This is a genomic window from Streptomyces vietnamensis (assembly GCF_000830005.1).
GTDB classification, from domain to species: Bacteria; Actinomycetota; Actinomycetes; order Streptomycetales; family Streptomycetaceae; genus Streptomyces; species Streptomyces vietnamensis.
Genome location: NZ_CP010407.1, coordinates 6150001 through 6207444, shown reverse-complemented (window position 1 = coordinate 6207444; position 57444 = coordinate 6150001). Strand labels below are relative to the sequence as shown.

Below are 57444 nucleotides of genomic sequence, written 5' to 3'. Positions count from 1 at the left end.
CGGCCGCCAGCTCCCGCACGAGGACGGTGGGCTGGTGCAGGGCCTTGTCGACGATGCGGCGGACGCTGCGGTCGATCTCCTGCCGCGTCGCGCCGTCGAGTCCGTCGAGGCGGCGGGCGAGCCGGTCGAGTTCGGCCTCGGCGGCCTCGGTGGCGGCGGTGCGCAGGGCGGTGAGGACGGGCTTGGCGCCGGCGAGCCGGAGGCCGGTGCGGAACTGCTCGACCTCGGCGTCGATCAGCTCGTGGGCGGCCTGGACGCTGGCGGCGGAGATCTCGTCCTCCTGGCCCTCCTCCGCGATCCGGCGCAGGTCGACGAAGGTGACGCCGGGCAGTTCTGCCACCGTGGGGGCGATGTTGTGCGGCAGGGACAGGTCGAGCAGGAACAGCTCGCGGCCGTCCCGGGCGGCGAGCGCCTCCTCGACGTGCCGGGCGGTGACGAGGTGGCCGGTGGCGGCGGTGGCGCCGACGACGACGTCGACCTCGGTGAGCAGCCGGGGCAGGTCGTCAAGGTCGTAGCCCGTTCCCCCGGTGGTCTCGGCGAGCCGCTGGGCCTTCTCCGGGGTGCGGTTGGCGACGTGGACCCGGTCGAGGCCGGAGCGGCGCAGTGCGGCGACGACGACGCCGGCGAAGGCGCCGGCTCCGATGACGAGGGCGGTCTTGCCGTGCAGGGAGCCGACCTTACGCTCGAAGAAGCCGAGTCCGGCGGTGGCGAGGGAGCGGCCGGCCTCGTTGAGCCCGGTCTCGTTGCGGGCCCGCTTGCCGACGCGCAGGGCGGTCTGGACGGCCTTGGCGAGGACGCGGCCGGTGCGGTCGAGCCGCTGGGACCGTTCGAGGCCCAGTTTCACCTGGCCGAGGATCTGGTCCTCGCCGACCACGACCGATTCGAGTCCGGAGGCCACGGCGAAGAGGTGGCGTACGGCTCCGTCGGCGTGGTGGCTGTAGAGGTGCGGGGCGATCTCCTCGTGGTCGACGCCGGTGTGCTGGGCGAACAGCTCGCCGAGGCCGTCGAGTTCGGAGGTGGAGGCGCGGGTCTCGGCGTAGATCTCCAGGCGGTTGCAGGTGGAGACGACGACGGCGGCGTCGATGCCGTCGACGGAGGTCACGTCGGAGACGAGCTCCTCCGCGGGCCGGTCGGTGCCGGCGAGTCTCTCCAGGAGGTCGAGCGGGGCGCTGGCATGGCTGATGCCGAGGACCAGCATGGTGGAGGAGGCGGTCACCGGGTCACCGGTCCAGGCTCTGGGCGAACTCGGAGGCCCAGTAGGTGATGATCTGGGTGGCACCGGCGCGGTGGATGGAGGCGAGGCTCTCCCGGACGACCTGGTCGCGGTCGATCCAGCCCTTGGCGGCGGCCGCCTCGACCATGGAGTACTCGCCGGAGACCTGGTAGGCGGAGACGGGCACCTGCACGTGGTCGGCGATCAGCCGGACGATGTCGAGGTAGGCGAGGGCGGGCTTGACCATGACCAGGTCGGCGCCCTCGGCGACGTCGAGCGAGACCTCCAGGAGGGATTCGCGGATGTTGCCGGGGAACTGCTGGTAGCCCTTGCGGTCGCCGCGCAGGGTGGACTCGACGGCGTCGCGGAAGGGACCGTAGAAGTGCGAGGCGTACTTGGCGGAGTAGCCGAGGATGGCGACGGACTGGTGCCCGGCCTGGTCGAGGGCCTCGCGGATGCGGCGGACCTGGCCGTCCATCATGCCGCTGGGGGCGACGATCTGGGCGCCGGCGTCGGCCTGGACGACGGCGGCCCGCGCGTACAGCTCGATGCTGGCGTCGTTGTCGACGTCGCCGTTGGCGTCGAGGACGCCGGTGTGGCCGTGGTCGGTGTACTCGTCGAGGTTGATGTCGCCGATGATCACGGTGGAGTCGCCGACCTCGGCGGTGACGTCGCGCAGGGCGACCTGGAGGATGCCGTCCGGGTCGACGGCGCCGGTGCCGGTGGGGTCCTTGTGCTCGGGGATCCCGAAGAGGATGAGCCCGCCGACCCCGTTGGCGACGGCCTCGGCGGCGGCCTTGCGGAGGGTGTCGCGGGTGTGCTGGAAGACGCCCGGCATGGAGGGGATCTCACGCGGTTCGGTGAGGCCCTCGCGGAGGAAGAGGGGCTGGACGAGGTTGGCGGGGCCGACGCGGGTCTCGGCGGCGAAGCGGCGCAGCGCGGGGGTGCGGCGGAGGCGGCGCGGGCGGTAGTAGGGGGCGGCGGGGTCGGTGGCCGCGGTGTTGCGGCCGTAGGCGTCGTACGTCATGGGCGTGACTCCTCGGGAGGCGTGGCGGCGTGCGATCTCGAATGCGGGTACGGGTGCGGGCGCGGGTGCGGGCGCGGGTGCGGTGCGTCGGACACGGCATCCCCTAGAGGGCCGAGCCCAGGAAGACCTGCTCCAGGTGCTTGGAGACGGGCTCGTCGGGGCGGCTGAACCAGTAGCCGTGGCCGCTGCGCTGGAAGAGCTTCAGCTCGCCGAGCTGGACGAGGGTCTCCGCGAGCTTCACGGCGAGTCCGGCGGGGTCGATCACGGGCAGGCCGTGGAGTTCGTGGATGCCGAGGTGCCAGAGGATCTCGTTGGGGATGCCCTCGGCGGGGATGATGACCTCGGCCCCGGCCTTGGCGGCGCGCAGGGCGGCCGCCGAGTACACCTCGACGAACTCGTCGAAGTCGCCCTCCAGGGAGCGGTGCACGGAGTCCCAGCCGCCGGGCACGACCTCGTACGAGCTGAGCGAGGACTCCAGGCGGTACTGGCGGATGTTGGCCCTGATGGGCTCCTCCAGGGGCGGCATGAAGCCGAGGACGCCGAAGCGCTGGCCGGTGAGCGCCGAGAGGAAGAAGGCCGTCTCGCCGTATCCGAGGGTCGGGATGGAGGCGAGGTGGCGGGCGTCGCGCAGGCCGGGGTCCTGTCCGGCGGCGATCACCCAGGCGTCGTAGCCCTCCCGCTCCGCGACGAGCGCGGACTCGGAGAAGTGGCGGCTGAAGAGCACCTGGGCGGAGTGGTGGCCGACGAGGCCGAAGGGGGTGCGGTCGGGGTACGTGTCGGCCGGCAGGGTCTTGATGTCGACGGTGGTGCCGGGTGCGGCGATCGCGTCGAGGTGCTCGCGGTACCACTGGTCGAGCAGCGGAAGCCGCCCCTCAACGGTGTGCTTGTGAAACCAGATCCGCATGTGCGTCACCTTTCAGGGGTCGTGGTGCGACGTCGAGAAGTGAGGCCTTGAGCAGGTAGTCGGTGGCCGCGCGGGGGTCCGCGGCGGTGCGCCGCAGGTCGGCGATCCGGGCGAGGAGTTCGGCGGAGCTGTCCAGGCCGGCGGTGCGGGCCTCGCTGCGCGGGAGGACGGCCGTCTCGACGACGGAGCGGCGTCGGCCGAGGGCCGCGTCGAGCGGCGCCTCGTCGCCCGCGCCGGTCCTCAGGACGGCGGTGAGGGCCCGGCCGGTCTCCACGGCGTCGTGGAGACCGCAGTTCATGTTGAGGCCGCCGGCGGTGGAGGTGAGGTGGGCCGCGTCCCCGGCGAACAGCACCCGGCCGGCCCGGTAGCGGGGCAGCAGGAACCGCGCGAGCCGGTAGGTGTGCGCGTCGGTGATGCGCACGGCCCGTCCGGCGGCGCCCGGCAGGGCCTGCTCGACCCGGGCCCGTACGGCCCCCGGCGCGAGCACCTCGTCGCGGGGCGTGCCGCGCCGGATGCGGAAGATGAGCCGCCAGTGGTCGGGCATCCCGAGCGCGCTGTACGAGGCCCGGGGGTCGCGGACGTACGCCAGCGGGGCGAGGCCGGGTACCAGTTCGTCGAGCGGGGAGTCGGTGACCACGCGGAGCGCGTAGTCCGGGTACTCCTCGGCCGTGCCCGGGAGTCCGGCGAGCTCGCGCAGCCGGCTGCGGCTGCCGTCGGCCGCCAGGACGTACGGGTGGCGGGTGTGAGCGGGTCGCCCCGCCGCGTCCTCCGTCCGCAGCCGCACCTCGTCGCCGGTCTCCTCGGCGCCGGTGACGGTGGCCCCGAACCGTACGTCGGCGAGGCCGGTCGCGGTCAGCGCGTCGAGCAGCAGCGGGGTGAGCCGGGCCTGCTCGACGTGGAGCCGGTACGGGTGGCCGGTGTGCCCGGCGAGCAGTCCGTAGTCCAGCTCGGCGTGCACGGTGCCGTCCAGGTCGCGCCACTGGACGCGGTCGACGGTGCGGCCCTGGACGCGCAGGGCGGCCGCGACGCCGAGTTCGTCGAGGAGGTCGAGGGTGGCGGGGTGGAAGGTGGAGGCGCGGGACTCGGTGGCCAGTTCGCTCCTGGACTCCAGGACGGTCACCGGGATCCCGGCGCGGGCGAGGACGAGCGCGGCGGTCAGGCCCACCGGCCCGGCGCCGACGACCGCGACGGGGCCGTGGGGTGGCGTACGACCGCTCACGACACGGTCACGGCGGCGGCCCGCTCCGTGAGCCTCCGGAGCAGCGGGTGCGCGTCCGGTCCGTCGGCCGGGAGGCCGAGGGCGTCCCGGGCCCACCAGGCGCTCGCCAGGTTGGAGGTGAGCAGGGTGCGCCCGCTGTCGCGGCCGAGCTCGGCGAGCGCGTCGAAGGTGAACATGCCGGTGCCGGTGAACAACAGCGTGGCGTCCTCGGGGAGTTCGGCCTCCCGTACCTGGGCGACGAGTTCCTCGGTGGTCACGTCGTACGGGGAGAAGCGCGCGCCGGCCCGGATCTTGACGATCCGGTCGACCGTGAGCCCGGCCGACTCCCAGTAGGCGTGGGAGAGTTCGGTGAGCCAGGGCTCGTACGGCGAGACGAGGACGAGCCGTTCGGCGCCCACGGCCCGCGCGGTGTCGAGGATGGCCAGGGCGGCGGACCGCACGGGCGCTCCGACGCGCTCGGAGAGCTCCGCGCAGAGCGCGCGGTCGCCTTCGGGGGTGAGGAGGTAGTGCGAGCCGGTGCAGGAGACGACTGCCGCGTCGAGACGCAGTCCGCCGAAATTCCCGAGCACTTCGGGGAGCACGTCGTTGTACTTCTCCAGACGACCGCGCAGGTCTTTTCCGGGAAGTACCGGGAACCGGGAAGTGTGCACATTGAATGCGGGGCTTACGAGGCTGCCGATCTCGGGTTCGGCGGCGGCGTTTCCGGACGGAACCACCACACCGAGTCGCGGCGCCGATTGCAGAGCCATGAACGAGTCTCTCCCTTCCGTTCGGTGCCATTGACATCACCGTACGGGCGGGGCGACCCGTACATCGATACGGGAATCCGCACTCCTTTCCGGGCGGCCCGGTTCCGGAAATGCGAACGGCGCCGCACCGTGAATACGGTGCGGCGCCGAGGCCGGGAGGAATGCGGAATTCAGCTGCCGGCGGCCGCCTCGGCGACGAGTTCGTCGATCTTCGCGCGGCGGGTGAGGCCGCCGTTCACGGCCCAGTTCCCCTCCGGGATCTCGTTCACGACGAGCCAGACGACGGTGTCGGGCCCGGTCGCCGCGTGCACGTGCCGGGTGACCTCGACGGACAGCGCCTCGTTCCGCTCGGGGGTGAGGAAGCCCTCCAGGGGCGTGAGGACGACCAGGACGCCCGGGGGCCGACCGGCGCCGGTGGTCGCGAGACCCTTGGCGGCCTCGCGGACGTACACCCAGGTGGCGGCGGCGAAGAACTCGGTGTGCGGCAGCTCCATGGCCGTGAGCACGGAGTCGGCGACCTGCTGCTGCAGGACCTCCGCGGCGGCCTCGGAGAGGGTGCCCTCGGGAACGGTTATCTCGACCAGCGGCATGGCGACTCCCATCATCGGTGCGTAAGTCAGGAGGTGTGTACGTCAAGAAGTGCGTACGTCAAGAGGTGCGTACGTCAGGACGCGTGTACGTCAGGAGGTGCGGATCAGCAGGCCGGCGCGGCTTCGAACCGGTCGATGGCAGCGGCCAGTTGGGCGCGCCTGCGGATGTCGAGCTTCCGGTAGATCCGGGTGATGTGCAGTTCCACGGCCCGGGTGGAGACCGTGAAGGACTCGGCGATCTGCTTGTTGGTCAGGCCGTCGAGCATCATCGTGGCGATGCGCCGCTCGTGGGCGGTCAGCTCCTCACGGGCGCTCGGCGGGGCGGTCAGCTCCTCACGCGCGCCCGGAGGGGTGGGCGGCGTGACGGACGCCGGCACGCCCCCGCGTATTCGCTCGTGGGTGCCGGCGCCGCCGGTGGACCGTTCGAGGCCGGCGAGGACCACGTGCCCCATGACGGCGTTCCATTCCCGGACCCGCAGTTCGCCGATGACCTGTGCCTGTGCGTACGGGTCGGCGTACAGCACCCGTAAGAGGGTGCGGCGGTCGGGGGCCTCACAGACCAGGAACTCCCCGGTGCCGTCCCGCCAAGGGCCGCCGCCGAGCAGGATGCCGCGCGCGGCCATTCTTTTCCAGTAGGCCCGATGAGCCTCTCCGAAACTCAACCGGTCCGTTCCATTGCCACGGAAAACGAGTTCGACCACAAAAGCCACGTGCGACTCCCCCATTAAGGCCGGGTGTTTCCACCTGTGACGCTACCATCCATCACCCGGCCCATTAATGAACACAATGTTGCGACCGGCGGCCCGACATTCAATGGGTTCTGACGGCGCTCGGCTAATCGGCCGCCGCAGGTGTCGGCACGGGGGCCGCCTCGGGGGCCGGTTCGGCCGCCGGGCGGGGCTTGCGGCGCAGCAGGCCGGTGGCGGCGAGCACCGCCACGGCGCCCAGCCACACGGTCCAGCCGAGCGGCTCGCGCAGCACGACGGCGCCGAGCACCACGGCCACCGCGGTCATCAGGTAGGTGACGGTGGAGGCCACCGTGGGACCGTCCTTGATGATCAGCTCGAAGTTGAGCAGTGCGGCGAAGCCGGTGCAGACCACGCCGAGGACGAGGACCGAGATCACCGAGTCGGCGCGCCAGGTCACGGCCTGGAGGCCGAGGAACGGGAAGGCGGCGAGGAGCAGCACGGTCGCCACGCTGAGCTGCCCGCCGGCCAGCATCAGCGGCGGAATGCCCTTGCCCACGAGGAACTTGCCCATGTACGCGAAGCTGGCGCCGAAGCTGATCGAGCCGAGGACGAAGCAGAGGATGCTCCAACCGCTGCCCGCGGAGGCCGAGTTCCAGGGGGAGGCGATGAGCGCGGTGCCGCCGAGGCCGAGCAGCACACCGCCGGCCTTGTAGCCGGAGACCCGCTTCTCCTGGCCGAGGAGGAGCGCGGCCGCCAGGGTCCAGATCGGCGCGCTGCCGTTGACGACGGCGGCGACGCTGCTGGAGCCCCCGATCTCGCCCTCGGCGTACAGGGTCCAGGGGACGGCGTTGCCGAGGAGCGCGGCCACCGCCAGATGCCCCCAGGTGGCGGGCTCCTTGGGCAGCCGGAGCCCCTTCGCGTAGCCGATGGCGAGGATGACGACGGCGCCGAGGGCGAGCCGGATGAGCACCATCTGCACGGGTGAGAAGCCGTATCCGGCGATCTTGATCCACAGGAAGACGGAGCCCCAGATGAGGCTCAGCGCGGCCAGCCGCGCGTACGTGGCTTTGGACATGGGTGTTCCCGCTCCAGGAGAGGACAAGGGGGAGGTTCAGGGACGCGCGAAGTGGTCCGCGGTACGGGAACGAGCCTGGCAGCGGCGGCCGGACGGGGTCCAGCAACGGCTCGTGGACGGTACCTTCCACGAGCCGTGGCGAATCGCGTTCCGCCAGGTCGGACGGTGCTCAGGCGGCGACGGCCGCCCTGGCCACCGTACGGAGCGCGTCCAGGACGGCGGCGATCTCCGGGGAGGTCTGGCTGCCCTCCCGTACGGCCGCGAAGACCGTACGGGACGGGGCCTGCGCGCTGAACGCGCGGATCGTCACCTCGGGCCGCGGCGCCGGCTTGGCCATCCGCGGGACGAGCGCGACCCCGAGGCCGAGCCGCACCGCCGCGAGGGTGGCGTCCCAGTCGCCGATGGCGTGGGAGGCCTGCGGGGTGAACCCGGCGGCCGTACAGGCGGCGACGCCGATGTCGTGGCACATGCCGGTCGTCGCGAAGATCCAGGTCTCCTCGGCGAGGTCGGCGAGGAGCAGCCGGGGGCTGTCGAGGAGCCGGTGGCCCTCCGGCAGGGCGATGTCGAAGGGGTCGTCGCAGAGCGCGACGCGGTGGAACCGCGGGTCCTCGCCCACCGCCCCCGGATGGTGCGCGGTGTCCGCGGAGATGACGACGTCCGTCTCCCCGCGGTGCAGCATCGAGAAGCTCTCCGGCGGGTCGATCTCGGCGAGCGAGGTCCGAAGCAGCGGCCGGGTCTCCCGCAGTCGGGCCACGGCGGGCAGGATCAGCGCCGAGAGGGTGGTGGAGAAGCCGGCCACCGCGACCTCGCCGCTGTCGCCGCTCTCGTGCGCGGCGAGCTCGGCGCGCATCTGCTCGACCTGGGTGAACACGGCGTCGGCGTGCCGGAGCACGATCCGCGCCGCGCCGGTGAGGCGCAGCCGGCGCCCGGACGGTTCGGTGAGCGGGACGCCCAACTCCCGCCCCAGGGCGCTGATCTGCTGGGAGACGGCCTGCGGGGTGAGGTGGAGGGCCCGGGCGGCCGCGCTGACGGTGCCGCGCTCGCTGAGCTCCCTGAGCACGCGCAGCTTCCGCAGGTCCAGATCGGCCACGTCCCGCACGCCCTCCCCCTCACCGTGAAGCCATCCGTAAAGCCGTTCGTAAAGCCGTTCGTAACGCCGTTCGTAACGCCGCTCGTAACGTCGTTTGCAACACCGTTCGTAAAGCCGCTCGTAAAGCCGTCAGCGTCTCGTCATCGTACGCAGCCGGCGTCCACGTCGATGACCTCCTTGACCAGTGTCTCCAGGACGTCGAGGTCCCGCGCGGTGCGGCCCGCCTCGCGCCGGTCGCCCGGGTAGGTGGGGTCGAGGACGACGGCGCCCGCGCCCAGCTCCTGGAGGAGCCCGAGGTCGTCGGCGATCTGCGCCAGGGTGCCCTCGCCGAGCAGCCGTCCCGGGCCCAGCGGCCGTGGGGTGACCCGCAGTTTGATCCGGGGACAGAGGTCGGGCACCGGGAGTTCCTGCTCCTCGGCGACCTGGCGGAGCGTGGGCAGTCCCACGCCGAGGAGCCAGTCGCCGGAGACGGAGGTGGGGTGCCAGGCGTCGCCGAGGCGGACGGCCCGGCGCAGCGCCCCGTAGCTGTGGCCGCCGACCCAGACGGGCGGGCCCGGTCGCTGTACGGGCAGCGGCCCGGTGTGGACCTCGCGGAAGGAGACGTGGGCGCCGTCGAAGGAGGCGACCTCGTCGGCCCAGCAGGCCTTGATCGCGGCGAGGTACTCGTCGCTGATCGCACCGCGCTTGCGGTACGGCACGTCGAGGACGGCGAACTCCCGGGCGGCCCAGCCGGCGGCCGCGCCGAAGACGAGCCGGCCGTTGCTGAACCGGTCGATGTTGGCGGCGACGCGGGCGGTGTGCACGGGATGCCGGTACGGGAGGATCGTCACCGTCGTGCCGAGCCCCACCGTCCTGGTGACCCCGGCGAGCCAGGCGAGGGTCGCGAAGGGGTCGTAGAACGGGGCGGGGAAGAGGTGCTGGACGTCCGGGGTGAGCGCCACGTGGTCGGAGACCATCGCGTAGTGGTAGCCCATCGCCTCGACCCGCAGCGCCCAGTCGGCGAGGGCGTCGGGGGTGGCTTCGGGCCCGTAGTTGGGCAGATTGACGCCGAATTTCATGAGGCGTTCCTTTCGGGGGCCCCGGCCGCGGTCGCGTCCGCGGCTCCGGCCCCGTGTGCGTTGTCCGGAAGGTCGGGCCCGGTGGTTCGCCGGGCCACCGCGAGGTGGAAGAGGACTCCCGCGAGCGCGGCCCCGGCGGCGAGGAGCGGGAGCAGGCGGGCGTCGAGCCCGTGGGCGAGGGCGAGGCCGCCGAGCGCGGAGCCGACGGCGCCGCCGAGATAGGTGGCGGAGCTGTTGAGGCCGACGGCGGCGGCACCGCCGTCCTGTGCGAGGAGCCGGTGCTGCTGCGGGACGACGAAGGCCCAGCCGACCGCGCCCCAGACGAGCAGGGGCAGCAGGACGAGCCCGGGTACGGCGCCGGTCCACGGCAGCAGCGCGAGGGCGCCGCCGAGGATGCCGAGGAGCGTGACCGCGAGGCGGGCGGGCCGGCCGGTCCGGTCGACGAGGGTCCCGGCGAGGAAGCTGCCGCAGACCCCGCCGATGCCCCAGACCCAGAGGTACGGCACGGCGCTGCCCACGTCGGCGACGCGGTGCAGGACGGGTTCCAGGTAGGTGTAGAGCCCGAGGCTGGCCACGGTCTGCGTGAAGGTGACGGCGACGACCACGGCGACCCGGGGCCGGGCGAGGGCGCCGATCCGGTCCCGCAGCGAGGGCGCGGCGGCTCCCCGTACGGGCGGCAGCGCGGTCGCGACGCCGAGCAGGGCGGCCAGGCCGAGGGCGGTGATCAGCCACAGGGCCGCCCGCCAGCCGGAGACCGCCGCGACGAGCAGCCCGAGCGGCACGCCGAGCACGGTGCCCGCGCTCATCCCGCCGAGGACCAGGCCCAGGGCGCGCCCGCGCCGCTCGGGCGGGACGAGCGCGACGGCGGCGGTGGCGGCGGCCGGGGTGAAGAGGCCCGTTCCGACGCCGGCGAGGGCGCGGGTGCCGAGGAGCACGGCGTACGAACCGGCCAGGGCCGTACCGGCGTTGGCGAGCACGAAGACGACCAGCGCGGTGACGAGGACGGTACGGGTGCCCCAGCGGGCGAGGACGGCCGAGAAGAGCGGCGCGGCCAGGGCGTAGCAGAGGGTGAAGGCGGTGACGGACTGGCCGGCGAGGGAGACGGAGACGTCCAGGTCGGCGCCCATGTCGGGGAGCAGTCCTGCCATCGCGTAGGCGTCGGTCCCCATGGCGAAGGAGCCGAGTGCGAGCAGGCCCACCGCGCGCGTGCCGCCCATCACACCCCCTTGTGGTCGTCGTACGGAACGGTCGCCGTACGGGACGGTCGCCGTACGGAGCGGTCCTTCGTACGGAACGGTCCTCGGGACGCTACTGACCCCCGGCGCCCCCGGGGGCCCACAAGGCCGAAGAGGGTTCGGAGTTCCGCAGCCTCGCGCCCTCGTACCCCTCGAAACGGCCGGTCACCGGCCTACGGTGGATCTCTCCAGGAACCAGGCACACCAGGAACCCAGGAGGGAGTCCACCGTGCTCGACCTGTCCGTCATCAACGCGATGTTCCCGCCCGACCTCCCGGAACCGGCCGACTGGGAGCGGCGGTTCGGACCGCGCGCCCTGCCGGACGGCGCCGAGGTCACGCGCTTCGCCCCGAGCCCCACCGGACACCTGCACATCGGCGGCCTCTACACGGCGGCCGTGGCCCGGGCGCTCGCCCGCCAGTCGGGCGGGGTGCACGTGCTGCGCGTCGAGGACACCGACCGCTCGCGCCGAGTGGCGGGCGCGGCCGAGGAGTTCTCACGCCTGCTCGGTGCCTTCGGGCTCGCGCCCGACGAGGGCGGGGTCGCCGGGGACGGGGCGTGGGGTCCGTACCTCCAGTCGGAGCGCCGGGAGATCTACCTCAGCCATGTCCGCGAGCTCCTGAGACGCGACCGCGCGTACCCCTGCTTCTGCGGCAAGGAGCTGCTCGCCCGGAGCGCGGAGGAGCAGCGCGCGGGCCGCTCGCCGCTCGGCTACTACGGGCGCTGGGCGCCGTGCCGGACGCTCGCGCCCGAGGAGGCCGCGCGTCGGCTCGCGGCGGGCGAGCCGTACGTGGTGCGGTTCCGCTGCCCGTACGAGTTCCCCGGCCGGGTCCGGTTCACGGACCGCATCCGGGCCTCGGTCACCATGCAGGACAACGGCAACGACATCGTCCTCCTGAAGTCCTCGCAGGAGGAACTGCCCCTGCCCACCTACCACTTCGCGCACGTCGTGGACGACCACCTGATGCGGGTGACGCTGGTGGTGCGCGGCGAGGAGTGGCTCTCCTCGACCCCGGTCCATCTGCAGCTGCACGCGGCGCTGGGCTTCGAGCCGCCCGCGTACGCGCACCTCGCCCCGCTCATGAAGGCCGAGGGGCCCTCGCGCCGCAAGCTCAGCAAGCGCAAGGACCCCGAGGCGTCGGTGGACTACTACCTGTCCGCCGGCTATCCCCCGGCAGCCGTCCAGCACTATCTGCGGGGCCTCGCCAACATCCGGCTCATGGACGTCCCCACCGCCGAGGCGCTCGCCGCCGACGTCCGGCTCGACGGCATGCGCCCCTCGGGCCCCCTGCTCGACCTGCCCAAACTGCACTCCCTGAGCCGGGAGTTCATCGCCTCGCTCACCCCGGGCGAGCTGTACGCGCAGCTCCTCGTCTGGGCGGAGGAGTACGACCCGGAGCTCGCCTCCGTCCTCGCGCGCCACGAGGAGCTCGCCCTTGCGGCCGTGGCCACGGGCCGGCCGGAGGGCGCGCCCGCCCGCAAGGACCTGGAGCGCTGGTCCTGCTTCCGCGACCGGTACGGCTTCTTCTTCGCGGAGCTCTTCGGCCCGGCACCGGCGCCCGGGGACGACCGCTACGGCGGCCTCGCCCCGGAGCTCGTGCGGCGGATCGCCGCCGACTTCGCCGCCGTCTCCCCCGACGAGTGGTACGCGAAGCTCGGCGCCATCGCCGGGCGCCACGGCTACGCCCCGGACACGGCCACCTGGCGCGGGGACCCGGACCGCTGGGCGGGCCCGCCGCGCGTCGTCGCGAACGTGGCCCGGGTCGCGCTCACGGGCGCCACCCGCAGCCCGGACCTCTTCGCCGTGGCCCGGGCCCTGGGCCGGGACGAGGTGGTGCGCCGCCTCACCGCCGTGGCGGGGTGAGGCGGCACTGCGGGCCGGCCGGGTCGACGGGCGCGGGACGGCGGGACGACGTCACGCTTCGGGTCGGGCGGCTCGGAAGGGGACGCCAGGGGCGGACAGGGGACTGTCCTCAAGATCACCGAGCGCGCTCCGACGCTAACCGCCGGGGCCCCGGCACCCCGGCGCGACACACGGCGCGGGGCGCACCGACGGGCCCGCTCACCACTTCGGCGGAGCGCACTCGGGGTCGTGCGGACCGGCCCGCCGGCGCCGGGCGCACCGATCCGCACGACGGCCGCCCCGGAGTCCCCGTACCGCCGATCCTGGCCAGACACGTCGGCCACCTGGCAGGATCGCTGCATGTTCGCCTCGCTCTCCCGTGCCGCCCGCCGCCGTCTCCTGGCGGTCTCGGCGGCGCTGCTCGCGCTGGGCGGGGTGCTCGTGTGGTGGCTGGCCCCCTTCGGCTCCCCCGCCCCGAGCGGCTCGGTCACCTTCAGCACGGGCGTCCCCACCGGCGTCTACCAGCAGTACGGGGAGCTCCTCAAGAACGCCCTGGCGCAGGACCTGCCCGAGGTGTCGATAACGCTCAAGGCCAGCGAGGGCTCCCAGCAGAACCTGGCCCGGGTGGCGACCGGCAAGGCCGACTTCACGGTCGCGACGGCCGACGCGGTGGCCCAGTACCAGCGCGAGCGCAGGCCCGGCTTCGAGCGGCTGCGCGGCTGCGCACGGCTCTACGACGACTACGTCCAGCTCGTCGTGCGCAAGGGCTCCTCGCTGCAGAAGGTCCGGGACCTGCGCGGGCTGCGGGTCGGCGTGGGCCAGGACGGGTCCGGCGTACGACTGATCGCCGACCGGGTGCTCGCGGCGGCCGGCCTGGCTCCCGTCCGGGACGTCCAACCGGTCTCGGCGGGCATCGACACCATGCCGGGGCTCCTGGAGCGCGGCGAGCTCGACGCCTTCTTCTGGTCCGGCGGACTGCCCACCCAGGCGGTGCAGAAGCTGTCCGAGCGCTTCCCGATCCGGCTGATCCCGCTGGACGCGAAGCTGGTCGACCGGCTGCACGACGTCGGCGATTCGACCCGGTTCTACCGGTCGGCGGTGATCCCGGCGGACGCCTACGACAAGGCGCAGGACGGACAGCCGGTCGCGACCCTGGCGGTGGCGAACCTGCTGGTCACCACGGTGGACGCGGACGAGGACCTGGTGGAGGGCTTCACCCGTACGGTGATCAGAAGCAGGGACGGGATCGGCCGCCAGGTCCACCCGGCCCAGCTGGTGGACCTGCGGACGGCGGTCTACACCGAGCCCCTGAAGCTCCACGACGGCGCGCGGCGCTACTACCAGTCGGTGAAGCCCTAGGGCCTGTCCGGCCCTGATCCACCGGACAGGCCCTAAGGCCTGTCCGGCTCCCGCTCCGCGGGCGCGTGGCGCGGCACCGTGACCGTCACCCGGAGCCCGTGCGGCTCGTTCGGGGCGAAGGTCACGCCTCCGCCGCCCGCCGTCAGCAGGACGCGCGCGATGGAGAGGCCGAGGCCCGAGCCCTTGACGTTCTGGTGCCGGCCGGAGCGCCAGAAGCGGTCGCCGACGCGGCCGAGCTCCTCCTCGGTGAGGCCGGGCCCGTGGTCGGCGACGACGACGGCGACGGTCGACCGGTCGGGGACGACGGTGACCGTGACCGATTCTCCGGCGGGGGTGAACTTCAGCGCGTTGTCGATCACGGCGTCGAGGGCGCTGGAGAGGGCCACCGGGTCCGCCCAGGCGGTGACCGCCCCGCACTCCCCGGTCAGGTCGACGCCCTTGTCCTCGGCGACCGGCCGCCAGGAGGCGACCCGCTCGTCGGTGAGGGCGCCGACGTCGGTGAGGCGCAGCTCGGCCGCCGCGTGCTCGGCGAGCGCCAGGTCGAGGAGGTCGTCGAGGACCTGCGCGAGGCGCTTGCCCTCGGTCCGTACGGAGGCGATCTCCTCGTTGCCCTCGGGGAGCTCCAGGGCGAGCAGCTCGATCCGCAGGAGCAGCGCGGCCAGCGGGTTGCGCAGCTGGTGGGAGGCGTCGGCGACGAAGGCCCGCTGCTGTTCGAGCGCGTCCTCGACGTTGTCGGCCATCTCGTTGAACGAGCGGGCGAGGCGCCGCAGTTCGGGCGGTCCGCCGGTGGCGGCGACGCGGGAGTTCATCTGCCCGGTGGCGATGTCGTGGGTGACGGCGTCGAGGACGCGGACCGGGCGGAGGACCCAGCCGGTGAGCCGGAAGGCGGCGCCGACGGCGAGGAGCATCGCGGCGGCCTCGCCGGCGAAGATCAGCAGCCAGCCGCGCAGGATGCGGGAGCGGAGCTGTCCGGTGGGCGAGTCGGTGACGACGACGGCGACGACGTCCCCGTCGCGGACGACGGGCGAGGCGATGGTGAGCCGGGCGTCGCCCTGCCAGGGCCAGACCTGGGGCGGGTCGTGGCTGCGGCGCCCGAGCAGCGCCTCGTTGAAGGCGCGCCGGCCCTCCCCGTCGTACGGGACGACCCAGTCCTCGGGGGCGGCGGCCATGGAGCGGTTGTCGCGGTAGAAGATCCCGGCGCGGATGCCGTACACGTCGTGGTAGCTGGCGAGTTCACCGCTGAGGGTGGCCTGCCGCTCGTCGGTGCCGGGGTTGCTCTCGCTGACGAACTGGGCGAGGGCGGCGAAGCGCGCGGCGTCGTCGAGGCGGTCGACGACGACCCGCTGCTGCTCGGACGCGGCGAGGCTGGCGGCGAGCGGGAAGCCGAGGGCGAGCAGCACGCCGGCCATCAGCACGATGAGCAGCGGGAGGAGTCGGGTGCGCACGTCAGGGGCCGTCCGGAGGGGTTACGCGGCGGGGGCGACGAGGCGGTAGCCGACGCCGCGCACGGTCTCGATCAGGGCGGGCATCCGCAGCTTGGAGCGCAGGGAGGCGACGTGCACCTCCAGGGTGCGGCCGGTCCCCTCCCAGCTGGTGTGCCAGACCTCGCTGATGATCTGCTCGCGGCGGAAGACGACTCCGGGCCGCTGGGCGAGGAGGGCGAGCAGGTCGAACTCCTTGCGGGTGAGCGGGACGCTCTCGCCGTCGACGCTGACCCGGCGGGTGGGCAGCTCGACGGTGACGGGGCCGAGCCGCAGCACGGTCCCGTCGGTGGCGCCCTCGGTCCCCGCGGTCTCCTCGGCTCCGGCGCGGCGCCGGCTGACGGCGTGGATGCGGGCGAGGAGCTCGCCGGGGTCGTAGGGCTTGACGACGTAGTCGTCGGCTCCGAGGTTGAGCCCGTGGATCCGGGAGCGCACGTCTCCGCGCGCGGTCACCATGATCACGGGGGTGGTGGTGAGCTTCCGGATGCGGCCGCAGACCTGGTAGCCGTCCTGGTCGGGCAGGCCGAGGTCGAGCAGGATCACCCCGTACGAGGGCCGCTCGCCCTGCGCGGTGGGCAGGACGGCCTGGAGCGCCTCCTCGCCGTTGCGGGCGTGCGTGACCATGAAGCCGTGCTTCGCGAGGATCGCGGAGAGGGCGGCGGCGACGTGGTCGTCGTCCTCGACGAGCAGCAGTCGCATGCGTACCTCCTCCGTGAAGTCCTTGAGTCCTGGGTCCTCGGTTCTGCCGATGGCGGCTCTCTGTGTACCAGGTGCCACCAGGGCATGAACACCGAACATGGGTGTCACAGTCAAGTGTCCCCCTGTTACGCAGCCGTTTCCGTTATGGACCCGGTACGGCGCGAGGCGTCACCTTCACGCACTGTGTCCGGTTGCGGCCGTATCGTTATCCTCAATTTCCGCTCAGATGTGATGACGCTCGTCACATCGGGTCTCTAGTGTCCTCCCCAACCGAGGAGGACGGAGCAAGAGGCCGATGAGCGGAGAGTCAGTGTCCAAGGTTCTCGAGGACACCCCGCGCGCCGCGGACGACCTGGTCGTACTGTCCGATGTCAACAAGCACTTCGGCGCGCTGCATGTCCTCCAGGACATCGATCTGACGATCACCCGCGGCGAGGTCGTGGTCGTCATCGGACCGTCCGGGTCCGGCAAGTCGACGCTGTGCCGCACGATCAACCGGCTGGAGAGCATCGACTCCGGCACCATCACCATCGACGGCAAGCCGCTGCCGCAGGAGGGCCGGGAGCTCGCCCGGCTGCGGTCCGACGTCGGCATGGTCTTCCAGTCGTTCAACCTCTTCGCGCACAAGACGGTGCTCGAGAACGTGATGCTGGGTCAGATCAAGGTTCGCAAGACGGAGAAGAAGGCCGCCGAGGCCAAGGCCCGGGCCCTGCTCGACCGGGTCGGCGTCGGCACCCAGGCCGACAAGTACCCCGCCCAGCTCTCCGGCGGCCAGCAGCAGCGCGTGGCCATCGCCCGCGCCCTCGCGATGGGCCCGAAGGTCATGCTCTTCGACGAGCCGACCTCGGCCCTCGACCCGGAGATGATCAACGAGGTCCTCGAGGTCATGCAGCAACTGGCCCGGGACGGCATGACGATGGTGGTCGTCACCCACGAGATGGGCTTCGCCCGCTCCGCCGCCAACCGCGTCGTCTTCATGGCCGACGGAAAGATCGTCGAGCAGGCGTCGCCCGAGGAGTTCTTCAGCAACCCGCGCAGCGACCGGGCCAAGGACTTCCTCTCCAAAATCCTTCACCACTGAGCCGGCCGACGACCTAGTCTTCCCAACTCACGCCTACTCAAGGGACTTTCCTCCATGAAGCTTCGCAGCGTCTCCGCCGCCGCCGCGGCCGCCGTCGTCCTCGCCCTGACCGCCACCGCCTGTGGCAGCGGCTCCGACTCCGGCAGCAACGGCGACAAGATCAACATCGGCATCAAGTTCGACCAGCCGGGCCTCGGCCTGAAGACCCCGGACGGCAAGTACGCCGGCTTCGACGTCGACGTCGCCACGTACGTGGCCAAGGAGCTCGGCTACTCCGAGGACAAGATCAACTGGAAGCAGGCGCCCAGCGCCGAGCGCGAGAACCTGATCAAGAACGGTGACGTCAAGTTCGTCGTCGCCAGCTACTCGATCAACGACAAGCGCAAGAAGGAGGTCGACTTCGCGGGTCCGTACTTCCTGACCCACCAGGACCTCCTCGTCCGCGCCGACGACAACTCGATCACCAAGGTCGAGGACCTCAACTCCAAGAAGCTCTGCTCGGTCACCGGCTCGACCTCCGCGCAGAACGTCAAGGAGAAGCTGGCCCCGAAGGCCGACCTCCAGCAGCTCGGCGGCTACTCCGAGTGCCTCACCGGCCTGGAGAACAAGGCCGTCGACGCCCTGACCACGGACGCCTCCATCCTCGCCGGCTACGCCTCGCAGAAGGAGCTCCAGGGCAAGTTCAAGCTCGTCGGCCTGAAGATGAGCGACGAGAACTACGGCATCGGCCTGAAGAAGGGCGACGACGAGCTGCGCGGCAAGATCAACAAGGCGCTGGAGAAGATGGTCTCCGACGGCACCTGGGAGAAGCTCGTCAAGAAGAACTTCGGCCCCTCGGGCTACAAGTACGAGCCCGCGCCGGCGGTCCAGAAGTAACCCGCGCCTCCGTGGTGACGGCCGCCCCGCGCACGGGCGGCCGTCGCACCGGCACCGGCCGCCGCCCACGCGGCGGCCTCCACACCGACCGACCACCAGGGGAGAGCGCGGGGCATCGTGTTCGACTTTCTTGATTCCGGGCAGTACGACCTGCTCGGCGCCTTCTGGGTGACGGCGCAGCTCGCCCTCTACTCGGCGCTCGGCTCGCTGATCTGGGGCACGGCCCTGGTCGCGATGCGGGTCAGCCCGGTCCCGCTGATGCGGGGCTTCGCCACCGCGTACGTGAACGTCGTCCGGAACACTCCGCTGACGGTCGTCCTCGTCGCCTGCCTGCTGGGCCTCAACCAGACCCTCGGCGTCTCGCTCGGCGCGGACCGCTCCGAGAACATCGGCTTCCGCCTCGCCGTCCTCGGTCTCGTCGCCTACACCGGCACCTTCGTCTGCGAGGCGCTGCGCTCGGGCATCAACACCGTGCCGCCGGGCCAGGCCGAGGCCGCCCGCGCCCTGGGCCTGAGCTTCACCCAGGTCCTCCGCCTCGTGGTCCTCCCGCAGGCCTTCCGCGCCGCGGTGACCCCGCTCGCCAACGTCCTGATCGCCCTCACGAAGAACACCACCGTGGCGGCCGCGATCGGCGCCGCCGAGACCTCGCTCCTCATGAAGACGATGATGGAGAACGAGACCGACGCGCTCTTCACCGTCTTCGCGATCTTCGCCTTCGGCTTCATCGTCCTCACCCTCCCCACCGGCCTGGTCCTCGGCTGGGCGGCCAAGCGACTGGCGGTGAAGCGATGAGCTCCGTCCTGTACGACACCCCCGGCCCGCGCGCGAAGCGGCGCAACGTCGTCTACACGATCGTCTTCCTGGCCGTCCTCGCCCTGGTGGCCTGGTGGGTGCTGGGAGCCCTGGACGAGAAGCACCAGCTGGACGCCGACAAGTGGAGTCCGTTCGTCACCGACTCCAAGGTCTGGACGACGTACCTGCTGCCCGGCCTCACCGAGACCCTCAGGGCCGCCGCTCTCTCCATCGTGATCGCCCTGCCGCTCGGCGCGGCCCTCGGCATCGGCCGGCTCTCCGACCACCGCTGGGTGCGCGTGCCGGTCGGCGCGGTCGTGGAGTTCTTCCGCGCCATCCCGGTCCTGCTCCTGATGATGTTCGCGAGCGCCGTGTACCGCGAGTTCACGACCGTCAGCTCCGACTTCCGCCCGCTGTACGCGGTCGTCACCGGCCTGGTGCTCTACAACGCCTCCGTCATCGCGGAGGTCGTCCGGGCCGGCGTGCTCTCCCTCCCCCGGGGCCAGGGCGACGCGGCCGTCGCGCTCGGCATGCGCAAGGGCCAGACGATGCTGTACGTGCTGCTGCCGCAGGCCGTGACCGTCATGCTCCCGGCCCTGGTCAGCCAGCTCGTCGTCATCGTCAAGGACACCGCGCTCGGCGGCGCCCTGCTCGGCTTCGCGGAACTCCTCAGCCAGAACCGGCAGATCACGGCCAACTACGGCGCCAACACGATCGCCACCCTCACGGTCATCGCGCTCATCTACATCGCCATCAACTTCCTCCTCACCACCCTCGCGGGCCGCCTGGAGAGGCGGCTGCGGCAGGGCAGGAAGTCCCCCTCGGCGACCATCCCGGCCCAGGCCGGAGCCCCCGAGGCGAAGTCGGAGGCCGTCAGCGGCGCCTGACCCCGCAGGGGTCCGTGGGACCACAGGGGTGGGCCGGAGCGGCACCGACTTCAGGTCGGCCGCACCGCGCCCACCCCGTCGCTTGACGCGGGCACCCTCAGTGGGTTGCATACGGTCTGTGATCAACCACCGGGCTCGTGCCACACTCGGATGTGCTGCCCTCATGACCGTCCGGCCTTCAGGAGCCGCGCCGTGGACCCGGTGATCATCGTGGGCGCGGGGCCGGTCGGCCTCGCGCTCTCCCTCGCGCTCGCCGCGCAGGGCGTACCCAGCGTCGTCCTCGACGAGGGCGCCGGCAAGGAGGAGTCCCGCCCGGCGCGCAGCGTCGTCCTGCGCGCCGACATGGCCGCGATGGTCGAGCGGCTCGGCTGCACGACCCTCCGTGACGAGGGCGTCCGCTGGATCGGCTGGCGCGGCATGCGCCGCCGCCAGGAGGTCCGCCGACTCACCCTCGACCTCGGGCTCGGCGGTACGGAGGAGTGGTCCGAGGACCCCGACGCGCCCGCCTCCCCGGCCTCCCCGCTGCACATCCCCCAGCACGCTCTGGCCCGCGGACTGCGCGACGCCATCTCCCGGCAGAAGCTGATCCGGCTCGTCACCGAGTCCCGGCTCGACACCATCGAGCAGGACCGGGACGGGATCGTCGCCCACACCCGGGGCCCGGCGGGCACCTGGTGGCGCGGCAGCCATCTCGTCGGCTGCGACGGGGCCCGTTCGACCGTACGCAAGCTGCTCGGGATCCGATTCCCCGGCCGCACGGCGGTGGAGCGGCACGCCGTCGCCGCGCTGCGCACCGAACTCCCCTGGCCCGGCGAGGCCCTGCTGCACCGTCAGCCCCCGTGGCGCGGCGCGGCCGAGGAGATCACCGCGCGCCCGCTGCCCGACGGGGTGTGGCGGATCGACTGGCTGCTGCCGCCCCGCGGCGACCTGGTCACCCCGGACGCGCTGGTCGCCCGGATCCGCGAGACCCTGGCCGGCTGGTGCGAGGGCGTGACACCCCCGTACGAGCTGATCGACACCGGCGTCCACACCGTGCACCACCGGCTCGCCCGCCGCTGGCGGGTGGACCGGGTCCTGCTCGCCGGGGACGCGGCGCACCTGCTCGGCGCGGTCGGCACCCAGGGCCTCGACGAGGGGCTGCGGGACGTGGACAACCTCGCGTGGAAGCTCGCCCACGCCTGGCACCACGGCGGCTCGGAGCGGCTGCTCGACAGCTACCAGAGCGAGCGGCGGACGGCCGTCGCGACCCGACTGCGCGCGGCGGACCAGTCGCTGCCGGTGCTGCGCGGCGGCAGGGGCCTGCGGACGTACCTGCCCGGGGCCACGCGCGGCCACGACGCCCTGCTGACCGACGGCCACGTGGGGCGCGGCCCGCTCGGCGCGCCCCCGGCGTACCCCCACTCCCCCCTCGCGCCTCCGTACACCGAGGGGCAGACGCCCGTCGGCACCCCGGCGGGCGCGCCGGTCGAGGACGTCCGCGTGACCGCCCCCGACGGCACGACCGTACGGCTCCGGGACCGGCTCGGCCAGGGCCGTCTCCTGGTCCTCCTCGTCGCCCCCGGCACCGGGGTGTGGGACCGGCGCCACTGGCGCAGCGCGGGGGTGATGCCCCGGCTCGAAGAGGCGGTCGAGGCGCTCCCGGCGAAGGCCGAGGTCCTGGTGACGGAGGCCTATCCGGGGGCTCCGGCCCACGCCGTCCTGCTGGTACGGCCCGACGGGCACCTCGTCGCCGCCTTCTCCGGGGTCCGCCCGGAGGAGCTGTACGCGGCGGCGGACGCGGCCCGCGGCGGCCCGGCCACCGAGGAGGATCCCGCGGAGACGGCCCCCTCGGAGGAGGCCGTCGAAGTGTCCGTGTCGAGCGACCGCACGGCGGACACGCATTGATTCCCGCAGGCGCGCATGGTGTACTCCGGAGCGTGACCGACACCGATGTGCGCCTGTGGCGGAGGGTCCATATGGACCTCGTCCGCTATGCGGGCTGCGTGTGTCGCCCGTCCTGCTGATCTCGCCCCCTTCCCCGCGCGCGCCCCGCCACCGACGTACGTCCGTCGTAGCTCTGTCGTACCTCCGTGTGCCGTGGGCCGTCGCGCGCTCTTCGCGAACCTCAGGACGGTCACCCGTGCCTCAGCACGTCACCCCCCTTCCCCCTGCCCTGTCCCCCACTTCCACCCCCTCCCCGACCTCGGCGGAACTGCTCGACTTCGTCCGTCGTACGGCCGCCGACACGGAGCTCGTCGACTCCCTGCCGCTCGACCCCGAGGGCCGTACCTGGGTACGGCTCGACGGCCCCGGCGGCAGCGAGGCCTGGCTCATCGGCTGGCCGCCAGGCGCCGGCACCGGCTGGCACGACCACGCCGAGTCGCTGGGCGCCTTCGCGACCGCGCGCGGGACGCTCACCGAGAACGCGCTCGCGGTCCGGCTGCCGGCGAGCGGCTGGAAGACCCTGGAACTGGCCGACGGCCTCGACCGCTCCCGGCGTCTTCCGGAGGGCACCGGCCGGGCCTTCGGCCGCCACCATGTGCACGAGGTGCTGAACGAGTCCACGGACACCCACGCGGTGTCGGTGCACGCGTACTATCCGCCGCTCCCGCTGATCCGGCGGTTCAGCCGGACGGGCGCGGTGCTCCGTCTCGAGCAGGTCGAGCGTCCGGAGGACTGGCAGTGAGCGAGGAGCGGGTGGGCATCGACGAGCTCCTGGAGCGGGTCAGGTCGGGCCTCGACCGGATCGAGCCCCGGGCCGCCTACGAGGCGTACGAGGCGGGTGACGCGCTCCTGGTGGACACGCGCTACGCCGCCCTGCGGGAACGGGACGGTCTGATCCCGGGCGCGCTGGTCGTGGAGCGCAACGAGCTGGAGTGGCGGCTCGACCCCCTGGGCAGCCACCGCGCGGCGGAGGCGGACAGCCACGACCTGCGGGTGGTGGTCCTCTGCAACGAGGGCTACGCCTCCTCCCTCGCGGCCGAGTCCCTGCGCCGCCTGGGCCTGCACCGGGCGACGGACCTCATCGGCGGCTTCCAGGCCTGGAAGGCGGCCGGCCTCCCGGTCCTCCTCCCGGCAAACCGAGCCTGACGGAACGCCAGGCCACGAGCCACCCCGCCCGACCGGGCGCCCGCCCGAACGGGCGCCTGGCCGAACGGGCGCCTGGCCGAACGGGCGCCTGGCCGAACGGGCGCCGCCTCACGGGTCCCGCCGGCCGACATCCACCTGACGAAACGTCACCCGGCCCGAGCCGACGCCTGACCACAGGCCCCGGCCGGGCCCAGCCCTGGCCTCGAGTTCCCGGCCGCACCCGCACCCGGCCAGGCACCCCCGGGCCGAAACCGGACGGGTCCTTCTGTCCCCCCGTGTCAGAAGGACCCGTTCAGGAAGGTTCGGCTCAGAAGGGCTCGTCTCAGAAGGGCTCGTCCAGCCCGTCCGTGTCCTCGCCCTCGGCCTCCAGCGCCTGGCGGACGACGCGGAGGGCCATGCCCTCGGGGTACCCCTTGCGGGCGAGCATCCCGGCGAGCCGTCTCAGGCGCCGGTCGCGGTCGAGGCCGCGGGTGGCGCGCAGCTTGCGGTCCACGAGCTCGCGCGCCGTGGCCTCCTCCCGCTCGGAGTCGAGCTGGTCCACCGCCTCCTGGATGAGGGTCGGCTCGACGCCCTTGGTGCGCAGCTCCCGGGCGAGGGCCCGGCGGGCGAGGCCCCGGCCGTGGTGGCGGGACTCCACCCAGGCCCCCGCGAAGGCGGCGTCGTCGATGAGACCGACGTCCTCGAAGCGGGAGAGGACCTCCTCCGCCACCTCGTCGGGGATCTCCCGCTTGCGCAGCGCGTCGGCGAGCTGCTTGCGCGTGCGGGGGTTCCCGGTGAGCAGGCGCAGGCAGATCGCGCGCGCCCGCTCAGCCGGGTCCTGGGGTGACAGCTCCTTCTCGGCCCTCGACGAGTCGGGGCTGTCACCCGGCCATTCGGTGCGCCCGGTCACCGGTTCAGCTCTTGACCGCGGTGGCCTTGGTCGCCTTCGCGGTCTTGCTCGCGGGAGCCGGGACGCTCTTGGCGGCGTCGTCCGCACCGGCCGCGTCGGTGCCCGCCGCGTCCGCACCCGGCTCGGCCGACAGAGCCTCGGGCCGGACGCCGACGCCCAGCTTCTCCTTGATCTTCTTCTCGATCTCGTTGGCGAGGTCGGGGTTGTCCTTCAGGAAGTTACGGGCGTTCTCCTTGCCCTGGCCCAGCTGGTCGCCCTCGTACGTGTACCAGGCGCCCGCCTTGCGGACGAAGCCGTGCTCCACGCCCATGTCGATCAGGCCGCCCTCACGGCTGATGCCCTGGCCGTAGAGGATGTCGAACTCGGCCTGCTTGAACGGCGGGGCGACCTTGTTCTTGACGACCTTGACGCGGGTGCGGTTGCCGACCGCCTCCGTGCCGTCCTTGAGGGTCTCGATGCGGCGGATGTCGAGGCGCACCGAGGCGTAGAACTTCAGGGCGCGGCCACCGGTCGTGGTCTCCGGCGAGCCGAACATCACGCCGATCTTCTCGCGGAGCTGGTTGATGAAGATCGCGGTGGTCTTGGACTGGTTGAGCGCGCTGGTGATCTTCCGGAGGGCCTGGCTCATCAGGCGGGCCTGGAGACCCACGTGCGAGTCGCCCATCTCGCCCTCGATCTCCGCACGCGGGACGAGCGCGGCGACGGAGTCGATGACGATGAGGTCGAGGGCGCCGGAGCGGACCAGCATGTCGACGATCTCGAGGGCCTGCTCACCGTTGTCCGGCTGGGACAGGATGAGGTTGTCGATGTCGACGCCGAGCTTCTTGGCGTACTCGGGGTCGAGGGCGTGCTCGGCGTCCACGAAGGCGACCTGGCCGCCGGCCTTCTGGGCGTTGGCCACGGCGTGCAGGGTCAGGGTCGTCTTACCGGAGGACTCCGGTCCGTAGATCTCCACGACACGGCCGCGCGGCAGGCCGCCGACACCGAGGGCGACGTCGAGGGCGGTCGATCCGGTGGAGATCACCTCGATCGGCTCCTGGGTGCGGTCGCCCATGCGCATCACGGCGCCCTTGCCGAATTGGCGTTCAATCTGTGCGAGCGCAGCGTCGAGCGCCTTCTCGCGGTCGGTTCCTGCCATGGGTTCCACCCGGTTTGCTTGAGTCGATCGCTTCATGTGAAAGACGCTAACCCCTGCCACTGACAACGGGCCCCGACGTCCCCTTCGACCTGTGGACAACTCGGCGACAAGCCCGTGATTCCAAGGGTCTGGCTTCCATGAGAATGGATGTTCGATTTTGGTGTCAAGCGCACCACGCGGTCGTCAGGCGGCCCGGTCGACGAGCCATTCCAGGGCCTCCGGGCCGGCTCCGAGGACGGAGACGTGCCCGTCGCCCGGGCCGAGCCGCAGCTCCGCGCCGGGGCAGCGGCCGGCCAGCCACCGGCCGTGCGCGCTCGGCACGATCCGGTCCTCGTCGCCGTGCAGGAGGAGGACCGGCGCGGTGACCCGGGCGGGATCGCATCCCCATGGGCCGACGTAGGCGAGGTCGTCGTCGATCAGCCCGCCCGGCCCGCCCTCGACCGCCGGGCCGACGACCTCGTCGAACCAGGACCACTCCCCGGCGAGCGCGGCGTGGTCGGCGGGGGTGAACATCTCCGGGTCGTACGCGGCGGTCGCCTCGTACGCCTCCTTCGCCGCCCGCCCCTCGGCGGCGGCCCGCAGGCCCGCCGCGCCGGACGCCGTCATGCCCGCGAACCAGTCGAGTCCCTCGGCGTCGAAGGGGGCGAGGCTCGCCGCCGCGACCACGGCGAGCACCCGTTCCGGCAGGAGCGCACCGCAGGCCAGGGCGTGCGGGCCGCCGCCGGAGTGCCCCATGACGGCGAACCGGTCGATCCCCAGGGCGTCGGCGACGGCCCTGACGTCGTCGGCCGCCGAGGCGACGTCCCGGCCCGGCCGGGGAGTCGATCCGCCGTACCCGGGGCGGTCGTACGAGACCCAGCGGACCCCGAGCCGGGCGGAATCCGCGAGGAGCGGCTCCGGGAGCGCGCCGATGTTCGGCGTCCCGTGCTGCCAGAAGACGGCCGCGCCGGGGCCCGCCCCGGTGTCGTAGACGTGCAGCACGCGCCCGTCGCCCAGCTTCAGATCGGTCTCGACCACCACGGGGCCATCCCTCCCGACGCGTCCTTCCGCGACACGAACCTACTGGGGACCGGTCGCCACCGGCAGCAGTTCCGGCCGCTTGGCGCGGCGGTCGTCGCCGGACGAGCGGCCGCGCAGGCGCCGGCCGAGCCAGGGACCGAGGAAGGAGCCGGCCCAGCGGAGCTCGGCGGTCACCGCGCCCAGCCCCGTGGGAAGGGCCCGCGGGGGCAGGGGACGGGTCCAGGAGTCGTCGGAGCCGGGCAGCGCGAGCGCGTGGGCGACGGCGGCGGCTATGCGCGCGTGGCCGACCGGACCGGCGTGCAGCCGGTCGGGACTCCACAGCCGGGGGTCGGTGACGACGGGGTGGCGGGAGGTCTCGACGACGGTGACGCCGTGCCGGCGCGAGGCCGCGCGGATCCGCTCGTTGAGCGCCTCGACGCGGGGGCCGAGCGGGCGGGCGAGCGGGGTGATCCGGCCGACGTCGGGGAAGGTGAGGGTGGCGACGCGGGCCCCCTGCCCGGTCAGCGCGGCGAACATCGCCTCTAGGTGCCCGGCCGTCGCGTCCACGTCGAAGCGGGGCCGCAGCAGGTCGTTGACGCCGGCGACGACCGTGGCGAGGTCCGGCCGGAGCTCGAGGGCGGGCCCGAGCTGCTCGGCGCGGACCTGCCCGGCGAGGCGGCCTCGTACGGCCAGGTTGGCGTAGAGCGTGTCGGGGTGCTCGCGGGCGAGCAGCTCCGCGAGCCGGTCCGCCCATCCCCGCAGCCCGACGGTGTCGTCTCCGTCACCGAGCCCTTCCGTCTGGCTGTCCCCCAGGGCGACGTACCGCAGAAAAGTGCCGTCCGACATGGGCTCCGCCCTCCTCGACCACTCGTGCGCCGCCCACCATCATATTCACTTTTTTGACTACTCAACTCGGTCAACAGAGTCGGGAACCGTGCTCGGCCTGCCGGCGCGGCCCTTCGTGCCTCTGACCGGCCGAAGGGTCAGGACTCCTCCTGCGAGGGCTCCTTCTTGTGGTGCAGGGCCTTCTGCAGCCGGGCCACGACCGCCTCGCCGTACCTCCGGTGGCCGTGGACGCGCGGGTCGTCCGTCACGTCGTACCGCTTCACGTACGCGCCCAGGAAGGCCTGGAGGGTGGCGACGGCCGGAATGGCGATCAGCGCGCCGACGGCCCCGAGCAGCGCCGTGCCCGCGATGACCGAGCCGAAGGCCACCGCCGGGTGGATGTCGACGGTCTTCGAGGTGAGCTTCGGCTGCAGCATGTAGTTCTCGAACTGCTGGTAGATCACGACGAAGCCGAGCACCCACAGCGCGTACCAGGGGTTGACCGTGAAGGCGATCAGCATCGGCAGGGCACCGGCCAGATAGGTGCCGATGGTCGGGATGAACTGCGAGACCAGGCCGACCCACACGGCGAGCGCCGGGGCGTACGGCACGCCCAGGATCTCGAAGAGCACGAAGTGCGCGATGCCCGAGATGAGGGCCATCAGACCGCGCGAGTAGAGGTAGCCGCCGGTCTTGTCGACGGCGATCTCCCACGCCCGCAGCACCTCGGTCTGCCGGGCCGGCGGCAGGACGGAGCAGAGCGCGCGCCGCAGCCGGGGCCCGTCGGCCGCGAAGTAGAACGAGAACAGGAAGATCGTGAGCAGCCGGAAGAGTCCGCCGAGGACGGTGGCGGAGACGTCGAGGACGCCGGACGCGCTGTTCTGCACGTACTTCTGCAGCCAGTCGGAGCTCAGCACGCTGTCCTGGACCTCGACGCGCGACAGGTCCGTGTGGAAGTTCTGGTTGCTCCAGTTGATCAGCGAGTCGAGGTACTTCGGGAAGTTCTCGACCATGTCCACGATCTGACCGGCCAGCATCGAGCCGAGGAGGACGACGAAGCCGACGCCGAAGACCGTCACGGCGAAGAAGACGAGGAAGGTGGCGAGGCCGCGGCGCATTCCGCGCGCCGCCATGCGCCCGACCGCCGGCTCGATGGCGAGGGCGAGGAAGAAGGCGAGCAGGATGTTGACGAGGAGGCCGACGAGCTGGTGGAAGGCCCAGTTGCCGAGCTGGAAGACGGCGTAGAGCGCGAGGGCGAGCACCAGCGCGCGGGGCAGCCAGCGCGGCATCCGCGCGGGCCCGGCGGCCGGGCCGGCCACGGCGTCCACCGACGGGGCGGCCGCGGCCCTCCCTTCGGCTCCGGGTCCGGCTCCCTCGATCGGGCCCGGGGCCCGGGAAGCCGTCGCGTCGGTCGCATCGAGTACGTCGGGCGCATCGTTCGGTTCGGTCTTCTCGGTGTCGTCAGTCGGGGCCACCCCGCCAGTCTCGCGCACCGCACGGACATTCCACCCGGGACCCCTCACATCCCCTCCGGTCACCCCGCGGTTCGCCTTCCGGTCACCGCTTGTCGGCCGGTACGTCGACGGCCGCGCAGACGGCACGCCACACGTCCTTCGCCTCCCAGCCGGCGTCCAGCGCCTCCCGTACCGTCCGGCCCCCGAGCTCCGCCATCACGTGGTCGCTCGCGAAGGACTCGGCGTAGGACGCACCGAAGTGGTCGGCCATCCGTTCCCAGAAAATCGTCAACCGCATGACCCCAGTATCCCGCTCCCAAGAGTGCAGCCCGCTCCGCAGGTCTTGTCACCGCGCTTTTCCGCCCTACGGTCGGAGCATGGCCGAAAATCCCCTCTCCACCCCGCCCTCGACTCCCCGGGCACGCGCCGAGCGCTTCGTCTGGCTGACGGCCCGCGTCCTCGAACAGCGCCGGTTCGCCTACCACTTCCTGCGCGGTGGCGCGGACCAGGTCGAGACGGCCCTCATGGCGTACCTCAACGAGGACGGCGGCTACGGACACGCGCTCGAACCGGATCTGCGCGGCCCCGTGAGCCAGCCCCTGCACACCGCGCACGGGCTGCGGGTCCTGGACTCCATCGGCCGCTGCGGCGGACTGCGCGTGGAACGGATCTGCCGCTACCTCACGGAGGTGTCCACGCACGACGGGGCGCTCCCGGCGGTCCACCCGTCCCAGCGCGGCTACCCGTCGGCGCCCTTCGTCCCGGTCGTCGACTCCCCGCCGAGCGCGCTGCTCTCGACCGGTCCGGTGGTCGGCGTGCTGCACCGCAACCAGGTGTGGCACGCGTGGCTGTTCCGGGCCACCGAGTTCTGCTGGTCGGCCGTGGAGTCGCTGGAGACGTCCCATCCGTACGAGATCCAGGCGGCCCTCGCCTTCCTGGACGGGGCCCCCGACCGCCCGCGCGCGGAGGCGGCCGCCGACCGGCTCGGCCGGCTCGTCCGTGAGCAGCGGCTCGCCGTCCTGGAGCCCGACCGGCCGGAGGACTACCCGGTCTCGGACGGCTACGCGCCCGGCGAGCACCACTATCCGCACGACTACGCGCGCGTGCCGGACTCGCTGGCCGCGCGCTGGTTCACGGACAAGGAGATGGCCCGCTCGCTCGACCGGCTCGAAGCCGACCAGCAGGAGGACGGCGGCTGGCCGATCCGCTGGCGCGCCTGGGCGCCCGGCTCGGCCCTGGAGTGGCGCCCCATCGTCACCATCGAGGCCCTGCGCACCCTGCGGGCACACGGCCGCGCCATCGGCTGACCGGGGGCCTCGTACGGGGGCGGACCGGGAGCTCGTACGGAGACGGACCGGGGCTCGTACGGAGACGAACCGGGGCTCGTACGGGAACGGACCAGGGTTCGTACGGGGGCGGACCAGGGCTCGTACGGAGACGGGCCCCGGGCGCCCGCTCACCGGCCCCGTACGACCCCTGCCGTCGCCGTCACCAGCCCAGGGCCCGTACCCCCGCCGTGACGGCGACGGCCGCGCCCACGACGACCAGGAACGGCGCGCGCAGGACGAGCGCGACGGCGGCCGCGGCGAGCCCGGCGGCCCGGGCGTCCAGGACCAGGTCGTGGCCGGCGCTGAAGGTCTGCTGGGCGGTGAGCGCGGCGAGCAGTGCGACGGGGAGCAGGGCGGCGAGCCGCTTGACGAGCGGGCGTTCCAGCGCTCCGGCGGGCACGAGCAGGCCGATCAGCTTGACGAGGTAGCACCCGGCGGCGGTGAGGGCGATCGCGATCCAGACGTTCATCGGGGGTCCTTCTCTCCTCCGGTGGAGGCCGTGCGCCGGCCCTGGGCCCAGAGCACGGCGGGCGCGGCGAGGGCGGCGGCGAGGACCGGGACGCCGGCGGGCAGGACGGGCAGCAGCCCGAGGCCGAGCAGGACGGCGATCCCGGCGGTGGCGCGTTCGGTCGCGGACTTCAGCATGGGGGCGAGCAGGGCCAGGAAGACGGCGGGTCCGGCGGCGTCGAGCCCCCAGGCCACGGTGTCGCCGATCGCCTCGGCTCCGAGCGCTCCGAGGAACGTGGTCAGGTTCCACAGGACGTACAGGGTGAGTCCGGTGACGGTGAAGCCGATCCGGACGGCCCGGCGGGACGGCTGGGCGAGCGCGACGGCCGTGGTCTCGTCGATCACCCAGTGCGCGGCGAAGGGCCTGACGGCCTTCGGCAGGGCGAGGAGCTGGGAGAGCCGCAGCCCGTAGAAGGCGTTGCGGGTGCCCAGGAAGAAGGCACCGGCGGCGGCCGTGAAGGGGTTGCCGCCCGCGGCGAGCGCTCCGACCAGGGCGAACTGCGAGGCGCCGGTGAAGACGAGCAGGCTGAGGACGCAGGTCTGGAGGAGGCTGAGGCCGGAGCCCGCCGAGGTCACGCCGAAGGCGAAGCCGGAGAGCCCGACGGCGACGCCGACGCCGAGCGCGTCGCGGACGACGGCCGCGTCGGGCTTGGCGGGGGTGCCGTCACGTATGACGGGAGGTGCTGGTGCTGTCTGTTCTGCCACGTCAGGGACGTTACGGGGCTGCTGCGGCCCCGGTCTTGTACGTTCTTGCGGCGGCTACGGAGCCCGCCGTCCGGCGCCCCGCGCGCGTTGGTAGGCGCCCGGGGGCACCCCGACGCTGCGGGTGAAGTGCCGACTGAGGTGCGACTGGTCGGTGAAGCCGACGGCGGCGGCCGCCTCCGCCGGGGGCGTCCCCGCGTCGAGGAGCTGTCTGGCCCGTCGTACGCGCGCGTCGGTGAGCCAGGTGTGCGGAGGCATCCCGTACGCCTCGCGGAAGGCGCGGAGCAGGGCGAACGGACTGGTGCCGAGGTCGGCGGCGAGCCGCTCCAGGGTCGGTGGCTCGGCCATCCCGGTCTCCAGGACCTCGCGCGCGCGTGCCGCGTTCCGGGCGCCCGCCGAGCGGGGCGGGAGCGGGGTGACCAGCCCTCCGTGGCTGCGCAGGAGCCGGGCGGTGACCAGGCGCAGGAGGCTGTCCGCGGCAAGCGCGTTGCCCTCCTCGGCGGCCCGGTGGACGCCGACGACGAGCTGCGCGGCGTACGGGTCGTCGACGACGGGCGAGGTGAAACCGACCTCGCCGCGCAGGGCGAGGGTGTCGGCGGCGATCGACCGGACGATCTCCGCGTCGGGGTAGATCGTCCGGTAGGTCCAGCCCTCGGGCACGCCCGCGTGCCCGGTGTGCGGGGTGTCCGGGTTGACGAGGGCGATCTGCCCGGGCCCGGCGTGGACGAGCTCGTCGCGGTAGTGGAAGGCCTCGACGCCCTCGGTGATCGCGGCGAAGACGAAGGACTCGTGGGTGTGCCGGGCGAAGGCCTTGCGGATGTAGTGGGCGTGCAGCAGGTCGACCCCGGGCAGCTCGGCGTACTGCCAGTACCGCGCCCGCTCCTCCCCGCTCGCACCGTCCCTCGCCATCCCCCCATTCTGCGCCCCGCCGGCGCCCCGCGACGATCGGGATTCCCCCAGGTCCGGACGGTTGTCAGTGGTCGGGTGCACGATGGGGGACATGGTCAGGTCCGCGCTCGACTCGTTCTCCCCCGCGACCCGTGGTTGGTTCACCGGGGCCTTCGCCGCGCCCACGGCGGCGCAGGAGGGCGCCTGGAAGGCCATCGGCGCGGGCTCCGACGTGCTCGTCGTCGCGCCGACCGGCTCGGGCAAGACCCTCGCCGCGTTCCTCGCCTCCTTGGACCGGCTCGCGGCCTCGCCTCCGCCGGCCGAGGCGAAGAAGCGCTGCCGCGTGCTGTACGTGTCGCCGCTGAAGGCCCTCGCCGTGGACGTCGAGCGGAACCTGCGCTCGCCGCTGACCGGCATCCGGCAGGAGTCGGTGCGGCTCGGCCTGCCCGAGCCGGACGTCCGGGTCGGGATCCGGTCCGGGGACACCCCGGCGGCCGAGCGCCGGGCGCTCGCGACCCGGCCGCCGGACATCCTGATCACCACCCCCGAGTCCCTGTTCCTGATGCTGACCTCCGCCACGCGCGAGGCCCTGACGGGCGTGGAGACGGTCATCCTCGACGAGGTCCACGCGATCGCGGGCACGAAGCGGGGCGCGCACCTGGCCCTCTCCCTGGAGCGGCTCGACGAGCTGCTGCCCCGCCCGGCGCGCCGGATCGGCCTGTCGGCCACGGTCCGCCCGGTCGACGAGGTGGCCCGCTATCTCTCCCCGGGGCGGGCCGTGGAGATCGTGCAGCCGCCGTCGGGCAAGGAGTTCGACCTCTCCGTCGTCGTGCCCGTCGAGGACATGGGCGAGCTGGGCGGCTCCCCGGCCTCCGAGGGCAAGGACGGCGGTGACAAGCCGTCGATCTGGCCGCACGTCGAGGAGCGGATCGCCGACCTCGTCCAGGCCCACCGCTCCACGATCGTCTTCGCGAACTCCCGCCGGCTCGCCGAGCGCCTGTGCAACCGGCTCAACGAGATCGCGTACGAGCGGGCGACCGGCGAGCCACTGCCCGAAGGGGCTCCCCCGGCCCAGGTCATGGCCCAGTCGGGGGCGGCGCAGGGCGCCCCGCCGCTGCTCGCCCGGGCCCACCACGGCTCGGTGTCGAAGGAGCAGCGCGCCCAGGTGGAGGAGGACCTGAAGGCGGGCCGGCTGCCCGCCGTGGTGGCCACCTCCAGCCTGGAGCTGGGCATCGACATGGGCGCGGTGGACCTGGTGGTGCAGGTCGAGTCGCCGCCCTCCGTGGCCTCGGGGCTCCAGCGCGTGGGCCGCGCGGGCCACCAGGTGGGAGCGGTCTCCACGGGCGTGGTCTTCCCGAAGTACCGGGGCGACCTGGTGCAGGCGGCCGTGGTCACCGAGCGGATGCGCTCGGGGTCGATCGAGTCGATGCGGATCCCCGCCAATCCGCTGGACGTCCTCGCGCAGCAGTTGGTCGCGATGGTCGCGCTCGACACCTGGCAGGTGGACGACCTGCTCGCGGTGGTGCGCCGCGCGGCCCCGTTCTCGTCGCTGCCGGAGTCGGCGTTCACCGGCGTACTGGACATGCTGGCCGGCCGCTACCCCTCGGACGCCTTCGCCGAGCTGCGCCCGCGCGTGGTCTGGGACCGGGTCGCCGGGACGGTCACGGGACGGCCGGGCGCGCAGCGGCTCGCCGTCACCTCGGGCGGCACGATCCCCGACCGGGGCCTGTTCGGCGTCTTCCTGGCGGGCTCGGACCCCAAGAAGGGCGGGGGCCCGTCAGAAGGGGCAGCGCATGGCGCTTCCGGCAAGGGTGGTGGTGGGCGACGGGTGGGAGAGCTCGACGAGGAGATGGTGTACGAGTCGCGGGTCGGCGACGTCTTCACGCTCGGCACCACCTCCTGGCGGATCGAGGACATCACCCGGGACCGGGTGCTCGTCTCCCCCGCGCCCGGCGTCCCGGGTCGGCTGCCGTTCTGGAAGGGCGACCAGCTGGGCCGCCCGCTCGAACTGGGGCGGGCGGTGGGCGCGTTCCTCCGCGAGGTCGGTGCCCTCGGGGACGAGGACGCGCGTCTGCGGCTGCTCGCCGCGGGCCTGGACGCCCGGGCCGCGGAGAACGTCCTCGCGTACCTCAGGGAGCAGCGCGAGGCCTGCGGCCACGTGCCGGACGACCGGACGATCCTGGTCGAGCGCTTCCGCGACGAGCTCGGGGACTGGCGGGTCGTCATCCACTCCCCGTTCGGGGCGCAGGTGCACGCCCCGTGGGCGCTGGCGCTCGGCGCGCGGCTCGCCGAGCGGTACGGCATGGACGCGCAGGTGATGCACGCGGACGACGGCATCGTGCTGCGCCTGCCGGACGCCGACCTGATGGGCCTGGACATGGGCCTGGACCTCCTCGATCACGAGCCGGTCGACCCGGACCGGCACCTGGACACGACGTACGACGCGGACAAGGCGCCCGTCGGCGCGGCCGACACCCTCTTCGACAAGGGCGAGGTCGGGCAGATCGTCACCGACCAGGTGGGCGGCTCCGCGCTGTTCGCCTCCCGCTTCCGCGAGTGCGCCGCCCGCGCCCTGCTGCTGCCCAAGCGCAACCCGGGCAAGCGCACCCCGCTGTGGCAGCAGCGGCAGCGCGCGGCCCAACTCCTCCAGGTGGCGAGCGAGTTCGGCTCGTTCCCGATCGTCCTGGAGGCCGTCCGCGAGTGCCTCCAGGACGTCTTCGACCTCCCGGGCCTCGAAGAACTGATGGGGGACATCGAGTCCCGCCGCGTCCGCCTCGTCGAGGTCACCACCCCCGAGCCCTCCCCCTTCGCCCGCTCGCTGCTCTTCGGTTACGTGGCGCAGTTCCTGTACGAGGGCGACTCGCCGCTCGCCGAGCGGCGGGCGGCCGCGCTCTCCCTGGACTCCCGGCTGCTCGCGGAGCTCCTCGGCCAGACGGAGCTGCGCGAGCTCCTCGACCCCGAGGTCCTGACGGAGCTGGAGCGGGAGCTCCAGTGGCTGGCCGAGGACCGCCGGATCAAGGACGTGGAGGGCGTCGCCGACCTGCTGCGGGTCCTCGGCCCGCTGACCGACGCGGAGCTGGCCGAGCGCGGCGCCGAGGCCGGCTGGGCACCCGAGCTGGAGGCGGCCCGCCGTGCGATCCGGGTGCGGATCGGCGGCCGGGACCACTGGGCGGCGATCGAGGACGCGGGCCGGCTCCGGGACGCCCTGGGCACGGCCCTGCCGGTCGGCGTGCCCGAGGCCTTCACCGAACCGGTCAAGGACCCGCTGGGCGACCTGCTCGCGCGGTACGCGCGCACGCACGGCCCGTTCACCTCCTCCCAGGCCGCCGCCCGCTTCGGCCTCGGTGCGGCCGTCACCGACGGCGCCCTCCAGCGCCTGGCGGCCTCGGGCCGAGTGGTCCAGGGCGAGTTCCACCCCTCGGGCATCGGCCAGGAGTGGTGCGACGCGACCGTCCTGCGGCGGCTGCGGCGCCGCTCCCTGGCGGCCCTGCGCCAGGAGCTGGAGCCGGTGCCCCCGGCGGCCCTCGCCACCTTCCTGCCGCAGTGGCAGCACCTGGGCGGCAACAGCCTGCGCGGCATCGACGGCCTCGCGCGCGCGATCGAGCAGCTCCAGGGCGCGCCGGTCCCGGCCTCGGCCCTGGAGAAACTGATCCTGCCGTCCAGGGTCCGCGACTACTCCCCGGCGCTCCTCGACGAACTGACGACGACCGGCGAGGTCGTCTGGGCGGGCGCGGGCTCGCTCCCGGGCAAGGACGGCTGGGTCTCCCTCTACCTGGCGGACGCGGCCCCGCTGCTCCTCCCGCCGGCGCACCCCCTGGAGCTGACCGCCCTGCACGAATCGGCGCTCACGGCCCTCTCCGGCGGGTACGGCCTGTTCTTCCGGCAGATCGCCGACCAGATCCGGGCCACCACCCACCCGGACGCCACCGATCCGCAGCTCGCCGACGCCCTCTGGGACCTGGCCTGGTCGGGCCGGCTCACCAACGACACCCTGGCCCCGCTGCGTGCGCTCCTCGGTTCGGGCCGCACGGCGGGCTCCACCGCGCACCGCGCGCGGCGCACGGTCCCGCGCGGGCGGTACGGCACGCTGACCGCCGCGGCCCGCCCGGCGTCCCGCACCGGCCCGCCGACGGTCTCGGGCCGCTGGTCGCTCCTTCCGCCTCCCGAACCGGAGCCGACGCACCGGGCGCACGCCCTGGCCCGCACGCTCCTGGACCGGCACGGCGTGGTCACCCGGGGCGCGGTGGCGGCCGAGGGCGTGGAGGGCGGTTTCTCGGCCACGTACCGGATCCTGGCGGCCTTCGAGGACAGCGGGCAGGCCCGGCGCGGGTACGTCGTGGAGGGTCTGGGCGCGGCCCAGTTCGCGATGGACGGGGCGGTGGACCGGTTGCGGGCGGCGGCGACGGCCCGCGACCGGGGCGCGGAGGCCGCGGCGGGCCCGCGCGCGCTGGTCCTGGCGGCGGCCGACCCCGCGAACGCCTACGGCGCGGCCCTCCCCTGGCCCGAGCCCCCGACCGGCGCCGGTCACAAGCCGGGCCGCAAGGCGGGGGCGATGGTGGTGCTGGTCGACGGCGAGCTCACGCTCTACGTGGAGCGCGGCGGCAAGACGGTCCTCTCCTGGCCGACGGACCCGGAGGACGCGGGCCTGGGGGCGGCGGCGGAGGCGCTGGCGGCGTCGGCGCGGGCGGGGTTCCTGGGCACGGTCACGGTGGAACGCATCAACGGCATGCCGTCCCTGACGTCCCCCCTGTCCCGTCCCCTGGAATCCGCCGGCTTCCTGGCCACCCCCCGAGGCCTCCGCCTCCGCCCCTGACCCTCGTGCACGCCCGCACCTTCATGGGCGGTGCCCTTGCGGCGTGCGGCCCGCGGCGGACGGCGGGTCCGGTCGTGGCGGCGCGCCCCGCACAATGGACCCGTGCCCGAAGGAGACACCGTCTGGCAGGCCGCCCACCGCCTGCACACCGCGCTCGCCGGCAAGGTCCTCACCCGCGCGGACCTCCGCGTGCCCCGGTTCGCGACCGCCGACCTCACCGGCCGCACGCTCCTCGACGTCACCCCGCGCGGCAAGCACCTCCTCGCCCGCATCGAGGGCGGGCTCACCCTCCACTCTCATCTGCGGATGGACGGCGCCTGGCGGGTGTACGCCACCGGGGAGCGCCCGCGCGGCGGCCCCGAGCACCAGATCCGGGCGATCCTCGGGAACGCCGAGTCCACCGCGTACGGCTACCGCCTCCCGGTCCTGGAGCTCATCCGTACCGCCGAGGAGGCGAACGTCGTGGGCCATCTCGGCCCGGACCTCCTGGGCCCGGACTGGGACCCCGAGGAGGCCGTACGAAGGCTCGCCGCCGACCCGGCCAGAACACTGGGCGAGGCCCTCCTCGACCAGCGCAACCTGGCCGGCATCGGCAACGTGTACAAGTCGGAGCTGGCCTTCCTCGCCGCCGTCACCCCCTGGCTCCCGGTCGGCGAGCTCGCCCCGGAGGTCCCGGCCCGCCTGGTGGCCACGGCCCACCGCCTCCTGGAGGCGAACAAGGAGCGTCCGGACCGCCGCACCACGACCACCCGCCGCCCCGGTACCCCCCTGCACGTCTACGGCCGCGAGGGCCGCCCCTGCCTCCGCTGCGGCACCCCGATCCGCAAGGCGGAACTCGGCGACCGGGTCACGTACTGGTGTCCGGGCTGCCAGCGGGGCCCCGACGGAAACCACCACACCGGCAATTGACGATCCGTCAGATACGGCCGTACGGTCCGAACATGACGACGACTCCACCGCCACGGGCGGCGCTCCCGGCATACGACCTCACCGGCCGCACCGCGTTCGTCACCGGCGCCGCGAGCGGCATCGGCCGCGCCACCGCGGCCCTCCTCGCCCGGGCCGGTGCCACCGTCCACTGCGCGGACCGCGACGAGGACGGCCTCAAGGAGACCGCGGCCCTGATCACCCGCCAGGGGGCCGGCACCGCGTACACCCACCCCCTGGACGTCACCGACCGCCCCGCCCTCGCGGCGGCCGTCCGCGCCGCCGGCCCCCTCCACGTCATGGCGGCCATCGCGGGGATCATGCACACGAGCACGGTCCTGGAGACCCGGGACGAGGACCTCGACCGCGTCCTCGCCGTCAACTTCAAGGGCGTGCTGTACGCGTGCCAGGAGGCGGCCCGTTCGATGATCGACTCCGGCGTCCACGGCTCGATCGTGACGATGGCGTCGGGCGCGATGGACACCGCGAGCCCGGGCCTGCTCTGCTACAGCGTCACCAAGGCGGCCGTCGTCCAGTTGACGAAGACCCTGGCGACGGAGGCGGGTCCGCACGGGATCCGGGTCAACGCGGTCGCCCCGGGCTGGATCCGCACCCCGATGACGGACCGCCACGAGCCGGCCGCCCAACTGCAGGCCGAGGCGGCGATGGTCCGTCACTCACCGCTGGGGCGGGTCGGCGAGGCCGAGGACATCGCGCACGCGGTCCTGCACCTGGCCTCCGACGCCTCGTCGTTCACGACCGGTCAGATCCTCCGCCCCAACGGCGGCGTCGCGATGCCCTGGTGACGCCCCGAGCCACCGCACCGGGGAGCCGGGTCACCAACCGGGGAGCCCGCGCAGCCGCCCCGGAAAGCCCGCGCCCCGACGAAGCCGCCACGTGCACCGGCAGCAGGCTCAACCCCCAGCCGCCCGCGGCCACCGCCCCCTCGACCGGCCCGGTCTCCGCCGGCACGAGCAGCAGGCGCAGCACCGCCCACCACCAGAGTCCCCCGGCCGCGAGGCCGCACGCGAACAGCGCGAGCGTCACCAGCGGAACCCGTCGCCGTACCATGGCCGCCTCCTGCGGTCGACGCTAGACCGGCAGGATCACCCTGCGGGAGGGCGCACCGGAGGCAGACCCGGCGCACACGGCCCAGTCGTACGTCCCTCCCACCATGGCACGCCCCACCGGAACCCGGCATCTCCAGCAGAACGCCCCAAACCCCACAAAAACGAGAAAAGCCCCGGTCAGCGCCCCGCAAAGAGGCACCGACCGGGGCTTCGCCCCACTTCGGTTCAGGCAGCGACGACGTCCACCGCTTCCGCGGGCGCCTTGATGGTCACCCGCTCGGTGGGCACACCGGCCACCGACGTCACCGACACCGAATTGAGCATCGGGCGCACCGGTGTCGGTACCGGTTCGCTCGCCGCTGCCGACTCGGCCAGTTCGGCCAGTGACAGCTCGTCGCTCACTTCGCGCATGAGCTCGGACATCCGTACGTCCAGCGCGTCGCAGATCGCGGAGAGCAGTTCGGAGGAAGCCTCCTTCTGCCCCCGCTCCACCTCGGAGAGATAGCCGAGCGAGACTCGGGCGGACGAGGAGACTTCGCGCAGAGTACGGCCCTGGCGCTGGCGCTGCCGACGCAGCACGTCACCCAGCAGGCGACGGAGCAGAATCATCGGTGGCTCCCTCCTCGGACCGCGTAGCCGCATCCTTCACGCCCCACCGTACCGCCTCGCGCTGCGGCCGTGCGGGGAGCGATGTCGTGTTCACTCAGGGCTGCAAACATCAATTCCCCCCGTTGTGTTCCGTATCCTGTGCCCGCGCATTTCCCGAGAGTTCCTCATGGAGCAGTTCCAGCACGCTCCGTACGCTCTCTCTACGGATTTCCTTACGGTCGCCGTTCAACCTCAACGACACCACTTTCCCGGCCCGCGCGCTCGTCGTGGCCGGTCCGGCGACCGCCACGTAGACGGTTCCGACGGGCTGTCCGTCCTGTTCCGTGGGCCCCGCGACCCCGGTCGTCGAGATTCCCCAGTCGGCGCCGAGCCGGTCCCGTACACCGGCCGCCATCTGCAGCGCGACCTCGGGATCCACCGCTCCGCGCTCCGCGAGCAGGGCCGCGTCGACGCCCAGGAGCTGCTGCTTGAGGGCCGTGGCGTACGCCGTGACCGACCCCAGGAAGGACACCGAGGCTCCGGGTGCGCCGGTGAGCTCGGCGGCCACCAGACCGCCCGTGAGGGACTCCGCGGCGGCCAGCGTCTGATCACGCTCCGCGAGCAGCGCCAGCACCCGGGCGGCCTCGGTCATCGCGCCGCCGTCTCCGACCGCGCCGCCGCCCGCTCCGCCGCGAGCCCCTTGCGCCGCAGGACGACCGCCTGCCGTACGTAGTCCAGACCGGTGACGACCGTCAGCACGACGGCCACCGCCATCACCCAGAAGCGGAGGGTGGCCAGCGGCCCGGTGAGCACGAGGACGTACATGCCCACGGCGGTGCCCTGGGCGAGCGTCTTCATCTTGCCGCCGCGGCTGGCGGGGATGACCCCGTGCCGGATGACCCAGAAGCGCATCAGGGTGATGCCGAGCTCACGGGCCAGGATGACCGAGGTCACCCACCAGGGCAGGTCGCCGAGCAGGGACAGCGAGATCAGCCCGGCCGCCATGATCGCCTTGTCGGCGATCGGGTCGGCGATCTTCCCGAAGTCGGTGACCAGGTTGTACGTACGGGCGAGGTGCCCGTCGAAGACGTCCGTGATCATGGCCACCGCGAACGCCGCCCAGGCCCAGGCCCGCCACACGGGGTCGTGGCCGCCGTCCTGGAACAGCAGGATCACGAAGCCCGGCACGAGGACGAGCCGGATCATGGTGAGGATGTTGGCGATGTTCCACAGGCTGGCCTGGTTGACGGCCGCCGCGCCCAGCTTGCCGCGGGGCGCCGGCCTACCGGTCCCGCCCGTCGCGGATGCCGGGACTCCGGTCATCTGCCCGCCTCCTCGAAAAGACACTCGGCCACCAGGTCGACGCCCTCCGTGCCGACGACCTCCGCCCTGACCATACGGCCCGGGGCCAGGTCGGGGCTCGTACCGTCGGACGTGGTGAGGAGCACCTGTCCGTCGGTCTCGGGCGCCTGGTGAGCGGCGCGGCCGATCCAGCCGTCCTCCTCGTCGAAGGACTCGACAAGTACTTCCAGGGTCTCTCCGATCCGCTCCTCCGCGCGCTGCGCGGTGAGCTCCTCGGCGAGCCGGGACAGGTGGGCGAGCCGCGCGTCGACGACCTCCTGGTCGAGCTTGTGCTCGTACGTGGCGGCCTCGGTGCCGTCCTCGTCGGAGTAGCCGAAGACACCGATGGCGTCGAGGCGGGCGTGGGTGATGAAGCGTTCCAGCTCGGCGAAGTCCGCCTCGGTCTCGCCGGGGAAGCCGACGATGAAGTTGGACCGGGCGCCGGCCGTGGGGGCCTTGGAGCGGATGGTCTCCAGGAGCTCCAGGAAGCGGTCGGTGTCGCCGAAGCGGCGCATGGCCCGCAGCACGTCCGGGGCGCTGTGCTGGAAGGACAGGTCGAAGTAGGGCACGACCTTCTCGGTCGACGTGAGGACGTCGATGAGGCCCGGGCGCATCTCGGCGGGCTGGAGGTAGCTGACGCGGACGCGCTCGATGCCGTCGACCGAGGCCAGCTCGGGCAGCAGGCTCTCCAGGAGCCGGATGTCGCCGAGGTCCTTGCCGTAGGAGGTGTTGTTCTCGGAGACCAGCATGATCTCCTTCACGCCCTGCTCGGCGAGCCAGCGCGTCTCGTTCAGCACGTCCGAGGGACGGCGCGAGACGAAGGAGCCGCGGAAGGAGGGGATGGCGCAGAAGGAGCAGCGGCGGTCGCAGCCGGAGGCCAGCTTCACGGAGGCGACGGGGCTGGTGTCCAGACGGCGCCGGAGCGGCGCGCGCGGGCCGGAGGCGGGCGCGATCCCCTCGGGAAGGTCCGCAGGGGCCTCGGCGGGCGCCTCGACGGTGTCGCCGTGTCCCGGCAGGGCCACGGCCGCGGCGGCCTCCTGGCGCTCCACGGGCGACAGCGGCAGCAGCTTGCGCCGGTCACGCGGGGTGTGGGCCTCGACACTGCCACCGCTGAGGATGGTCTGGAGGCGGTTGGAGATGTCGGCGTAGTCGTCGAAGCCGAGGACGCCGTCGGCCTCCGGGAGGGCTTCGGCGAGCTCCTTGCCGTAGCGCTCGGCCATGCAGCCGACGGCGACGACGGCCTGGGTCTTGCCGTGGTCCTTCAGATCATTGGCTTCGAGGAGGGCGTCGACGGAGTCCTTCTTGGCGGCTTCGACGAACCCGCAGGTGTTGACGACGGCGACGTCCGCTTCCTCGGCGTTCTCGACGAGCTCCCAGCCGTCCGCTGCCAAGCGGCCTGCGAGCTCCTCCGAGTCCACCTCGTTACGGGCGCAGCCAAGAGTGACAAGGGCGACGGTACGGCGTTCGGGCATGGACTCAAGACTACTTCGTCCCGGCCGTTCCCCCGTCGCGCAGGGTTCACCTGCGCGACAGAGGTCACATCACATGCGGTACGGCGGGGCTCAGCCGGCCTCGGGGTCGCCCTTGGTGTAGCTGAGTCGCTCGACCTGGCCGGATTCAAACTTGTCGTCGAGCTTCTTGCCGTTCACGTAGAGCTCGATCGCACCGGCGTTGCCGAGGACGAGGTCGACGCGCTCGTCGTCCTGGAAGGTCTTGGACTCGCCCTTGAGCAGGAGACCGTCGAAGAGGAGCTTGCCGTCGTGCGCCTTCGCCGAGATCCAGCTCTTGTCGTCGATCGCGGTGAGCTTGACCGTGACCTTGTCCTGCGGGACGGCGGCGATCGCACTCTCGGTGGGCTTGGGCGCGGCGGGCTTGACCGGCTTCGGCTTGGCAGCGGAGGTCGCCTTCTCCGGCGCGGGCGCCGGGCCGCCGTCGGCCGCGGTGGTCGTCCCCTTCGGGGCCTCGTTGCCGTTGAACATCGTGAAGCCGACGAAACCGACGACGGCGACGATGGCCGCGACCATCGCGGCGGTCCAGTTGGGCCTGCGCGGCTCGGGGCGGATACGTTCCGCCTCGAAGAGCGGGGCGGCGGGGGTGGGCGCGGGACGGCCACCGTGCTCGGCGTCGTACTGCTCGATCAGCGGAGCCGGATCGAGGCCGACGGCGCGCGCGAGGGTACGGATGTGGCCGCGGGCGTAGACGTCGCCGCCACAGCGCGAGAAGTCATCCTCCTCGATCGCGTGCACGATCGGAATCCGGACACGGGTGGAGGCACTGACCTCTTCGACGGTGAGACCGGCGGCGATTCGGGCCTGCTGGAGAGCGCGACCGATCGAGTCCCGGTCGTCTGCCGGGAAGGTCCGGTCGTCTTCGGGGGAGTTGCCGATGGACACGAGAGCGCCTTTCGAGCGTGTAGCCACCTGCTGGACGTTCAGTCTATGGGTGGTACGAAAGGGTGGGGCAACCGGGCGGGTGCTGTTTGTACGCCATGAGGCTGGGACATCCTTCTATCCCTTCCTCCAACTTGACGTACGGCCAGGGGAAACGGTTGCCCACCGTTCCCTTACGAGTGAGTCTCGGCCCGGTCTCGATCGGGTACCCGGCCCCGGAGGAGCCACACCCGTTACTCCCCCGACTCCCCCCGGATCACGGCGAGGACCCCGTCCAGCTCGTCCGGCTTCACGAGCACGTCCCGCGCCTTCGAGCCCTCGCTCGGCCCGACGATGTTCCGCGACTCCATCAGGTCCATCAGCCGGCCGGCCTTCGCGAAGCCCACGCGCAGCTTGCGCTGGAGCATGGAGGTGGAGCCGAACTGCGTCGAGACGACCAGCTCGGCGGCCTGGCACAGCAGGTCGAGGTCGTCGCCGATGTCCTCGTCGATCTCCTTCTTCTGCTTGGTGCCGACGGTGACGTCGTCCCGGAAGACGGGCGTCATCTGGTCCTTGCAGTGCTGTACGACGGTCGCGACCTCGGCCTCGGTGACGAACGCGCCCTGCATGCGGACGGGCTTGTTGGCGCCCATCGGCAGGAAGAGCCCGTCGCCCTTGCCGATCAGCTTCTCGGCGCCGGGCTGGTCCAGGATGACCCGGCTGTCGGCGAGCGAGGAGGTGGCGAACGCGAGCCGCGAGGGCACGTTCGCCTTGATCAGGCCGGTGACGACGTCGACGGACGGCCGCTGGGTGGCGAGGACGAGGTGGATGCCGGCGGCGCGCGCAAGCTGGGTGATCCGGACGATGGAATCCTCGACGTCGCGCGGCGCGACCATCATCAGGTCGGCCAGCTCGTCGACGATCACCAGGAGGTACGGGTACGGGTTGAGCTCCCGCTCGCTGCCCTCGGGCAGCTTGATCTTGCCGTCCCGGATGGCCTGGTTGAAGTCGTCGATGTGCCGGTAGCCGAAGGCGGCCAGGTCGTCGTAGCGCAGGTCCATCTCGCGCACGACCCACTGGAGCGCCTCGGCGGCCTTCTTGGGGTTGGTGATGATCGGGGTGATCAGGTGCGGGATGCCCTCGTAGGCGGTGAGCTCGACCCGCTTGGGGTCGACGAGCACCATCCGGACGTCCTCGGGGGTCGCTCTTATCATCACCGAGGTGATGAGGCAGTTGATGCAGGAGGACTTGCCGGAGCCGGTGGCACCGGCGACCAGGATGTGCGGCATCTTCGCCAGGTTGGCCATCACGTAGCCGCCCTCGACGTCCTTGCCGAGCGCGACCAGCATCGGATGGTCGTCGCCGGCCGCGTCCGCGAGCCGCAGCACGTCTCCGAGGTTGACCATCTCGCGGTCGCTGTTCGGGATCTCGATGCCGACCGCGGACTTGCCGGGGATCGGCGAGATGATCCGTACGTCGGGCGAGGCCACGGCGTAGGCGATGTTCTTGGTCAGGGCCGTGATCTTCTCGACCTTCACGGCCGGGCCGAGCTCGACCTCGTACCGCGTGACCGTCGGACCGCGGGTGAAGCCTGTGACGGCCGCGTCGACCTTGAACTCGGCGAAGACGTTGGAGAGCGCGTCGACGACGGCGTCGTTGGCGGCGCTGCGGGTCTTGCCGGGACCGCCGCGCTCAAGCAGGTCCATCGACGGCAGGGAGTACGTGATGTCGCCCGCGAGCTGGAGCTGCTCGGCGCGGGGCGGCAGGTCGGTCGGCTCGGGCGCCGGCTTCGTCAGATCGGGTACGCCCCCGCCGGAACGGTCTCCCCCGCGGGCCGGCGGCACGGGCGCGGCCTTCTCCACGGGCGCGGCCGCGGCGGCGGAGGCGGCCACGGCGGCGTTCCGCTCGGCGGTGACGTCCTTGGTCAGGTCGGCGACGATCGGCGAGGGCGGCATCCCGTTGAGCACCGCGCCGTCGAGCGCGGCGGCGGCGGCCGCGGCGACGTCCACCGGGTCCAGACCCGAGTCGAAGGCGTCGCGCCCGGAGGTCCGGCGGGCCGAGCGGCCGCGCCGCTCCAGCATCTCCGCCTCGGCCCGGTCCACGTCGTACGGCTCCGCGGGCCCGGCCGCCCGGCGCCGGACGGGCCGTGCGGGGCGCGGTCCCGCGTCCCGCCAGTCCTCGTCGTACCCCTCCTGGTCCGGGTGGCCCGGGTACCCCTCAGCCTCCGCCGGGTCGTACGGGAGCTCGACGATGCCCAGCTTCGCGCCGAGCGCGCGCAGCCGCTGCGGGATCGCGTTGACCGGGGTGGCGGTGACCACGAGCAGCCCGAAGACGGTGAGCAGCACCAGCATCGGTACGGCGAGGACCTCGCCCATCATGAAGACGAGGGGCTGGGACGCCGCCCAGCCGATGAGCCCGCCGGCGTCCTGCATGGCCGCGCTGCCGTCACCGCGCCCCGGCGAACCGCAGGCGATGTGGACCTGGCCGAGGATGCCGATGACGAGTGCGGAGAGGCCGATGCTGATCCGGCCGTTGGCCTCGGGCTTCTCCGGGTAGAGGATGAGCCGGATGCCGATCGCGCCGAGGAGCAGCGGTACGAGCAGGTCGAGCCGGCCGAAGGATCCGGTCACCAGCATCTCGACGAGGTCGCCGACCGGGCCGCGCAGATTGGACCAGGTGCCGGCGGCGACGATCAGCGCGAGGCCGAGGAGGAGCAGCGCGAGCCCGTCCTTGCGGTGGGCGGGGTCGAGCCCCTTGGCGCCGCGCCCTATTCCCCGGAGCATCGCCCCGATCCCGTGGGCGAGGCCGAGCCAGGCGCCGCGCGCGAGCCGGTAGACGCCCCCGGTCGGGGACGGGGCGGGCCGGGGCACGGCCTTCTTCGCGGCGGTCTTCCGCGCGGGCGCGCGCTTGGCGGGCGCGGCCTTCTTGGCCGGTGCCTTCTTCGCGGGCGGTTTGGCGGGGGACTTCGCGGACGCCGCTTTCTTCGCGGCGCCCGTCGTCCGGCCGGCGCGCGGTTTTGCGGTGCCCGCCGTGCCCTGGGAACCCTTGCCGGACGTACGTGAAGCCATGATGCCGAGGTTACCGGTGTGGAGTGCGGTGTGGGGAGCGCGTGTCGGCCTCACCCGTTCGTGTCGTTCGTGCCGGGGCACGATGCTGACGCCGCATCACGACGCCGGTCACGGCACCGGACGAGTGGTGACGGTACGTCAGCTCTGCGCGGGCAGCGTCGGCGCGGCGCCCGTGCCCGGCTCCAGTGCGTCCAAGGCCCGGCGCAGCCCGGTGAGCTTGCGCTCCAGGTGCGCGGCGGTGGCGACGGCCGCCGCGTCCGCGGAGTCGTCGTCGAGCTGCTTCGACAGGGCCTCGGCCTGCTCCTCGACGGCCGCGAGCCGGGCGGAGAGCTCGGCGAGCAGCCCGGCGGCCTCCTTGCCGTGACCGCCCTCGCCGCCGCCCTCCAACTGCAGCCGCAGCAGGGCGGCCTGCTCGCGCAGCTTGCAGTTCTTCATGTAGAGCTCGACGAAGACGGAGACCTTGGCCCGCAGCACCCACGGGTCGAACGGCTTGGAGATGTAGTCGACCGCTCCGGCCGCGTACCCCCGGAAGGTGTGGTGGGGGCCGTGGTTGATGGCGGTGAGGAAGATGATCGGAATGTCCCGGGTCCGCTCGCGCCGCTTGATGTGGGCGGCGGTCTCGAAACCGTCCATGCCCGGCATCTGGACGTCGAGCAGGATGACCGCGAAGTCGTCCGTCAACAGCGCCTTGAGCGCTTCCTCCCCGGACGATGCCCGCACCAGCGTCTGATCGAGCGCGGAGAGAATGGCCTCCAGCGCCAGCAGATTCTCCGGCCGGTCATCGACCAGGAGGATCTTGGCCTTCTGTACCATGCCCCGTCCTCCTCGTCCCGGCAACGGCTCTCCCCGGACCCCCGAACCAGGGGAAGCACCGGGCGCCGCCCCAGAAGACGACTCCCTAGCGCCGTCCGTCCTTGTGCCGGTCATCGTAGCCGCACCCTGCCCGTCGCCACACCCTGTCACCGCGATGTCACTGTGCACAGAGCGGAAACGCGGCGGGAGACCAGAAGGTTCCCCGTATCCCGCCCTCTCACACGCCCCTGGCGACAGTGCGTCAGTGGGAGCCGGCGGAGCCCGGGGGTCCGCGCCGAGCACGGCACGGACCCCCGGAGCGGAGTCACTGCCCCCGCATCCACTGCTCCATGACCGACAGCAGGTGATCGGGGTCGACCGGCTTCGTCACGTAGTCCGAGGCACCGGACTCGATCGCCTTCTCCCGGTCGCCCTTCATCGCCTTCGCCGTCAGCGCGATGATCGGCAGCCCGGCGAACTGCGGCATCCGCCGGATCGCGGTCGTCGTCGCGTACCCGTCCATCTCCGGCATCATGATGTCCATCAGCACGACCGTCACGTCGTCGTGCTGCTCCAGGACCTCGATGCCCTCCCGCCCGTTCTCGGCGTACAGCACCGCGAGCCCGTGCTGCTCCAGGACGCTGGTGAGCGCGAAGACGTTGCGGATGTCGTCGTCGACGATGAGCACCTTCTCGCCGGAGAAGCCGAAGGTGCGACGCGGCTCGGCCTCCGGCTCCTCCCGGTCCGCCGCGGCCTGCTGGCCGGACTGCCCGGGGACGGCGCCCCGCATCCCGGTCGCCTCCGCCGCGGCCTTCCGCCGGTGCCGGAACAGCGCCCCGGCCCCGGACCGCGCCTCCGTCCGTACGGGCGGCGGCGGGAAGTGCGGGAACGGGTGGACGGCCCCGGCCGTCCCCTCCTCGGCCCCCTGCTGCGGATCGTCGACGTCCTGCGCGCCCTGCCCGTAGCCGCCCGACGACGGCTCCGTCGGGCTCAGCGGCAGATAGAGCGTGAACGTCGAACCGCGGCCGGGCTCGCTCGCGGCGAAGATCTCGCCGCCGAGCAGCCGCGCGATCTCCCGGCTGATCGAGAGCCCCAGACCCGTGCCGCCGTACTTCCGGCTGGTCGTGCCGTCGGCCTGCTTGAACGCCTCGAAGATGACCCGCATCTTGCTCGCCGCGATCCCGATCCCGGTGTCGGTGACCGAGAAGGCGATCAGGTCGGCCTCCGGATCGCGCAGCGAACCGGCCTCCAGGAGCTGCTCGCGGATCGACTGCGGCACGTCCGCGCCGGCCGGCCGGATCACCAGCTCCACCGCGCCCGTGTCGGTGAACTTCACCGCGTTGGACAGCAGGTTGCGCAGGACCTGGAGCAGCCGCTGCTCGTCGGTGTGGAGCGTGGCCGGCAGCTCGGGCGAGACCCGCACCGAGAAGTCGAGCCCCTTCTCCGCCGTCAGCGGCCGGAACGTCGCCTCCACGTAGTCGACGAGCTGGACGAGCGCGATCCGCGTCGGCGAGACGTCCATCTTGCCGGCCTCGACCTTCGACAGGTCGAGGATGTCGTTGATCAGCTGGAGCAGATCGGAGCCGGCGCCGTGGATGGTCTCCGCGAACTCGACCTGCTTCGGCGTCAGATTGGTCTCGGCGTTGTCCGCGAGCAACTTGGCCAGGATCAGCAGCGAGTTGAGCGGGGTGCGCAGCTCGTGCGACATGTTCGCGAGGAACTCCGACTTGTACCGCATGGAGACGGCGAGCTGCTCCGCCCGCTCCTCCAGGACCTGCCGGGCCTCCTCGATCTCGGTGTTCTTCACCTCGATGTCGCGGTTCTGCCGGGCGAGGAGTTCGGCCTTCTCCTCCAGCTCCAGGTTGGAGCCCTGGAGTTCCTTCTGCCGGTGCTCCAGCTCGGCCGACCGCTCCTTGAGCTGCTCGGTGAGCTTCTGCGACTGCTGGAGCAGCACCTCGGTCTTGGTGTTGACGCTGATGGTGTTGACCGTGGTCGCGATCAGCTCGGCGATCTGGTTGAGGAAGTCCCGCTGGATCTGCGTGAACGGCTGGAACGAGGCCAGCTCGATCACTCCGAGGACCTTGCCCTCGAAGAGCACCGGCAGCACGATGACATGCGCGGGCGAGGCCTCCCCGAGCCCCGAGGAGATCTTCAGATAGCCCGGCGGCACGTTGACCTGGATGGTCCGCTTCTCCTCGGCGGCCGTCCCGATGAGGGTCTCGCCGGGGCGGAACGAGGTCGGCATGGACCCGGTGGAGTATCCGTAACTCCCGCGCATCCGCAGCTCGTACGAGCCGTCGCCCTCGCCCACGAGTTCGGCGTCGCCGTGGGCGGAGCCCGTCGGCATGGCCACGAAGAACGCGCCGTGCTGGGCCGAGACCACCGGCGTCAGCTCGCTCATGATGAGCGAGGCCACGTCGTCGAGGTCCCGGCGGCCCTGCATGAGACCGGAGATGCGGGCCAGGTTGCTCTTGAGCCAGTCCTGCTCGTCGTTGGCGAGGGTGGTGTCGCGCAGGTTGGCGATCATCGTGTTGATGTTGTCCTGGAGCGCCTGGATCTCACCGGCCGCGTCCACGCCGTCGATCTTCACGTTGAGGTCGCCGCGGGTCACCGCGGTGGCGACGGCGGCGATGGCCCGCACCTGCCGGGTGAGGTTCTCGGCCATCTCGTTCACGGATTCCGTCAGGTCCCACCAGGTGCCCTCGACGTCCCGCACCCGGGCCTGGCCGCCGAGCTGCCCGTCGGTGCCCACCTCGCGGGCCACCCGCGTGACCTCCTCGGCGAAGTTCGACAGCTGGTCGACCATCGTGTTGATGGTGTTCTTCAGCTCCTGGATCTCGCCGCGCGCGTCGATGTCGATCTTCTTGGTGAGGTCGCCCTTGGCGATGGCGGTGGTGACGGCGGCGATCTGCCGCACCTGACCGGTCAGGTTGTCGGCCATCGAGTTCACCGACTCGGTCAGGTCCTTCCACGTGCCGGAGACCCCCGGCACCCGGGCCTGCCCGCCCAGCTCGCCCTCCGTACCCACCTCGCGGGCCACGCGCGTGACCTCGTCCGCGAAGGACGACAGGGTCGTCACCATCGTGTTGACGGTCTCGGCGAGCTCGGCGACCTCGCCGCGCGCCTCGACCGTCACCTTCTTCGTCAGGTCGCCGTTGGCGACGGCCGCCGACACCCGGGAGATGTTCCGCACCTGGTTGGTCAGGTTGTTGGCCATCAGGTTGACGTTGTCGCTGAGGTCCTTCCACGTGCCGGTGACACCGCGCACGCGTGCCTGGCCGCCGAGGATGCCCTCCGTACCCACCTCGCGGGCCACGCGCGTGACCTCGTCGGCGAAGTTCGACAGCTGGTCGACCATGGTGTTGACGGTCGTCACCAGCTCAAGGATCTCGCCCCGGGCGTCGACCGTGATCTTCTTCGACAGGTCGCCCTTGGCGACCGCCGTCGTGACCTCGGCGATGTTCCGCACCTGGATGGTGAGGTTGTTCGCCATGAAGTTCACCGACTGGGTGAGGTCCTTCCAGGTGCCGGAGACGCCCTGCACCTCCGCCTGACCGCCCAGGATGCCCTCGGTGCCCACCTCGCGGGCCACCCGGGTCACCTGCTCCGCGAAGTTCGAGAGCTGGTCCACCATCGTGTTGAGGGTGTTCTTCAGCTCCAGGATCTCGCCGCGCGCGTCCACGTCGATCTTCTGCGACAGGTCACCGCGCGCCACCGCGGTGGCGACCTGCGCGATGTTGCGGACCTGGGTGGTGAGGTTGCCGGCCATGCCGTTCACCGAGTCCGTCAGGTCACGCCACACACCGGCCACGCCCGGCACCTGCGCCTGACCGCCCAGACGCCCGTCCGTGCCCACCTCGCGGGCCACCCGGGTCACCTGGTCCGCGAACGCGGACAGCTGGTCCACCATCGTGTTGATGGTGTTCTTCAGCTCCAGGATCTCGCCGCGCGCGTCCACGTCGATCTTCTGCGACAGGTCACCGCGCGCCACGGCCGTCGTCACCTGCGCGATCTGCCGCACCTGCGAGGTCAGGTTGCCTGCCATGAAGTTCACGGAGTCCGTGAGCTCCCGCCAGCGCCCGGACACCCCGTCGACCCGCGCCTGACCGCCGAGCCGGCCCTCGGTGCCCACGTCCCGGGCCATCCGGGTCACCTGGTCCGCGAACGACGACAGCTGCGACACCATCGTGTTGACGGTGTTCTTCAGCTCCAGCATCTCGCCGGCCACGTCCACCGTGACCTTCTGCGACAGATCACCGTTCGCAACCGCCGTCGTCACCTGCGCGATGTCCCGCACCTGACCGGTCAGGTTACGGAAGGCCGTGTTCACCGAGTCGGTGAGGTCCTTCCACGTCCCCGCCGCGCCCGGCACCTCGGCCTGACCGCCGAGCAGACCCTCGACGCCGACCTCCCGGGCCACCCGGGTCACCTCGGAACCGAAGGCCGACAGCTGGTCCACCATCGTGTTGACGGTGTTCTTCAGCTCCAGCATCTCGCCGGCCACGTCCACCGTGACCTTCTGCGACAGATCACCATTGGCCACGGCCGTGGTCACCTGCGCGATGTCCCGCACCTGCGTGGTGATGTTCCGGAAGACCGTGTTGACGGAGTCCGTCAGGTCCTTCCACGTCCCCGCCGCGCCCGGCACCTGCGCCTGACCGCCGAGCAGACCCTGCGCGCCGACCTCGCCCGACACCCGGGTCACCTCGTCGGCGAACGTCCGCAGCGTCTCCGTCATCTGGTTGATGGTGTCCGCGAGTTGGGCGATCTCACCGCGCGCGGAGACCCGTACCTTCTGCGACAGGTCGCCGTTGGCGACCGCCGTCGTCACCTCGGCGATGCCCCTCACCTGATTGGTGAGGTTGCCCGCCATCGTGTTGACGGAATCGGTGAGGTCCTTCCACACGCCGGCGACCCCGGCCACCTCGGCCTGACCGCCGAGCTCGCCCTCCGTACCCACCTCGCGCGCGACACGGGTCACCTCGGAGGAGAACGACGACAGCTGGTCCACCATCCGGTTGACGGTGTTCTTCAGCTCCAGCATCTCGCCGGCCACGTTCGCCGTGACCTTCTGCGACAGATCGCCGTCCGCGACCGCCGTCGTCACCAGGGCGATGTCCCGCACCTGGGCCGTCAGCCGGTTCGCCATGGTGTTGACCGAGTCCGTGAGGTCCTTCCACGAACCGGACACCCCGCGCACCTGCGCCTGCCCGCCCAGCTTGCCGTCCGTACCCACCTCGACGGCGACCCGGGTCACCTCGGAGGCGAACACCGACAGCTGGTCGACGAGGTTGTTGGCGGTACGGGCGACCTTCAGGAACTCCCCGCGCAGCGGCCGCACGGTCCCGTCCGCACCCTCCGAACGCAGGTCCATCCGCTGGTCCAGATCACCCTCGGCCACCGCCGAGAGCACCCGCCCCACCTCGGACACCGGCCGGGCCAGATCGTCGACGAGCGCGTTCGCGGCCTCGATCGCCGCCGCCCACGCCCCCTCACTGGCTCCCGCCTCGAGGCGCTCGGACAGCTTGCCCTCACGGCCGACCACCCGCCGTACCCGCGACAGCTCCCCCGTCACGTGCATCTGCCGGTCGGCGACCTCGTTGAACACGGCGGAGATCTCCGCCATGATCCCGTCACCGGACACCGTGAGACGCCTACGGAAGTTCCCGTCCCTCATCGACACCAGTGCGGTCAGCAACCGCTCCAGCGCCGCCGCGTCCACCTGGACCGTCCCCCCACGGGAACGCCCGCCCCTCGCGCGCGTACCGCTGCCTCCGCCGCGCCGCGCCGCCGTGCCAGACTCCACCGTGTCCCTCCCGAAAGGGGTCGACCGTACCGCTCCGGCTCTCGCCGTCAGCCTGCCCAGTGTTTCACCGTGACCGAACCAGGCGATAACAGTTCGGCAGCTTCGCAAGCGTCCCTACCCCCGAGGGACGGAATCAGTGGTGACCGGCATCCGCTCGGACAGCGAAGGTAAGTAACCTGGCATCCGGCTGTCCAGCCGCCCCGGTCCGCCCGGCGGGGGCGGTGTGGTGCGCGCACGACCACCGGGCAGTGGGAGGGACAGACCGAGCATGGCAGAGCCGGGCGTCGAGACGCGTACGAGGAGAGCTGTGATCACCGCGCGGGCGACTGCCAGCTTCGAGCCCGTCGGGCGGTCCGTCGCGGCCGCCCGCGCCTTCGTCAGGGACACCCTCCAGGGCTGGGGACACCCCGAACTCGTCGACGACGCCGTCGTCCTCACCAGCGAGCTCGTCACCAACGCCGTCATCCATGCCGGCACCTCCGCCGAGGTCCTCTGCCTCCGCTCCGACGACAGTGTCCGCGTCGAGGTCGCCGACCGCTACCCCGAGCGCGAGATCCCCGTCCAGAGCGGCCACTCCCTCGGCAGCCCGGACCGCGAGAACGGCCGCGGCCTGCTGCTCTGCGCCGCCCTCGCCCACCGCTGGGGCGTCGACTACTCCCCCACCCGCAAGCACGTCTGGTTCCACCTCGACCTCCCCCAGCGCCCCGTCGGCACCCGCTCCGCCGGCCCCGTCCTCCCCGACGCCCTCCTCCCGGTCGCCGAGACCCGCGTCCGCGTCGCCGTCGCCCAGATCGACCGCGGCGGCACGATCACCGCCTGGAACGAGGACGCCGAGGAACTCTTCGGTTACGGCTCCGACCTGGTCATCGGCAAACCCCTCGGGGACCTCGCCGCCTGGCCCCACACCCCCGGCATCGGCACCGGCCTCGCCGAGGCCCTCCGCCTCTCCCGCTGGGAGGGCAGCTACGGCATCCGCTGCGCCGACGGCCGGGTCATCCCCGTCTACGCCTCGCACCTCCGGGTCCGCGACACCCAGGGCGAACCCTCCACCGTCTGTCTCCTCGTACGGGAGCACGAGCGCGCGGTCCTCCAGACCCCCCAGCGCCCCGTCGCCGAGCCGGGCTCCGAGAGCCGCGCCGCCGACCCCTTCGAGGTCTTCATCGGCTCCCCCGCCCCCGACGACCTCGACGGCCTCCTCCAGCGCACGGTCGAGCGCGCCCGCGACATGCTCGACGGCGACGCCGCCTTCCTCCTGCTCGCCACCGACGACGAGACGGAACTGGAGGTACGGGCCACCACCGGACTCCCGGCCGCCCGCCAGCGCTTCGCCCGCGTCCCCGTGGAGACCGGCGCCAGCCGCTACGGCTCCGCCCGCATGCCCGCCGTCCACGAGGACCTGGCCGCCGTCCCCGGCGCCGTCCCGCTCCTCGAAGGCACCGGCATGCGCTCGGTCGTCACCGTCCCGCTCAAGGTCGAGGGCCGGCTCACCGGCTCCCTCGGCGTGGCCGCCGAGTCCGCGAACCGCTACTCGAACGAGGAGGCCCTCCGCCTCCAGTTCGCCGCCGACCGCATCGCCCTGGCCGTCGAATCGGCCCGCCTCGGCGAACTCGAACGGCTCCGCCGCGGCTCCCTCAGCTTCCTCGTCGAGGCCTCCGACCTCCTGGCCGGCACCCTCGACCGCGACCAGACCCTGGCCCTGATGGCCCAGATGACGGTCCCCACCCTCGCCACCTGGTGCGCGGTCTACACGATCGCCGACCAGGCCTCCGACCCGTACCTCTCGTACGTGCTCCACGAGGACGAGGACCGCATCGACGGCCTCAAGGCCCTGCTCTCCTCCATCGCCCCGCCCGACCCGGTGCCGACCCCCGGCGCCCGCGTCTGGTCCGCCCCGGGCGACGCGGCCCACCGCGCGGCCCTGACCGCCTCGGTCCGCGCCCTCGACCACCCGGCGAGCCCGCTCTCCTCCGGCATCGACACCACCCTGGCCACCGCGAGCGCGGTCGCCGGCGAGACGGTCGTCCTGCCGCTGGTCGCCCGCAACCGGGTCATCGGCATGCTGACCCTCGGCAGGCCCTCGGAGGACCACTTCCGCCAGGAGATCCTGGAGCTCGCCGAGGACCTCTCGCGCCGGGCGGCCCTGGCCCTGGACAACGCCCGCCTGTACTCGGAGCGCGTGGCGATCAGCCAGTCCCTCCAGCGCAGTCTCCTCCCGCCGGGCCTCCCCGTGATCCCGGGCGTCGAGGTCGACGTCATCTACCGCGCGGCCGGCGAGGGCAACGAGGTGGGAGGCGACTTCTACGACGTCTTCCCCATCAGGGACGACGTCTACGGATTCGCCATCGGAGACGTCTGCGGTACGGGCCCGGAGGCGGCCGCCGTCACCGGCCTGGCCCGTCACGCCCTGCGCCTCCTGGCCCGCGAGGGCTTCGGCGGCCCGGCGGTCCTGGAGCGGCTGAACGCGGCGATCCTCGACGAGGGCGCCCGCAGCCGCTTCCTGACCCTCCTCTACGGCGAGATGCGCCCGCAGCCGGACGGCTCGGCGATCCTCAAGGTCGTCTGCGCCGGCCACCCCCTCCCGTTGCGCCTCCGCCCGGACGGCACGGTGGAGCCCGCGGCCGAACCGCAGCCGCTCCTGGGCGTCATGGAGGACCTGGAGCTGTACGAGCAGACGGTCACGCTCGACCCGGGCGACGTCCTCCTCTGCGTCACGGACGGCGTGACGGAACGCCGCGAGGGCACCCGCATGCTGGGCGACGACGGCCTGGCCGAGGTCCTCAAGACCTGTACGGGCCTGACGGCCGGCGCGGTCGCCTCCCGTGTCCTCCGCGCGGTCGAGCGCTTCGCCCAGGCCCCCGCCTCCGACGACATGGCCATCCTGGCGATGCGCCTCCGCGAACCGGACCACAACTGACGAAGGCCGGCGCCTCCCTCCAGGGGAAGGCGCCGGTCCTTTGCCGTCCTCCGCCCTGGAAACACAAAAAGGCCCCCGCCTGATGGCGGGGGCCTTTTCATTTTCGGAGCCCTTTAACGGAATCGAACCGTTGACCTTCTCCTTACCATGGAGACGCTCTACCGACTGAGCTAAAAGGGCGGGTTGTTCGGCGGCGTCCTACTCTCCCACAGGGTCCCCCCTGCAGTACCATCGGCGCTGAAAGGCTTAGCTTCCGGGTTCGGAATGTAACCGGGCGTTTCCCTAACGCTATGACCACCGAAACACTATGAAGTTGAACTCAACCGGCAAGGGAGTTCATTGCTTCAGAACTAACACAGTGGACGCGAGCAACTGAGGACAAGCCCTCGGCCTATTAGTACCGGTCAGCTCCACCCCTCACGGGGCTTCCACATCCGGCCTATCAACCCAGTCGTCTACTGGGAGCCTTACCCTCTCAAGGAGGTGGGAACACTCATCTCGAAGCAGGCTTCCCGCTTAGATGCTTTCAGCGGTTATCCCTCCCGAACGTAGCCAACCAGCCATGCCCTTGGCAGGACAACTGGCACACCAGAGGTTCGTCCGTCCCGGTCCTCTCGTACTAGGGACAGCCCTTCTCAATATTCCTACGCGCACAGCGGATAGGGACCGAACTGTCTCACGACGTTCTAAACCCAGCTCGCGTACCGCTTTAATGGGCGAACAGCCCAACCCTTGGGACCGACTCCAGCCCCAGGATGCGACGAGCCGACATCGAGGTGCCAAACCATCCCGTCGATATGGACTCTTGGGGAAGATCAGCCTGTTATCCCCGGGGTACCTTTTATCCGTTGAGCGACGGCGCTTCCACAAGCCACCGCCGGATCACTAGTCCCGACTTTCGTCCCTGCTCGACCCGTCGGTCTCACAGTCAAGCTCCCTTGTGCACTTACACTCAACACCTGATTGCCAACCAGGCTGAGGGAACCTTTGGGCGCCTCCGTTACCCTTTGGGAGGCAACCGCCCCAGTTAAACTACCCATCAGACACTGTCCCTGATCCGGATCACGGACCGAGGTTAGACATCCAGCACGACCAGAGTGGTATTTCAACGGCGACTCCACAACCACTGGCGTGGCTGCTTCACGGTCTCCCACCTATCCTACACAAGCCGAACCGAACACCAATATCAAACTGTAGTAAAGGTCCCGGGGTCTTTCCGTCCTGCTGCGCGAAACGAGCATCTTTACTCGTAGTGCAATTTCACCGGGCCTATGGTTGAGACAGTCGAGAAGTCGTTACGCCATTCGTGCAGGTCGGAACTTACCCGACAAGGAATTTCGCTACCTTAGGATGGTTATAGTTACCACCGCCGTTTACTGGCGCTTAAGTTCTCAGCTTCGCCTGGTCGAAACCAAGCTAACCGGTCCCCTTAACGTTCCAGCACCGGGCAGGCGTCAGTCCGTATACATCGCCTTACGGCTTCGCACGGACCTGTGTTTTTAGTAAACAGTCGCTTCTCGCTGGTCTCTGCGGCCACCCCCAGCTCAGAGTGCAAGACTCATCACCAGGCGTGGCCCCCCTTCTCCCGAAGTTACGGGGGCATTTTGCCGAGTTCCTTAACCATAGTTCACCCGAACGCCTCGGTATTCTCTACCTGACCACCTGAGTCGGTTTAGGGTACGGGCCGCCATGAAACTCGCTAGAGGCTTTTCTCGACAGCATAGGATCATCCACTTCACCACAATCGGCTCGGCATCAGGTCTCAGGCTATGTGTCACGCGGATTTGCCTACGTGACGCCCTACACCCTTACCCCGGGACAACCACCGCCCGGGCTGGACTACCTTCCTGCGTCACCCCATCGCTTACCTACTACAAGTCTGGTTCGTCGGCTCCACCACTCCCCTTTGCCCGAAGGCTCCGGGGCGGCTTCACGGACTTAGCATCGCCTGATTCGATATTGGGCGTTTCAAAGCGGGTACCGGAATATCAACCGGTTGTCCATCGACTACGCCTGTCGGCCTCGCCTTAGGTCCCGACTTACCCTGGGCAGATCAGCTTGACCCAGGAACCCTTAGTCAATCGGCGCAC

At 72.0% G+C, this 57444-nt stretch carries 46 protein-coding genes, 1 tRNA gene and 2 rRNA genes (2 of these 49 cut by a window edge); 15 read left to right on the top strand and 34 right to left on the bottom strand.

Going from position 1 to position 57444, the window contains the following annotated elements; all coding sequences use genetic code 11:
* From hemA to SVTN_RS27885, 11 genes are all read right to left on the bottom strand, one after another.
* On the bottom strand, positions 1-1216 hold the 5' portion of the coding sequence (gene hemA, locus SVTN_RS27935) for a glutamyl-tRNA reductase (protein WP_052499327.1). 116 nt of this gene lie to the left of the window's left edge; 1216 of the gene's 1332 nt are visible here — the first part of the coding sequence; the start codon lies at positions 1214-1216; its stop codon lies beyond the left edge, outside the window.
* Positions 1217-1220: 4 nt separating this feature from the next.
* The gene (gene hemB, locus SVTN_RS27930) at positions 1221-2240 is read right to left on the bottom strand and encodes a porphobilinogen synthase (protein ID WP_041131584.1); all 1020 of its coding nucleotides are present in this window, start codon (positions 2238-2240) and stop codon (positions 1221-1223) included.
* 103 nt (positions 2241-2343) lie between these two features.
* On the bottom strand, positions 2344-3144 hold the full coding sequence (locus SVTN_RS27925; RefSeq protein WP_041131583.1) for an aspartate/glutamate racemase family protein: 801 nt from the start codon (positions 3142-3144) through the stop codon (positions 2344-2346).
* A complete protein-coding gene (locus SVTN_RS27920) occupies positions 3113-4363 on the bottom strand; it encodes an FAD-dependent oxidoreductase (RefSeq protein WP_041131582.1) in 1251 nt (416 codons plus the stop codon). The genes SVTN_RS27925 and SVTN_RS27920 overlap by 32 nt, the downstream gene beginning before the upstream one ends.
* Complete coding sequence (locus tag SVTN_RS27915) at positions 4360-5112, bottom strand: maleate cis-trans isomerase family protein (RefSeq protein ID WP_041131581.1); 753 nt, start codon at positions 5110-5112, stop codon at positions 4360-4362. The genes SVTN_RS27920 and SVTN_RS27915 overlap by 4 nt, the downstream gene beginning before the upstream one ends.
* A 170-nt stretch (positions 5113-5282) precedes the next feature.
* On the bottom strand, positions 5283-5702 hold the full coding sequence (locus SVTN_RS27910) for a tautomerase family protein (protein ID WP_041131580.1): 420 nt from the start codon (positions 5700-5702) through the stop codon (positions 5283-5285).
* Positions 5703-5806: 104 nt separating this feature from the next.
* The gene (locus SVTN_RS27905; RefSeq protein ID WP_041131579.1) at positions 5807-6427 is read right to left on the bottom strand and encodes a LuxR C-terminal-related transcriptional regulator; all 621 of its coding nucleotides are present in this window, start codon (positions 6425-6427) and stop codon (positions 5807-5809) included.
* A gap of 109 nt (positions 6428-6536) precedes the next feature.
* Positions 6537-7466 (bottom strand): DMT family transporter, encoded by a 930-nt coding sequence (locus SVTN_RS27900; RefSeq protein ID WP_041131578.1) that lies wholly within the window; start codon positions 7464-7466, stop codon positions 6537-6539.
* A 169-nt stretch (positions 7467-7635) separates the two neighbouring features.
* Entirely contained in the window at positions 7636-8565 is a 930-nt protein-coding gene (locus tag SVTN_RS27895; protein WP_078908522.1) for a LysR family transcriptional regulator, read from the bottom strand.
* A 131-nt stretch (positions 8566-8696) separates the two neighbouring features.
* On the bottom strand, positions 8697-9614 hold the full coding sequence (locus tag SVTN_RS27890; RefSeq protein ID WP_041131577.1) for a TIGR03619 family F420-dependent LLM class oxidoreductase: 918 nt from the start codon (positions 9612-9614) through the stop codon (positions 8697-8699).
* Positions 9611-10831, bottom strand: coding sequence for an MFS transporter (locus SVTN_RS27885; RefSeq protein WP_041131576.1), 1221 nt, complete (start codon positions 10829-10831; stop codon positions 9611-9613). The genes SVTN_RS27890 and SVTN_RS27885 overlap by 4 nt, the downstream gene beginning before the upstream one ends.
* A 247-nt stretch (positions 10832-11078) precedes the next feature.
* On the opposite strand from SVTN_RS27885, the gene SVTN_RS27880 reads away from it, so the two are divergent.
* The gene (locus SVTN_RS27880; protein WP_041131575.1) at positions 11079-12713 is read left to right on the top strand and encodes a glutamate--tRNA ligase; all 1635 of its coding nucleotides are present in this window, start codon (positions 11079-11081) and stop codon (positions 12711-12713) included.
* A gap of 339 nt (positions 12714-13052) precedes the next feature.
* Positions 13053-14051: a TAXI family TRAP transporter solute-binding subunit gene (locus SVTN_RS27875; RefSeq protein WP_041131574.1), complete on the top strand. Its 999-nt coding sequence runs from the start codon at positions 13053-13055 to the stop codon at positions 14049-14051.
* A 32-nt stretch (positions 14052-14083) separates the two neighbouring features.
* On the opposite strand, the gene SVTN_RS27870 is transcribed toward SVTN_RS27875, so the two are convergent.
* Entirely contained in the window at positions 14084-15496 is a 1413-nt protein-coding gene (locus SVTN_RS27870; protein ID WP_041131573.1) for a sensor histidine kinase, read from the bottom strand.
* Positions 15497-15517: 21 nt separating this feature from the next.
* A complete protein-coding gene (locus tag SVTN_RS27865; RefSeq protein WP_041131572.1) occupies positions 15518-16231 on the bottom strand; it encodes a response regulator transcription factor in 714 nt (237 codons plus the stop codon).
* 295 nt (positions 16232-16526) lie between these two features.
* Between SVTN_RS27865 and SVTN_RS27860 the strand changes: the two genes are divergently transcribed.
* The 8 genes from SVTN_RS27860 (at position 16527) to SVTN_RS27830 (ending at position 22936) form a co-directional block, all read left to right on the top strand.
* A complete protein-coding gene (locus tag SVTN_RS27860) occupies positions 16527-17312 on the top strand; it encodes an amino acid ABC transporter ATP-binding protein (protein WP_041131571.1) in 786 nt (261 codons plus the stop codon).
* Between the two features lie 54 nt (positions 17313-17366).
* A complete protein-coding gene (locus SVTN_RS27855; protein ID WP_041131570.1) occupies positions 17367-18188 on the top strand; it encodes a glutamate ABC transporter substrate-binding protein in 822 nt (273 codons plus the stop codon).
* Between the two features lie 117 nt (positions 18189-18305).
* Positions 18306-18980, top strand: a complete 675-nt coding sequence (locus SVTN_RS27850; RefSeq protein WP_041131569.1) for an amino acid ABC transporter permease — start codon at positions 18306-18308, stop codon at positions 18978-18980.
* Entirely contained in the window at positions 18977-19867 is an 891-nt protein-coding gene (locus tag SVTN_RS27845; protein ID WP_041131568.1) for an amino acid ABC transporter permease, read from the top strand. The genes SVTN_RS27850 and SVTN_RS27845 overlap by 4 nt, the downstream gene beginning before the upstream one ends.
* A gap of 192 nt (positions 19868-20059) precedes the next feature.
* On the top strand, positions 20060-21751 hold the full coding sequence (locus SVTN_RS27840) for an FAD-dependent monooxygenase (protein WP_041131567.1): 1692 nt from the start codon (positions 20060-20062) through the stop codon (positions 21749-21751).
* A 71-nt stretch (positions 21752-21822) separates the two neighbouring features.
* Positions 21823-21870 (top strand): hypothetical protein, encoded by a 48-nt coding sequence (locus SVTN_RS46620; protein WP_309506048.1) that lies wholly within the window; start codon positions 21823-21825, stop codon positions 21868-21870.
* A 116-nt stretch (positions 21871-21986) separates the two neighbouring features.
* Complete coding sequence (locus tag SVTN_RS27835) at positions 21987-22532, top strand: cupin domain-containing protein (protein WP_041131566.1); 546 nt, start codon at positions 21987-21989, stop codon at positions 22530-22532.
* Complete coding sequence (locus SVTN_RS27830; RefSeq protein WP_041131565.1) at positions 22529-22936, top strand: rhodanese-like domain-containing protein; 408 nt, start codon at positions 22529-22531, stop codon at positions 22934-22936. Before SVTN_RS27835 ends, SVTN_RS27830 begins: the two co-directional genes overlap by 4 nt.
* A gap of 322 nt (positions 22937-23258) precedes the next feature.
* Here the strand turns inward: SVTN_RS27830 and recX are convergent, their stop codons facing one another.
* The 6 genes from recX to SVTN_RS27800 all read right to left on the bottom strand — a co-directional run bounded on the left by recX (position 23259) and on the right by SVTN_RS27800 (position 28539).
* Positions 23259-23825 (bottom strand): recombination regulator RecX, encoded by a 567-nt coding sequence (recX, locus tag SVTN_RS27825; RefSeq protein ID WP_041131564.1) that lies wholly within the window; start codon positions 23823-23825, stop codon positions 23259-23261.
* Positions 23826-23829: 4 nt separating this feature from the next.
* Positions 23830-24963 carry a recombinase RecA gene (gene recA, locus SVTN_RS27820; protein ID WP_041131563.1) on the bottom strand — a complete coding sequence of 378 codons (1134 nt, stop codon included), beginning with the start codon at positions 24961-24963 and terminating at the stop codon, positions 23830-23832.
* A 183-nt stretch (positions 24964-25146) separates the two neighbouring features.
* Positions 25147-25980 (bottom strand): alpha/beta fold hydrolase, encoded by an 834-nt coding sequence (locus SVTN_RS27815; protein WP_425429057.1) that lies wholly within the window; start codon positions 25978-25980, stop codon positions 25147-25149.
* A gap of 42 nt (positions 25981-26022) precedes the next feature.
* Complete coding sequence (locus SVTN_RS27810) at positions 26023-26808, bottom strand: SGNH/GDSL hydrolase family protein (protein WP_041131561.1); 786 nt, start codon at positions 26806-26808, stop codon at positions 26023-26025.
* A 137-nt stretch (positions 26809-26945) separates the two neighbouring features.
* A complete protein-coding gene (locus SVTN_RS27805) occupies positions 26946-28076 on the bottom strand; it encodes an AI-2E family transporter (protein ID WP_041134296.1) in 1131 nt (376 codons plus the stop codon).
* 268 nt (positions 28077-28344) lie between these two features.
* Positions 28345-28539 carry a DUF3046 domain-containing protein gene (locus SVTN_RS27800; RefSeq protein ID WP_030221389.1) on the bottom strand — a complete coding sequence of 65 codons (195 nt, stop codon included), beginning with the start codon at positions 28537-28539 and terminating at the stop codon, positions 28345-28347.
* Positions 28540-28618: 79 nt separating this feature from the next.
* On the opposite strand from SVTN_RS27800, the gene SVTN_RS27795 reads away from it, so the two are divergent.
* Positions 28619-29548, top strand: coding sequence for a hypothetical protein (locus tag SVTN_RS27795; protein WP_041131560.1), 930 nt, complete (start codon positions 28619-28621; stop codon positions 29546-29548).
* A 181-nt stretch (positions 29549-29729) separates the two neighbouring features.
* On the opposite strand, the gene SVTN_RS27790 is transcribed toward SVTN_RS27795, so the two are convergent.
* Genes SVTN_RS27790 through SVTN_RS27780 form a run of 3 tightly spaced genes read right to left on the bottom strand, consistent with a single transcriptional unit; the run spans position 29730 to position 31687 of the window.
* Positions 29730-30038 (bottom strand): AzlD domain-containing protein, encoded by a 309-nt coding sequence (locus SVTN_RS27790; protein WP_041131559.1) that lies wholly within the window; start codon positions 30036-30038, stop codon positions 29730-29732.
* Positions 30035-30781: an AzlC family ABC transporter permease gene (locus SVTN_RS27785; protein ID WP_052499326.1), complete on the bottom strand. Its 747-nt coding sequence runs from the start codon at positions 30779-30781 to the stop codon at positions 30035-30037. Before SVTN_RS27785 ends, SVTN_RS27790 begins: the two co-directional genes overlap by 4 nt.
* Positions 30782-30835: 54 nt before the next feature.
* Positions 30836-31687 carry an AraC family transcriptional regulator gene (locus SVTN_RS27780; RefSeq protein WP_041131558.1) on the bottom strand — a complete coding sequence of 284 codons (852 nt, stop codon included), beginning with the start codon at positions 31685-31687 and terminating at the stop codon, positions 30836-30838.
* A gap of 91 nt (positions 31688-31778) precedes the next feature.
* On the opposite strand from SVTN_RS27780, the gene SVTN_RS27775 reads away from it, so the two are divergent.
* The 3 genes from SVTN_RS27775 to SVTN_RS27765 all read left to right on the top strand — a co-directional run bounded on the left by SVTN_RS27775 (position 31779) and on the right by SVTN_RS27765 (position 38212).
* A complete protein-coding gene (locus SVTN_RS27775) occupies positions 31779-36479 on the top strand; it encodes an ATP-dependent helicase (protein WP_041131557.1) in 4701 nt (1566 codons plus the stop codon).
* A 102-nt stretch (positions 36480-36581) separates the two neighbouring features.
* Positions 36582-37388, top strand: a complete 807-nt coding sequence (locus SVTN_RS27770; protein WP_041131556.1) for a DNA-formamidopyrimidine glycosylase family protein — start codon at positions 36582-36584, stop codon at positions 37386-37388.
* A gap of 32 nt (positions 37389-37420) precedes the next feature.
* Positions 37421-38212 carry an SDR family NAD(P)-dependent oxidoreductase gene (locus SVTN_RS27765; protein WP_041131555.1) on the top strand — a complete coding sequence of 264 codons (792 nt, stop codon included), beginning with the start codon at positions 37421-37423 and terminating at the stop codon, positions 38210-38212.
* Here the strand turns inward: SVTN_RS27765 and SVTN_RS45700 are convergent.
* From SVTN_RS45700 to SVTN_RS27725, 9 genes are all read right to left on the bottom strand, one after another.
* Positions 38160-38477 (bottom strand): hypothetical protein, encoded by a 318-nt coding sequence (locus SVTN_RS45700; RefSeq protein ID WP_078908521.1) that lies wholly within the window; start codon positions 38475-38477, stop codon positions 38160-38162. The genes SVTN_RS27765 and SVTN_RS45700 overlap by 53 nt on opposite strands.
* 224 nt (positions 38478-38701) lie before the next feature.
* Positions 38702-39085 (bottom strand): helix-turn-helix domain-containing protein, encoded by a 384-nt coding sequence (locus SVTN_RS27760; RefSeq protein WP_041131554.1) that lies wholly within the window; start codon positions 39083-39085, stop codon positions 38702-38704.
* A gap of 109 nt (positions 39086-39194) precedes the next feature.
* Positions 39195-39716, bottom strand: coding sequence for a CinA family protein (locus tag SVTN_RS27755; RefSeq protein WP_041131553.1), 522 nt, complete (start codon positions 39714-39716; stop codon positions 39195-39197).
* Positions 39713-40387, bottom strand: coding sequence for a CDP-diacylglycerol--glycerol-3-phosphate 3-phosphatidyltransferase (gene pgsA / locus SVTN_RS27750; protein WP_041131552.1), 675 nt, complete (start codon positions 40385-40387; stop codon positions 39713-39715). Before pgsA ends, SVTN_RS27755 begins: the two co-directional genes overlap by 4 nt.
* Complete coding sequence (gene rimO / locus SVTN_RS27745) at positions 40384-41877, bottom strand: 30S ribosomal protein S12 methylthiotransferase RimO (protein WP_041131551.1); 1494 nt, start codon at positions 41875-41877, stop codon at positions 40384-40386. The genes pgsA and rimO overlap by 4 nt, the downstream gene beginning before the upstream one ends.
* A gap of 90 nt (positions 41878-41967) precedes the next feature.
* Positions 41968-42798, bottom strand: a complete 831-nt coding sequence (locus SVTN_RS27740) for a helix-turn-helix domain-containing protein (RefSeq protein WP_041131550.1) — start codon at positions 42796-42798, stop codon at positions 41968-41970.
* A gap of 230 nt (positions 42799-43028) precedes the next feature.
* On the bottom strand, positions 43029-45842 hold the full coding sequence (locus tag SVTN_RS27735; RefSeq protein ID WP_052499732.1) for a DNA translocase FtsK: 2814 nt from the start codon (positions 45840-45842) through the stop codon (positions 43029-43031).
* Between the two features lie 138 nt (positions 45843-45980).
* Complete coding sequence (locus SVTN_RS27730) at positions 45981-46655, bottom strand: response regulator (RefSeq protein ID WP_015036579.1); 675 nt, start codon at positions 46653-46655, stop codon at positions 45981-45983.
* Between the two features lie 304 nt (positions 46656-46959).
* Positions 46960-52440, bottom strand: coding sequence for a HAMP domain-containing protein (locus SVTN_RS27725; RefSeq protein WP_174518293.1), 5481 nt, complete (start codon positions 52438-52440; stop codon positions 46960-46962).
* A gap of 268 nt (positions 52441-52708) precedes the next feature.
* Between SVTN_RS27725 and SVTN_RS27720 the strand changes: the two genes are divergently transcribed.
* Positions 52709-55354, top strand: coding sequence for a SpoIIE family protein phosphatase (locus SVTN_RS27720; RefSeq protein ID WP_041131547.1), 2646 nt, complete (start codon positions 52709-52711; stop codon positions 55352-55354).
* A gap of 107 nt (positions 55355-55461) precedes the next feature.
* Here the strand turns inward: SVTN_RS27720 and SVTN_RS27715 are convergent.
* The 3 genes from SVTN_RS27715 to SVTN_RS27705 all read right to left on the bottom strand — a co-directional run.
* Positions 55462-55534, bottom strand: a tRNA-Thr gene (locus tag SVTN_RS27715).
* A gap of 5 nt (positions 55535-55539) precedes the next feature.
* Positions 55540-55656: ribosomal RNA gene (gene rrf, locus SVTN_RS27710) — 5S ribosomal RNA — on the bottom strand.
* A gap of 72 nt (positions 55657-55728) precedes the next feature.
* Positions 55729-57444: ribosomal RNA gene (locus SVTN_RS27705) — 23S ribosomal RNA — on the bottom strand (it continues 1403 nt past the right edge of the window).

Excerpts from the sequence above, each read along its gene's own strand:
- hemB (WP_041131584.1), bottom strand. The coding sequence starts at position 2,240 with ATGACGTACGACGCCTACGGCCGCAACACCGCGGCCACCGACCCCGCC.
- SVTN_RS27925 (WP_041131583.1), bottom strand. The coding sequence starts at position 3,144 with ATGCGGATCTGGTTTCACAAGCACACCGTTGAGGGGCGGCTTCCGCTG.
- SVTN_RS27915 (WP_041131581.1), bottom strand. The coding sequence starts at position 5,112 with ATGGCTCTGCAATCGGCGCCGCGACTCGGTGTGGTGGTTCCGTCCGGA.
- SVTN_RS27910 (WP_041131580.1), bottom strand. The coding sequence starts at position 5,702 with ATGCCGCTGGTCGAGATAACCGTTCCCGAGGGCACCCTCTCCGAGGCC.
- SVTN_RS27905 (WP_041131579.1), bottom strand. The coding sequence starts at position 6,427 with ATGGGGGAGTCGCACGTGGCTTTTGTGGTCGAACTCGTTTTCCGTGGC.
- SVTN_RS27900 (WP_041131578.1), bottom strand. The coding sequence starts at position 7,466 with ATGTCCAAAGCCACGTACGCGCGGCTGGCCGCGCTGAGCCTCATCTGG.
- SVTN_RS27890 (WP_041131577.1), bottom strand. The coding sequence starts at position 9,614 with ATGAAATTCGGCGTCAATCTGCCCAACTACGGGCCCGAAGCCACCCCC.
- SVTN_RS27885 (WP_041131576.1), bottom strand. The coding sequence starts at position 10,831 with ATGGGCGGCACGCGCGCGGTGGGCCTGCTCGCACTCGGCTCCTTCGCC.
- SVTN_RS27875 (WP_041131574.1), top strand. The coding sequence starts at position 13,053 with ATGTTCGCCTCGCTCTCCCGTGCCGCCCGCCGCCGTCTCCTGGCGGTC.
- SVTN_RS27865 (WP_041131572.1), bottom strand. The coding sequence starts at position 16,231 with ATGCGACTGCTGCTCGTCGAGGACGACGACCACGTCGCCGCCGCCCTC.
- SVTN_RS27860 (WP_041131571.1), top strand. The coding sequence starts at position 16,527 with ATGAGCGGAGAGTCAGTGTCCAAGGTTCTCGAGGACACCCCGCGCGCC.
- SVTN_RS27855 (WP_041131570.1), top strand. The coding sequence starts at position 17,367 with ATGAAGCTTCGCAGCGTCTCCGCCGCCGCCGCGGCCGCCGTCGTCCTC.
- SVTN_RS27845 (WP_041131568.1), top strand. The coding sequence starts at position 18,977 with ATGAGCTCCGTCCTGTACGACACCCCCGGCCCGCGCGCGAAGCGGCGC.
- recA (WP_041131563.1), bottom strand. The coding sequence starts at position 24,963 with ATGGCAGGAACCGACCGCGAGAAGGCGCTCGACGCTGCGCTCGCACAG.
- SVTN_RS27810 (WP_041131561.1), bottom strand. The coding sequence starts at position 26,808 with ATGTCGGACGGCACTTTTCTGCGGTACGTCGCCCTGGGGGACAGCCAG.
- SVTN_RS27805 (WP_041134296.1), bottom strand. The coding sequence starts at position 28,076 with ATGCCGCGCTGGCTGCCCCGCGCGCTGGTGCTCGCCCTCGCGCTCTAC.
- SVTN_RS27800 (WP_030221389.1), bottom strand. The coding sequence starts at position 28,539 with ATGCGGTTGACGATTTTCTGGGAACGGATGGCCGACCACTTCGGTGCG.
- SVTN_RS27795 (WP_041131560.1), top strand. The coding sequence starts at position 28,619 with ATGGCCGAAAATCCCCTCTCCACCCCGCCCTCGACTCCCCGGGCACGC.
- SVTN_RS27790 (WP_041131559.1), bottom strand. The coding sequence starts at position 30,038 with ATGAACGTCTGGATCGCGATCGCCCTCACCGCCGCCGGGTGCTACCTC.
- SVTN_RS27780 (WP_041131558.1), bottom strand. The coding sequence starts at position 31,687 with ATGGCGAGGGACGGTGCGAGCGGGGAGGAGCGGGCGCGGTACTGGCAG.
- SVTN_RS27775 (WP_041131557.1), top strand. The coding sequence starts at position 31,779 with ATGGTCAGGTCCGCGCTCGACTCGTTCTCCCCCGCGACCCGTGGTTGG.
- SVTN_RS27765 (WP_041131555.1), top strand. The coding sequence starts at position 37,421 with ATGACGACGACTCCACCGCCACGGGCGGCGCTCCCGGCATACGACCTC.
- SVTN_RS45700 (WP_078908521.1), bottom strand. The coding sequence starts at position 38,477 with ATGGTACGGCGACGGGTTCCGCTGGTGACGCTCGCGCTGTTCGCGTGC.
- SVTN_RS27760 (WP_041131554.1), bottom strand. The coding sequence starts at position 39,085 with ATGATTCTGCTCCGTCGCCTGCTGGGTGACGTGCTGCGTCGGCAGCGC.
- SVTN_RS27755 (WP_041131553.1), bottom strand. The coding sequence starts at position 39,716 with ATGACCGAGGCCGCCCGGGTGCTGGCGCTGCTCGCGGAGCGTGATCAG.
- pgsA (WP_041131552.1), bottom strand. The coding sequence starts at position 40,387 with ATGACCGGAGTCCCGGCATCCGCGACGGGCGGGACCGGTAGGCCGGCG.
- rimO (WP_041131551.1), bottom strand. The coding sequence starts at position 41,877 with ATGCCCGAACGCCGTACCGTCGCCCTTGTCACTCTTGGCTGCGCCCGT.
- SVTN_RS27735 (WP_052499732.1), bottom strand. The coding sequence starts at position 45,842 with ATGGCTTCACGTACGTCCGGCAAGGGTTCCCAGGGCACGGCGGGCACC.
- SVTN_RS27730 (WP_015036579.1), bottom strand. The coding sequence starts at position 46,655 with ATGGTACAGAAGGCCAAGATCCTCCTGGTCGATGACCGGCCGGAGAAT.
- SVTN_RS27720 (WP_041131547.1), top strand. The coding sequence starts at position 52,709 with ATGGCAGAGCCGGGCGTCGAGACGCGTACGAGGAGAGCTGTGATCACC.